The sequence below is a fragment of the Shinella sp. genome (genome assembly GCF_035998705.1).
In the GTDB taxonomy this organism is placed as follows: Bacteria; Pseudomonadota; Alphaproteobacteria; order Rhizobiales; family Rhizobiaceae; genus Shinella.
Genome location: NZ_DASYHH010000026.1, coordinates 57,672 through 106,674, shown reverse-complemented (window position 1 = coordinate 106,674; position 49,003 = coordinate 57,672). Strand labels below are relative to the sequence as shown.

The following is a 49,003-nucleotide window of genomic DNA, read 5'->3' as shown; positions in this document are numbered from 1 at the left end:
ACATTCGGCAAAGCCGAATGCGCTGGACGCGGGGTGGAGCAGCCCGGTAGCTCGTCAGGCTCATAACCTGAAGGCCGCAGGTTCAAATCCTGCCCCCGCAACCAAATCAAATAAAGCCCGCTACCGAAACGCAAGCCGGCTTGCGGCGTTAAGGGCGACGTCGGACAAGCCGCAATGGGTCCGGCTTTTCCAAAGAACCCTCCTCAGGTGCTGGAACATATACAGAACTTTTCTCTGTCTCGAAACCCTCTTCCGAGGTATAAGCACCTATGGTTCAACGTGCCGGCAGTGCCGATCTTCCGCTTCATGGCGGCCGTGTGCCCCGGTGGCTGGGGGACCGCATGACGCGGCTAGGGGCGGTCATCACGCAAGCGATCGTGATCGAATACGGTCGTGAGGAATTTCTGCGGCGGCTGGCGCATCCATTCTGGTTCCAGTCCTTTGGCTGCGTCATGGGCATGGACTGGCACTCTTCCGGCATTACGACCAGCGTCATCGGCGCCCTGAAACGCGGACTGACACCACTGACGGCCGAGCTCGGCATCCATGTCTGCGGCGGCCGCGGGCGAAACTCGCGCCAGACGCCGGACGAACTGATCGCCATCGGCGACCGCGTCGGCATCGACGGCAGCCGCCTTGCCACGACCAGCCGGCTCGTTGCAAAGATCGACAGCGCAGCGGTTCAGGATGGCTTCGATCTTTACCTGCACGGCTTCATCGTCACCGATGACGGCAAATGGGTCGTCGTACAGCAGGGCAAGAATGGCGAGAAGCGGCAGGCGCGCCGATACCACTGGCTGTCCGAGGGCATGACCAGTTTCGTGGATTGTCCACATGCCGCGATCGAGGGCAGGGGGCAGGGCGAGATCGTCAACCTCGCCGACCGGCGCGCCGACGCCTCGCGGAAAAGCCAGCTCGATCTTCTGGCCTCGCTTGGGCCGGATCGCATCGTGCGCGAGATGGTTGCCATCGAGCCGGGCAGGAAGACCAAGCCAAGCGCACAGCCGCTGCTGCCGCACCTCATCATGCCGGCGCACCACGACGTGCGCGAAGAAAACGTCAACATGAAGCGCCTGCACGCAGCGCTCGCCGCGGCCGCCGATCGGGGCCCGGAGGATTTCGAGCGCCTCCTGCTGGTGCCGGGCGTCGGCGCGCGCACCGTCAAGGCGCTTGCCATGGTGGCCGAAGTGGTGCATGGCGCACCCTGCCGCTTTTCAGATCCGGCGCGGTTCTCCCTTGCCCACGGCGGCAAGGACCGCCACCCCTTTCCCGTGCCGCTGAAGGTCTACGACGAGACGATCCGGGTGATGAAGTCGGCCGTTTCGAAGGCGCGGCTTGGCCGCGAGGAGGAATTGCAGGCCCTCAAGCGCTTGGACGACCAGGCCCGGCAGCTTGAGAAATATGCTACCGGGCCGGATCTCAAGGAAATCGTCGCCGGGGAGTTCCGTCGATCCAGCGATTGGGATGGCCGTAGCGTGTTCGGTTGGGAACCCCGGCCCGAGGCTTCCTGTGCGCCGCGGTCAAGCGTTCCTTCACGCGCTTGAAGTGCGCGAGGGGATGGCCAGGGGCGGGCCGGTGGAACATTTCGCAGGCTGATGCGTAGGTTTCAGCCATCGTGAGAGCGCGACGCCTGCTCGGTGCCAAGGTCGTTCGGGACGGCGTGTGATGCGGCTTTCATGAGGCGAACGGACTGTCGGCCCGACAACGGATGGAGAAGCGAAGTGCAGCCTCAGCATAAGATATCTTCGCCGCGTCAGGCCGGCGACTATGCCGGACGCGACAGCGACTGCCTGGCTTCGTTGCGGCCGTCCGTCGCCGACCTCGTCGGCTCGGGAGAGATTTTGGCGACGATCATTGCGGGCGGCATGACGGGGACCGTGGCGGATCTGGTCCGGCGGGCTGAACGCGCCGGGTGGACGCAACGAGAGGCCGAGACCGCCATCCGATCGCTCGCCCGTGAATTCGAGGGCGCGAAGGGCGCGATATTCGATTGAAACCCTATTTCGCTCCCCTCGGTCATGCAGCCGGGGGATCGATGCGCCCGGGAAGACGAATGGGCCTGCGCAACAGGTCGGTTGGAATTCCCGGATTTGTGCAGCAGGACCTGCATCTCCTCAAAGCGCCTCTTGCGTTCTCCGTCTTCCGCAATGGATCGCGGGATGCGGGCTTTGGCAATTATCTTTGGCTATCTTCCTTCGTATCTGGAACATTACGTTTCTCCGCTGGTCTGAGCTACCTCTCGGGAGGGATAGGTATGGACGGAAGCCTGGGCCACGTTTTGGTGGTCGAAGACGAGTATCTGATTGCCGTCGATCTGGTCGACGCTCTGGAAGCGCACGGCGCGGTCGTTGTGGGTCCTGTCTCCGGAATTCGCGAAGCGATACGCGCCATCGAGGAGGCCACCGAACTCGATGGCGCCATTCTCGATTTGAACCTGCGAGGGGAAATCAGCCTGCCGGTCGCTGATCTGCTGCGCGTCAGGAACATTCCGTTCGTGCTGACGACGGGGTACGGACGGGAGAATTTGCCCGAGGCCCTGGTCCAGATACCTCTGGTGGCCAAGCCCTTCGAGGCCTCCGAGGTGATCGGAACGCTGGTCGAAATCATGCGTGAGCGCCAATCGAGCATGAGGCCGTTAAATCCGTAGGCGGACCCGAGGTTTCCTCGGGTCTTTTCCGTGCCGCTTGCAGAGTGAGGTGCCGAATATGGTCAAGCCGGCTGCGATTGCAGCAACGGCGGGGAAAATGAGCCGGTCAGTCCGATGAACGAGAGCTTCTTCGCGCGGGATGCCGTGGCTGTCGCCATCGATCTTCTGGGGGCCCGCCTGCTCGTGGAGGGCGTCGGAGGGCCGATCGTGGAAACCGAGGCGTACCGCCAGGACGACGAGGCGTCGCACAGTTTTCGCGGGCAGACGGCCGCAAATGCCGCGATGTTCGGCGCGCCGGGCCTTGCCTATGTCTATCGCTCCTATGGCCTGCATTGGTGCCTCAATTTCGTCTGCGAACGCGGCAGCGCCGTGCTCGTTCGCGCGCTCGAGCCGACGCACGGGCTGGAGCAGATGATGGCGCGTCGAGGGGTGAAGGAACCGCGCAAAATCTGTGCCGGCCCGGGCAATCTGTGCAAGGCGCTCGCCGTGACCGGCGGCATGAACGGGCTCTCGGTGCTTGAAGCGCCCTTTTCGCTGGAGCCCGCACCCGCAACGCCTGCCATGGTGAGTGGCGTGCGCATCGGCATCAGCAAGGCGGCCGAACGGCCGTGGCGTTTCGCAGCAGCGGGCTCGCGCTATTTGAGCAGGCCGATCTGACGCCGGACGAGAGCGCCGCACGCCGGCCGGAACGTTTCGCTCCCAACAACATTGATCAGAAAAGTTCATGGAGGCTGCGATGGAAAGATATTATTTCAAGATCCAGGATCAGGATGGCGTGCTCCAGCCGGATCGCGGGTTCGAGTTCGCCGATCTGGAGCGGGCAAAGGAAGAAGCAAAGACGCTTCTGGCGGAAATGGCGGTCGACGGTCTGCCCAACGAGCCGGTCGACAGCATATCAGTGGAATTGCAGGACGCCCACCGCGTGCCGATCCTGACGGTCCGTCTCGTTCTTGAGGCCATACCGCATGGTGCGCAGCAGGTTTGACGCGAGATCCAGGTGCCGCCTGACGGGCTGATAGACACTTCGGATCAATGGCTTTGCGGCGCCACGAGCACGCCGCCTCGTCGTCAGGGGCTGATGTCCCATGCTCAATCATGCCGTCTCCTTACTTTCAACCGCACGTAACGCGGGATCAGGATGGTTCCACCGTTGTTCAGCGACGGTTCCGGCGCTGACGTGGAACATCGCCGGGGCTCGGTGGTTGCATGGCGATAGACGGCAATCGGATAGGCGACCATGCTGAAAAATGCGAGCGTTGCTCCTGCCTTTCAAGAACATGCCGAGGGTGGGATCGCACGGATGCGGGAAGACGCGGCGGCATGCCGGCGGTGCCCCCTTTATCGCGATGCGACGCAGGTCGTTTTCGGGGAAGGGCCGGAGCGCGTCAAGGTCTTCCTGGTTGGTGAGCAGCCCGGCGACCGGGAGGATCAACTCGGCCACCCCTTCGTGGGGCCGGCGGGACGGTTCCTCGACGGCTGCCTGGAGGAAGCCGGCATCGACCGGGCGGACTGTTACCTCACCAATGCCGTCAAGCATTTCAAGTTCAAGCGGCTCGGCAAACGTCGAATCCATGAAAAGCCGAACACCGGCGAGGTCCGGCAGTGCGCCTGGTGGCTCGGCGGCGAGATCGCATGGCTGAAACCGAAACTGCTGGTCACCCTCGGCGCGACCGCCGCCTTTGCAATATTGGGCAAGCGCCATTCCGTCATGGCCGATCGCGGGCGCATCGTCGATACGCAGGTTGGCGTGCCGGCGTTGATTACCGTGCATCCGTCCGCCCTTCTGCGCGGGCGCGGACGGCCCGACGCCGAACAGGAAAGGGCGCGGTTCGTGGCAGAACTGCGAAAGATGAAACGGTTCCTCAAGGCATGACGAGCGCGCCTGGTTGCAGCCACTACGGTGACGACATTTTCGAAGGCTCCCGGCTCGCCTTCCTTCACCAGGGCAAGACCGGGGATGGAAAAACAAGCCGTTTCAACAAATTCGTGGAGCGGGAGTAGGAGATCGTCGGCCTTATGCGGGGTCGGCGCCCATCACCAGCCCCTCGATGTCGTGTTTCTGGGTAATGGGGATGATTTCATCGACGACCCGGCAGACCAGGTGTTTCTTGGCGATCTCGGGCAGAGCTTCATACCATTCGGGCGTAGCCATCATGTCGTGCAAGGCCGCGTGTCCGGCGCCCGGGGCATCGACGCCGAGCACCATGACGGGGCGGGCTATCGGCGACTGGTGCTCCGTCCCGCGGTGAACCGTCAGTGCGGACCGGCAGGAAATGTCGCCCCGGCGCGGATATTTCCGGGTTGCCCGTTCCTGGAAACGCCCCCAGAGCGATTTGTCGGGAAACATCTCATGCTTCCATTCCCGGCCGTCGTCGTACTGGGTCCCCGGCGCGATCTCGAACGGCCCCATGTCCTCCGTCACATCGACACCCGTCAGGTTGAAGGCAAGGGAGGTGATCTTGCGATCGAGATAGGTCTGCGCGGGTGAGGGGAAGTCGCGATGCCACGGTTGGTATTTCGCGCCCTGGAACGGTACGTCCAGGCCGATCTCGATGATTTGATAGTCGGCGCCGAGCACATGTGTGCAGACGTCCACGACCCAGGGGTGGGTAATCAGGTCGACGAATCCACGGAAGGCCTGGGGATGGATTTCGACATACCAGCGCCGCGGCCCGCGCCCCACTGCGCCGCCGGGGCGCTGAATGGCCGACCAGAAGGCTGTCATCATGTCTTCGCGCATCGCGTCTGCCCATTCGGGAGAGAAGGCGCCTTTGAGCCCGATGATGCCGTCTTCGGCGAGCTGCGCCATCTGTGCGGCGATATCGTAGTCGAAAGATGTGTGTGCGGTCATCGCGAAATCCTCCTCCAAGGAACTCAAACCTAGCGCTACTAATAATTATTAGTCAATGGCGGAATTTTATTAGCTGGTATAGGCCTGCCAGCAAAGGGGGCGGACATGAGCGACCGGAAGACCAGCAAGCGCGTGACGATGATGGATGTTGCCAAGGCGGCCGGCTGCTCGCAGGCCACCGTCTCGGTCGTTTTGAACAGTGTCACGGACATCAAGATTTCCCCTGAGCTTCGAACGCGCGTGGTCGATGCGGCGCGATCGTTGGGCTACGGTTTGGGAAGCCCGATCCGGCGCGCGGGAATGGACGATCTCCGGGGCGGTTGCGTCGGCTTCATCGTGGACCAGCTTGCGACCACCCCGGAGGCCGTCAACGCCATCGAAGGTGCGCGTCATGAATCGTGGGAAAACGACGTGACGATTCTCGTGGCGCAAACCCAGGGCAGGGCGGAGCATGAGAAAAAGGCGCTGGCACGACTGTTGCAGGCCGGCGCCCAGGGCATCGTCTACATGTCGATCTTCACCCGGCGGGTCTCGCTGGATTTTGCCTTCGAAGACCTCCCGGTGCCCCTTGTCCTGCTCAATTGCTACACGAGCGACAACCGCTTCCCGTCCGTGGTTCCCGACGAGATAAAGGGTGGACGCTTGGCGACGAGTTCGCTTGCGAAGCTCGGGCATACGTGGATCGGGACGATTACCGGCGAGACCTTCATGGAAGCGGCGCAAGATCGGCTCATCGGCTACAGGGAGGCGCTGGCGGAGGCCGGTGTGCCCTATGACGACAGACTGGTGGTCGAAGGAAACTGGACGCCATCATCGGGCTTCGAGGCGACCCAGAAGCTCCTGTCCCTCGACAGGCGGCCGACGGCGATCTTTTGCCAGAACGACAAGATGGCGATGGGTTGTCTCAACGCCATCACGGAAGCGGGCCTGCGCGTTCCGGACGATATCTCCGTCATCGGCTACGACGACGATGAACTTTCCCGCCATCTGCGTCCCCAATTGACGACGCTCGAACTCCCGCACCGGCCAATGGGCGCCTGGGCCATGCGGCAGCTCGGCAAAGGGCCTGCCGCCATGGCCGGGACCCACCGTGTCCACAAAGTCGGCTGCGCTTTGATTGAACGGGCGTCCTGCCGGGATCTCAGTTGGCGCGCGACGGCGGGATAGGAAGCGGCTCTTCACCGTTCCCGAATGGGCGACCGCTCGTACTGCACGGGACGAGCGGTCGCTTGCGCAGCCGGCGGAATTGAGGGGAAGCCGGCTTTGCTCGAACCCCAGGAGCGAGGTTCGCCGCATCTAACTTGGCCGGACGGAAAGTGTTCCTGGCGCCTTCGCCAAAGCCAAGCCGGCATCATTGCAAGGTAAAAAGGGGAACCTTCCAACAAAACGGGGGTTAGAGCGCCACGATGTTCAGGAGCCTACCGATGAAGAAGTCGCATGCGCCTGACGGGCGCAATCCAGCTCAGATTCGAGGAGATATTCAGGCCGGCCTCACCGGCGACAAGCGTCCCGGTTTCGATCCGGCCCTCGCGCCGCTCGAAACGGACGCCGAGGCTGCCGGCACGCCTCTCGATCCCGAGATGGTCGAGACCGCTCGCCGGACGCAGTGCGAAGGAAAGCGTCCTGACGTATCGGCCGACGAGGGGTCGGCAATGCGTCCGATCTTTCCAGCGAACCACCCGCTCCAGTCGAAAATTCCGATCGTCGGAATCGCGTTCGCATTCGCCGGCTCGGTTTTTTTCCTCGGAGCGATACTGCTTGCGCTCGGCTGGCTCTAGAGTTTGTTTGGTTCAGTCTCTCCGGCGGCCGGTAACCGCGAACAGACGGCTCAGGTAAGGAGCTTGGATCCTCTTTCGCGACGGACGGCTTCCATCAGGCGTTCGTCATGGGTGGTCCGAAAAGGCCGTGGGCAATCTTCTCCAGTTCGACGGGCTTTTCGCAGAGCACATACCCGCTGAACCGCTCGGGAATGATCGAAGGGTCGAAAGCGGAGGCAAAGACGAAGGGGATAGCGAGGTCGGCGAGCCGCTCCGCGACGGGGAAAACGAGCGCCCCGTCGAGGCAAATGTCGAGGATGGCGGCATCCACCTGCTCGGTCTCGATGATCGTCAGCGCCCGGTCGACGCGCGGTGTCGGACCGACGACCGTCGCGCCGAGCTTGACGAGCATTGTCCGAGCCTCGTTGGCCAGCAGAAACTCGTCCTCGACAACGAGAATGCGTTTGCCGGCAAAGAGGGGGCTGTATCGCGATGTCGGTATCACGGACGTTCCGATCGGCGTAGTCCGCCATATGCGTGCCGCGCATATGGCGATTGCTGCGGATCCACCACTTCTAGCGAAGTGGAAACGAGATATTTGCGCTCAAACCTTGCTCTTCGAATTTTGTTTCCACCTTTCCGCCCAGCCGGTAGCTGACCTCCCCATGCAGGAGGCTCATGCCGAAGCCATCCTTTTGCGGCGGCGACACGCGTGGGCCGTCCCGTTCCAGCCAGATCAGCCTGAACCAACCGTCATCGACGCTCCAGTGTACGCTCACCCGGCCGTCCGTGTCGCTGAGCGCGCCATATTTGGCGGCATTCGTCGCAAGCTCATGAACGACCATGCCCAAGGCGAGGCCTCGCTGGGGGGCCAGCTTGATTGCCGGGCCGACCAGCGTGCTGCGATCGACGCCGAACGGCGACAATTCCTGCGCAATGAGTTCCTGTACCGAGGCTTCCTTCCAGTGTTCGCGCGAGAGCAGGCCATAGGTGCGGGACATCGCCTTCAGGCGGCCGACGAAGGCGGTATGGAACGCCTCGGGGGATGTCGATGACTCAAGGGTCTGGGTCGCGATGCTGACCGTCACGGCAAGCATGTTCTTGACGCGGTGGTTCAGTTCGGAGATCAGCACCTTCTGGTGGTCTTCCGCTTCCGCAAGGGTCGTGACGTCGATGAGGGTGACGATGACGCCGTCGATCTTGTTGTTGTCGCCGCGATAGGGAATGAGACGCGCCAGATAGTGACGGCCATTGCCATCGCGCGACAGATGGTGGTCGAGATTCTGTCCCGAGGCGAAGACCTCGGCAATATGGCTCTTCAACTCCGGATAATCGATATCGCTCGACAGTTCGGTCAGCGGTCGCCCGACATCGGACCCTCTTACCTTGAAGAAGTTCGACGCGGTCGGCGTGAAATTACGGATCACCAGATTGCGATCGAGAAAGATGGTCGCGATCTGCGTGGCCTCGAAAAGGTTCTTCAGGTCGTTGTTGGCGCGGTCGAGATCTTCGACTTTGCTGTTCAGCTCGGCGTTGATGGTGTTGAGCTCCTCGTTGAGCGATTGCATCTCCTCCTTCGACGCTTCCAGCTCCTCGTTGGAGGATTGGGCCTCTTCGTTGACCGAGACCAGCTCCTCGTTAGAGGACTTCAGTTCCTCGAGGGCGGTTTCGTACTCCTCGATCGTCGACTGTAGGCGCTCGCGCGTGTCGCGCAGCTCTCGCTCCAGATCGGCCGTCTCTGCGGGATCGCGCCGCTCGCGTTCGATATCGGTCCGGGTCTGCGAAGGTCCGAGCGACTGGAAAAGCACGACGTAGAGCGGCTCGCCGTTTCCGCGGTGATTGAGCGGCTCGACGGATATCGACGCGAATTGAACGCGGTTGCCCTCCGCATCGATCGCGATGTTCTCCTTGGTGACGCGTTGCCTGGAGGAGGCGCATTCCCGCAACGCAGCCCGCAGATCGAGCCTGAGCTCGCGTTTTGCCATGGTCAGCAACTGACGGCTTGGCGCCCCCTGCGGTATCTCCAGGAAGCGCCCGGTCCGGCCGGACGCGTAGAGCACGTCGCCCTCCGCGTTGACGACGACATGGGCGGGAGCGAATGCTTCCAACACCTGCGCTTCCGCGGCCTGTCGCAACTGTACCGCCCCGACGCCCCGCGCATCCAGTTTTGCCGAGGCCGGGAACGGGGTGTATTGTTCGTCCCCGATCAACATCGGCACCCGCACGGCGCCGGGGTTGTCGCGCGCCTGGAAGATGCGGTTTTTCTTGTCGATGACGGTGAAAAGATCACTGTGCTGCCCGACGCCCTCCGAAGTGCCGAGAAACAGATACCCGCCCGGCCGCAAGGCATAGTGGAACGTCGGAATGAGCCGGTTCTGCACGTCCTGCCCGAGATAGATCAGCAAGTTGCGGCAGGATACGAGATCCATGCGCGAGAAAGGCGGATCCCGAATGACGCTGTGCGGAGAAAAGATGCAAAGCTCGCGCACGGCGGTGCTGACGACGAAGCTTGCGCCGTCGCTGTTGAAGAACTTGTCTTTCCGTGCGCCCGACACGCCCTCCAGCAGCGCTTCAGGATACCGGGCGGCTCGCGCGATGTTGAGGGCAGGCTCGTCGATATCGGTCGCGAAGATCTGCACGCGCGGAACGGAGGAAAGTTTTTCCATCTGTTCCCGCATCAGGATCGCAATGGAATAGACCTCTTCGCCGGTTGCGCAGCCGGGAATCCAGATACGGATCGTGTCGGCCGCCGTCTTCTCGGTGAAGAGTTGCGGAATGACTCTGTTTTCCAAAACAGCGAACGCGTCCGTGTCGCGAAAGAAGTTCGTGACGTTGATCAGCAGGTCGCTGAACAGGCGGGAGACCTCCTCGGGATCCTGTCTCAGGCAGGCGACATAGGCGTCGATCGTTTCGAGTTGCTTGACCTGCATGCGCCGGCGGACGCGCCGCAGGAAGGCCTTTGTCTTGTAACCGGAAAAATCATGGCCCGACTGGCTGCGCAGGATCGAGTAGATGTTCTGACGAGCCTCATCGAGGTCCTGCGAGTTCCCTTCTTTGTCGGCTTGGCCGGGGTCCGGCAGAAGGTCGAAGCCGCGCGCGAAGGCGACGAGCTTCTGGCCCATGTCCTCGGCGGGAATGGCGAGGTCGATCAGGCCGCTGGAAATCGCGCTCTGCGGCATGTCGGGGTTACGCGGCCCGGCGCCGTCGCTGGCCTGCGCAAGCGTCAGGCCACCGCGCTCCTTGATCGCTTTGACGCCGAGGGTGCCGTCGCCGTCTCCTCCGGAAAGAATGACCCCGACGGAATATTCGCCCTGATCCTTGGCAAGCTCCACGAAAAACACATCGACCGGCTTGCGTTCCCGGGCGTCGGCGCCAAGCGTGCGGACGTCAAGGACGCCATCGCGAATCGTCAGCACCACGTTTTCAGGCATGACGTAGACGGTATCCGGCTCGACCCTCGTGCCGTTCGATGCGGGTATCACATTCATGTCGGTAAAGCGCCGGAGCACTTCGTGGAGCAGGCTCTCGCGCTCCGGGTTGAGATGCGTGACGATGACGAAGGCCATGCCGCAGCGTTCCGGAAGACCGCGAAAGAACCCTTCCATTGCAGGGATGCCACCCGCCGACGCACCAATTCCGACGACCGGAAACCGGGAGTTTGTTTTTGTCATGGCACCGTTCCTGAAGACCGATCGGCGGTCTCTCCACTTCTAGAATTATGTGCCGGCAACGGCTTTGACAATTTTTTTCGTTCTCCGGAACATCGTTGCCGTTCGTGAGTATGAGTTTGCCGGCAAGGGATGTGCGTGGCGGGTGGCACGTAGAATTCGAATTTCCTGGCGCAGCCGACATCGTCGACACGCGGAAGATCGCATCGACTGCCGGTCCGCGAAGACGATGACAAACGCTGCGGTTCTCTTGTAGCGGAATTGCTTCAGGCGAGGAAAAGTTCCGTCTCCTGACCAGCCACCATGCCCGAAGCACGACGACTGAAACCGAACAGGAGCAGCAAGCATGGGCGACAAGCATACGCCGACGGGGCTTTCTCCTTCCGCCGATCCCCCTGAGCAAAAGAAGCGCAAGGTCATCGCCGGGCGCGGCTTGATGATGCTTATCGCGGGCGTCGCGCTCGCCGCATTTGCGATTTACACGTTCATCGTCCTCTACGGGATCATGACGAGCACCTGAGACGCGGCAGCGGGCATTGTCTTTCGGCCTCCTCTTGACCAGCGGCCGAAGCCGAGGAAGCCGGGTTCAATACGCGGAAGGAGGCAGATCATGAGCGGAAAGCTGCGACAATCGCCGAGCATCGGCTTCGACGTGGGGCCGGCCGGAGGATGGGGATCGGCCAAATCGGTCGGCGAAATTCTTCTCCGCGAACATGTCCCCGTCGCCGGCCCTTCGCTGCTCAAACACCAGAACAAGCCCGAAGGTTATATGTGCGTCAGCTGCGCATGGGCAAAGCCCGCGAAGGTCCACCCTTTGGAGTTTTGCGAGAACGGCGCCAAGGCCACCGCCTGGGAGGTGACCGGCCGCCGGACCGACCCGGGTTTTTTCGCCGCCCACACGCTGAGCGAACTCGAAGGCTGGCTCGACCACGATCTTGAGGAGCAGGGACGGCTCACCCACCCGATGCGCTGGGATGCGGAGACCGACAAATACGTTCCGGTCGGTTGGCAGACGGCCTTTGAAGAGATCGGGCGGGAATTGCGTGCAGTCCCGCCGGAGACGGCCGAATTCTATACATCCGGGCGCGCCTCGCTCGAGGCCTCCTACATGTACCAGCTGTTTGCGCGCATCTACGGCAGCAACAACCTGCCCGACTCCTCCAACATGTGCCACGAGAGTTCCTCCGTCGGCCTGCCGGAGAGTATCGGCGCCTCCGTCGGAACCGCTATTCTCTCCGACTTCCAGAATTGCGACTGTATTTTCTACATTGCGCAGAATGTCGGAACGTCGTCGCCGCGTCTCCTGCACGACCTTCAGGATGCAGTGGATCGCGGTGTCCGGGTCGTTACCTTCAATCTGCTGCGCGAGCCCGGTCTGGAGCGGTTCGTCAATCCGCAGGCGCCGAGCCAGATGCTGACCGGCCGGCAAACGCCGATCTCCGACAAATACTACCAGGTGAAAAACGGCGGCGACATCGCGGCGATGTTCGGCGTATGCAAGGCGTTGATCGAGGCGGACGACGCGCGCCGGGCTGACGGCGCCACGGCGGCCTCGGGCACGGATGCGAGGCCGCAGGACCCGTCGAATGCGGCGGCGCTGGCCTTCGCCGCATCGGTGGCCGCCGCCGACACGAAACACGTCCTGGACCACGATTTCATCGAACACCACACGGCCGGTTTCGAGACGTTCGCAGCGGCCGCCCGCAAGTACGGATGGGAGGAGCTGGAGCGCGTTTCCGGCCTCACACGCGAGCAGATGACGGAGGCGGCCGGCATCTACGCCGCCTCGGACGCCGTCCTCATGGTCTACGGCATGGGCTTGACGCAACATCTGATGGGCGTCGAGAACGTTCACATGGTGGCGAACCTCGCCCTGCTTCGCGGCAATATCGGCAAACCGGGCGCCAATATCTGTGCCGTCAGAGGCCATTCGAACGTGCAGGGCCAGCGCACGGTCGGCATAACGGAAAAGCCGGACCTCGTTCCGCTCGACAAGCTGAAGGAGCTCTATGCATTCGAGCCGCCCCGCTGGGAGGGGCACACGACCGTCGACGCGTGCAAGGCGATCCTGAACGGGCAGGCGCGCGCCTTCATCAGCCTCGGCGGCAATTTCCTGCGCGCAGCACCCGATACGGTCGCGCTGGAGGCGGCATGGCGCAAGCTGCGGCTGACCGTGCAGATCGCCACCAAGCTCAACCGCAGTCATCTCGTCCACGGCGAGATCGCCTATTTGCTGCCTTGTCTCGGGCGCATCGAGCTCGATGAGCAGGCAGGCGGCCCGCAGGCGGTATCCATGGAAAGTTCGGTCGCCCACTTCCACGGGTCGCGCGGCCGGGCAAAGCCGGCAAGTCCCGAGCTGCTGTCAGAACCGGCGATCATCGCCGGCATCGCCAAGGCCACTCTCAGCAGAGGCAACGTGCCGTGGGATCGCTGGGTCGCCGACTATTCGCAGATCCGCGATGCCATCGAGCGGACCTATCCCGAGACCTTCAAGGATTTCAACAGGCGGCTTTTCCAGCCGGGCGGCATCCCGCGACCGCTGCCCGCGCGCGAGCGCAAATGGGTCACCGGGAACGGTAAGGCGAACTTCATCACGCCGGGGCGGCTCTTTCCCGAATTTCCGGCGGAGGCCTCGGCGCAGGATGTCCTCCACCTTGCCACGCTCAGGTCCAACGACCAGTTCAACACGACGATCTACGGTTACAGCGATCGCTTTCGCGGCGTCGACGGCACGCGGCAGGTGATCTTCATGAATGCCGACGATATCATCCGCCTGGGTTTCGCAAACGGCGACGTGGTGGACATGATCACCGTCCTTCAACCGCAGACGCGCCGCGAAGTCCTGGGCTTCCGGATCGTGGCCTACGACATCCCGAAAGGGTGTTGCGCGGCATACTATCCCGAGACCAACCCGCTGTTCCCGCTGGACCACCACAGTCCGAAGGCGAAGACGCCGTCCTACAAGCTGCTGCCCGTTCGTCTGGTCCGCTCGATCCAGGTGCCTGCCAATTGAGGCAGCGGAGGCGACAATGTCGAAGGTTCTGCGTCCGTCCTCGTCGTCGCTTTTCCGGACGGGCTTCCTGGCGTCGCTGCTGATTGCGGCCGTGGTCCTCGCCCTCGAGCGGGAGCCGCGACGATATCGACTCGATCCTCCCCTGTCGGCCGCGCTCGACGGGCTGAGGCTGATGCCCAACCGTATCGCCGGCACGCCTCCGGAGGTTTATTTCGCGCTCGGCAAACCCTACGAACGTACGGCTTATGATCTTGCGCAGGGCAAGCGGCTCTACGCGTGGTTCGGTTGCGCGGCATGTCACGGGGAGGGGGAAGGCGGCAGAGGCCCGGCCTTTCTCGACGGGTGGTGGACTTACGGGCCGTCGATGGTGTCGATCGCCGCATCGATCCGGGATGGCCGCCCCAACGGGATGCCGCCGTTTCGCGACAGGATGACGACGGACCAGATCTGGCAGCTCGCCGGCTACGTGAAGACGATCGGCGCCTATTCCGCCCCGCTGACCGCCCCGGGCCGCAACGACGATCGCCAGACGCGGCCCTCGGAAAACCGCGCTCCGGCCGCACTCCTCTTTCAGGAAGGCCCCGTGCCGTATGGCGAGCAAGGGCCTTCACCATGAAACGCGCTGCGGTCATTCTGTCGTCGGCACTTCTGCAATCGGGATGCGGCGGCGTGCAGTCGGCGCTGAATGCGCAGGGTCCCTCCGCGGCCGCGCTCAAGGCATTGATCATCGTCATCGTCGCGGTGTGCGTCGTGGTCTGGATCGCCGTCATGATCGTCCTGGTCGCGGCGCTCCTGCGGCGCCGCGACGCGCGGGCGGTGCCGGACCATGTGCTGCACCGGCCGGTCATGGCGGCTGTGGCTGCCACCGTCGTCGTGGTGGCTGCGTTGACCGTCGTCAGTTTCCAGGCGACGCGCCGGCTCGCTCCCGACGAGAATGCCGCGGTCACGATCCGCGTGCGTGCGCAGCAATGGTGGTGGCAATTCGACTACGAAGACGCCGACCCGGCCCGCGCGTTCCGGACAGCCAACGAAATTCACGTTCCCGTCGGCAAGACCGTGCGCGTAACGCTCGAAAGCGCCGACGTCATCCATTCGTTCTGGGTGCCGAGCCTTGCCGGCAAGCAGGATCTCATACCCGGGCGACACAATGTACTGACGTTCCGCGCGGATCGGCCCGGTATCTATCGGGGGCAATGCGCCGAATTCTGCGGGCTCCAGCACGCTCACATGGCGTTTCTCGTGATCGCGGAGGAACCGGAGGCATATGACCGCTGGGTGCAGATGCAGCGCGCCGGCGCCGTCGAGCCGGAAAACCCCGAGGCTTCGGCCGGCAAAACCGTCTTCATGACCCGGCAATGTGCGGCCTGCCATACGATCCGGGGTACGCAGGCGACGGGAACGACCGGGCCGGACCTGACCCATGTCGGAGGACGGCGAACGATCGCGGCCGGCCTTCTGGAGAATACACGCGGCTCGATTGCCGCGTGGATCGCCGATCCCCAGACTTTGAAGCCCGGCAACAATATGCCGCTCGTTCCGCTCCCGGCCGAGGAGCTGAGACAGGTATCCGCCTATATGGAAGGCCTGAAGTGATGGTGGAGCGCGATACGTCCCCGGTGGTGGAGGCCGGCCCGCTCGAGGGCACGGCGGAGGGCGCCCTGCAGGCGACCTGGGGCTCCGCGCCGGGTTTCTGGGGCTCGATCGCCACGGTGGACCATAAGGTCATCGCCCGGCGCTACATGATCACGGCCTTCGTCTTCCTCGCGCTCGGCGGCCTTCTCGCCCTCGCGATGCGCGTTCAACTGGCCCGTCCCGAGGCGCGTTTCCTGGATGCGGATCGCTACAACCAGATCTTCACCATGCACGGTTCGAACATGATGTTCCTTTTCGCCGTGCCGGTCATGGAAGCGATGGCGATCTACTTCGTGCCTCTGATGGTGGGGACGCGCAACATCGCCTTCCCGCGGCTGAATGCCTTCTCCTATTGGGTCTTCCTCGTCGGCGGCCTGCTGCTGTGGGGTTCCTTCGTCGTGGACGCCGCGCCCGACGTCGGCTGGTTCGCCTATGTCCCGCTCGCCGGACCGGAGTACGGCGCCGGCAAGCGGGCCGACATCTGGGCGCAGATGATCACCTTCACCGAACTCTCGGCGCTGGCGATCGCGCTTGAGATCGTCGTCACGGTCTTCAAGCAGCGGGCGCCCGGCATGTCCCTCGACCGCATACCTGTTCTGGTCTGGGCGATGCTGGTCATGGCTTTTCTCGTGATCCTGGCGATGCCGGCGATCATGTTCGCAAGCTCGACATTGATCATGGACCGGCTCGTCGGCACGCACTTCTACAACCCGGCCGAAGGCGGCGACGCCTTGCTTTGGCAGCATGTCTTCTGGTTCTTCGGGCACCCGGAAGTCTACATCATCTTCCTGCCGGCGGTCGGCATGGTCTCGACCATCCTGCCCACCTTCGTCGGGCGGCCGCTCTTCGGCTACCTTCCCTTGGTCATGGCGCTGATCGCGACCGGTATCCTTTCCTTCGGCCTCTGGGTGCATCACATGTTCGTCGTGGGCCTGCCGCGGCTCGGCGAAAGCTTCTTCACCGCATCCAGCATGGCGATAGCGGTTCCGGCGGGCGTGCAGATATTCTGCTGGCTGGCGACGCTTTGGGCGGGGCGACCCGTCTTCAAGACGCCGCTCCTCTTCGTCATCGGCTTCATCGTCACCTTCGTGATCGGCGGCTTGACAGGCGTGATGGTCGCATCCGTGCCGTTCGACGCGCAGGTTCACGACACCTACTTCGTCGTCGCGCATTTTCACTATGTGCTGATCGGCGGCGCCGTCTTTCCACTGATCGGGGCGGTCTATTACTGGTTTCCCAAGATGACCGGCCGCATGATGAGCGAGAGGCTGGGAAAATGGGCATTCTGGCTCATCTTCACCGGCTTCCACCTGACCTTCTTCCCGATGCATATCCTCGGGCTGCTGGGCATGCCGCGGCGTATCTATACATACCAGCCCGAACTCCCCTGGGCCGGGCTCAACCTCTTCGTAAGTGTGAGCGCCTTCATTCTCGCGGCGGGATTTCTCGTCTTTTTCATAGATGCGATACGCAGCCGGACCTCGGGGTTGCCGGCCGGTGAGAACCCCTGGAATGCGCCGACGCTGGAATGGGCGACGCCTTCGCCCCCGCCACCCTACAATTTCCGGTCCATTCCCGTCGTCGTCGGCCGCGATCCGCTGTGGTCCCTGCCGGACGAACTTCCGGTGACGTCCGCGCTGCGAACCGACCGGCGCGAGCTTCTGATCACCAGCCTCGTGGAGGCTTCGCCGGAGGCGCGGGAATCCTCACCGCGGGATTCGGTCTGGCCGTTCTGGGCCGCGCTCGCGACGTCGGTCCTGCTAATCTGGTCGATGTTCTCTCCCTGGGCCGTGGTCTGGGGTTCCATCCCGGTCGCGATCACGCTGATCGGCTGGTTCTGGCCGAAGGGCGTTGCGGAGGACGAGTCATGAAGGAGCGCGTGGTCCTCGATGTTTCGGCACTGCCACTGCACGCTACGGGCGCGGCGAGCCCGACATGGTGGGGCACCTGCGCCTTCATGCTCATCGAAGGAACGGGGTTCGCGCTGGCGCTCGCGGTCTACTTCTATCTCATGAGCCTCGCACCGCATTGGCCCATCCGTGCACCCGCGCCCGATCCCTGGCCGGGCACCTTCCTGGCCCTGATCCTGCTGGCGAGCGTGGCGCCGAACGTCCTCGTCAGCCGCTGGGCGCGGCAAGGCGACATGCGCCGCGTGCGCCTCGGCCTTGTCGTCATGTGCCTTTTCGGCATCGCGCCGCTGTTCTTTCGCGCCTACGAATTCCCGGCCCTGCGGGTGCGCTGGGATGACAACGCCTACGGGTCCATCACCTGGACGATCCTCGGCCTCCACACGGCGCACATCGTCACCGATCTCGTCGATACCCTCGTCCTGACATGCCTGATGTTCACCCGGCACGGTGACAACCCGCGACGCTTCGGCGACGTCGAAGACAATGCCCTTTACTGGAACTTCGTCGTCGTCACGTGGATTCCGCTCTATGCGAGCCTTTACTGGGTGCCACGGCTATGAGCAACGCAGCGGACAAATCCCGTCGTTTCGTCGTCGCATCCGCGGCCAGGACGTCCGCTGCGATCGTCATCCTCGCCGCCGCTGCCGGCCCGCTTTCAGCCCATGGCGGAGAGGCGCATGAACGCGGTCCGGAATGGACCCTCGATCCGTGGATCGTCGTTCCGATCGCTCTTGCCGGTGGGCTCTATGCCGCGGGAGCGCTGAAACTTCTGGAGCGGTCGAGCGATCGCCGTTTTCTCATCCGCTCCGGCGCTGCATTCTGCGGTGGCTGGCTCGCGCTCGTGGTCGCGCTCGTTTCGCCGGTGCATTTTCTCGGCGAGCATCTGTTCACGGTCCATATGATCGAGCACGAACTCGTCATGGTGGTCGCCGCACCGCTGATCGTTCTGGCGCGTCCGGTCGGTGTCATGTTCTGGGGGCTCCCGAGGCCGCTCCGCCACGCCGCGGGGAAGGCCTTCAAGTCCGTCGTCGCGGAAAAGGCCTGGACCATCGCGACCGGCGGCTTTGTGGCGACGATTCTTCATGGCGCAGCCATCTGGACATGGCACGCGCCGGGGCTCTTCGACGCGACGGTCACGGACCTTGCGCTCCATCGGCTCCAGCATCTGAGCTTCTTTGCCACCGCAATCTTCTTCTGGTGGGCGGCGATCTGGAGGTCGGGCAGAGGCGTGGCGGCATGGCATCTCTTCGCGACCATGATGCACACGAGCATACTCGGGGCGCTGATCGCGCTCGCGCCGCATGTCGCCTACGTGGCGCAGACGCAATCTGCGCCGGAATGGGGCCTGACACCGCTCGAGGATCAGCAGCTTGCCGGCATCGTGATGTGGGTGCCGGGCGGCATCATCTATGCGGCGGCGGCATTGGCGGTGCTCGCCTTGTGGATTGCGGATTCCGGTGCGGGAGGCGTCCATGCGGACCGTGTTCGCACGCCATAGAGCGGAAATCCTCGCAGGCGCCGCCCTGGCGGCCGTGCTCGCGAGCGGTCTTGGCGCTTACGGCGTCAGGAACGAACAGCAGCGCCGCGCCGTCGCCGTTGCGATGACCGGGGGCGATCCGGCGCTGGCGCCCGCGATCTTCCGCCGCTACGGTTGCGCCGGATGCCACAGCATTCCCGGCATATCCGGCGCGGATGGCAAGGTCGGCGGCCCGCTCGCCGCCTTGCGCGAGCGCGTCTACATTGCGGGCGGACTCGCCAATACGCCGGAAAATCTCATCCAATGGATCGTCGTTCCGCAACGCTTCTCGCCGAAGACGGCCATGCCCGCCACCGGCGTTTCGCAGGACGAAGCGCGCCACCTCGCGGCCTATCTCTACGCCGACTAGAGTTCGTCAGGGAAAAGTGGAAACCGGTTTTCCCGAAAAGACATACTCTAGATCAGGGATGGGGTGTCGGCCGCGCCGGCAGTGATTTGATGTAGCGGGCGACGGCGTCCCGGTCGGATTGCGGCAGCAAGGCAAAGTTCGTCACGACCTCTGCCATGGACGATCCCACACGAACGCCGTGCGGCGTTTTCCCCGTCTTCAGCAGGGCCGAGACATCCGCTTCGCTCCAGTCGCCGAGACGCGTGGGCGTGATGTTGGGAACGAAGCCCGTGCCTTCAGGGTCAGGACCGCCGGCGAACCGCGTGTCGGGCTCGATGGCCGCAAGACGATTCCGGGTCGAGTGACATTCGGCGCAATGGCCGAGCGTTTCGACCAGATAGGCGCCGCGGTCGTGCACCGGATCGCCGTTCAGAAACGCGGACGAGCGACCCTGATGGAAAAACAGCAACTTCCATATGCCGATGAGTGCGCGGGCACGCAGGAAGAAGGGAAGATCGTGCGGCGGCGGGCGCCCTTTCGCGGCCGGCAGGGTCTTGAGATAGGCGTGGAGATCTTCGATGTCCCGCCTGCTCATGCTTGTGTAGCTGGTGTAAGGGAAGGCCGGATAATAATGTTCTCCGGCCGGAGACATTCCCGTGATCAGCGCGGTTTCGAGATCGGCGACCGACCATGCTCCGATTCCGTCCTGACGATCGGAGGAAATGTTGGGGACGCGGAACGTGCCGAAGGGCGAGGCGAGCGCGAGGCCTCCGCCGAGCATCAGCGGGTCGGATTGACCCGGAGTGGCATGACAGGCGGCACAATTGGCGGCGGCGAAGACGAGCCGCCCCTTCTCGACGTCGCCGGCGAGATGTGACGGTCGGTCCGCCGGCATGGTCGCCGTCATCGGCCCCGCGAGCAGCAAAACGGCGATTGCGACGGCACCGGGCCTGACCATGCCCGGGAGCAGGCGTTCGCGGATCGTCGCGCGCGGTGTCATCGTCGGCCGACCGGCTCGCGCAACTTCGAGCAGTGCCGCGACATCCTCGGGTCGTCGCGGTTCCTTTGGCATGGCGGTCGATCCTCGTTATCGGCGCCCGGCTTGGTAGATGCGGTCCAGCGCATCTGCGACTGCGATGAATTGCTCGCAGGCGGGATCGTAGCCGGGGTTGCGGGCAAGGCGGCGAACCCAGTCCACCGCCGCGCGGCCGCTCCAGTCGTCCGGCGGGCCGCACAGTTCGGTGGATGCGGTCTGGAGGTGATGCCGGGCGGTAAAATCGTAAAACGAACCGCCGACATTGGCGAATTCCAGTCCGCCTTTCTCACCGAAGAACCGTGCCCGGATGACGGCGTCGCAGCCGGCATGAAGCCGCCAGGAACAGGTAAGGCGGATCGTCACGCCCTGTACGGTTTCAAGCGTGGCGGCGGCGAAGTCCTCCACGTCCTCGCTGCCGGAAACCAGCCGTCGCCCATCCCGGTAAAGGGCCGATTCCACATGGCGGATATCGCAGGGGCCGAGCAGCCAGAGCGCCATGTCGACGAGATGCACGCCGAGGTCGATGACGCAGCCGCCACCCGACAGAAAACGGTCGTAGAACCACGCCTTGTCCGGGCCATAGGCATTGTGGAATTCCAGATCGACGGCGAAGACCTTGCCGATATCCCCCCTGCGCAAGCGTTCGGCGATCAATTGAGCACCGGTGGTGAAGCGGTAGGAGAGGTCGACGCCGAGAAGACGGTCGGCGTTTCGGGCGGCCGAAACCACGTCTTCCACCTCCCCGCGGTCCCGCCCCAGCGGCTTCTGGCAAAAGACGGCGATGCCGGCATCCAGCGCGCGTATGGCCTGGGCGGCATGCAGGGCGCTGGGGGTTGCGATGACCAGGCCGTCGATACCCGAGTCGAGCATCGCCTCGAGGCCCTGCGACCTCTCGCTTTCCGGAGCCAGTTGGCGAGCCTGCTCTGCCATCGCACCGTCCGTGTCCGCGACGAAGGCTATGTCGGCGGTCTGGCTGCGGGCGATCGCCTCCAGACGGTTCCGGCCGATCCGGCCGGTGCCGAGGAAGCCGAGTTTCGGCCTGCCGACGGGAGGCGCCGCAGGTGCGGTCGAAAAGGGCTGCGGTTTCATCGGAACTCCACGATTGCCTTGAGAAAACCTTCCGGCCGATCCCGTGTCATCGCCAGGGCGTCGCTCAGGCGCTCGAGGGGCAGCCGATGCGTGATCAGCCCGGCCGGATCGATCAGTCCGCCGACGGCGGCGCGGACCGCGTTGCGCATACCCTCGACATAGACCAGGGGATCGCGCTCATGTGCATTGATGACGTCCAGGCCCCGCCAGTTCCACATCTGCATGTTGACCTGCCGTGGTCCGTCCTGGTGGTAGCCGGCAATCACCAGCCGGCCGCGCTCGCGCGTCAGTTCGCCTGCAAGATCGAGCGGCCACTGCTTTCCCGCGGCCTCAACGACACGATCGCAAAAGAGACCGCCGGTCAGCGAGCGAACTTTTTCGATAACCGACCAGTGATCGTCCATCTCGATCGTCTCTGCTGCGCCCATACGCTTGGCGAGTTTCAAGGCAAAGGGCCGGCGCCCGATGGCGAGGACGGTCGCTCCGGCGGCCGAGGCCAGTCGCGTCAGAACGGCGCCGAGAAAACCGATGCCGACGATCGCGACCGTCTGGCCCGCGCCGATGTCGGATCTCTGGACGATGTTCATGGCACAACCCAGCGGCTCGCCGGGGAAGGGCATGCCGTCGAGCTCGGGCGGCAGCCGGACCACGTTGCCCACGTCGGCCAGGTCATGGCTGGCATAGGCGTGGAACGACAGGGCGGCGACCCGGTCGCCCGGGCTGATGCCCGTGACGCCTTCGCCGATCGCGTCGACTTGTCCCCAGCCTTCGTGCCCGAGGCCGCCGGGCTCGGTCGGAAACGTCATCCATTCGGGGCCTTCCCAGGGCGTCACATTCGATGCGCACACGCCGCATCCCTCAAGACGGATTCGGACCTGGCCGGGCGCCGGTGCCGGCAGTGGCATGGTCCGCAGGTCGAATGTGTGCGGACCGGTCAGGACCGCGGCCTTCATCAGCGTCGTGTCGCCGGGCAAGGCGATGTTCATCGTAAGTCCTCTCCTAGCTGTTCTGGTCGCCTGTTCTGCTGGATCAATAGGGGGCGGCTGCGATGTCGTGCCAGTCGCCGGCTGTGCTTGCCGAACCGTTCTTTGCAGCGGCCGGAGGCTGGCTTACGGGCCGGCCGAGGCCGATGTAGCGCAGTCCGTGCGTCGCGACGGCGCTTGCCTCGAGCAGATTGCGATAGTCGAAGAGCATGCGGCCCCTCATCGAGGCGGCGATCCTTCGCCAGTCCAGCGTGCGATAATCCGGCCACTCCGTCAGGACGACGACGGCGTCGGCATCGGCGACGGCGGCATAGGGATCGTCGTGCCAGGAGACGGCCGGCAGCATCTTCGCGCCCACGGTCCGGCACTGCGGGTCATGCGCCTTCACCTTCACGCCCTGTTGTTGAAGGAGCGGAACGATCGTCAGCGCAGCCGCCTCGCGCATATCGTCCGTGCCGGCCTTGAACGCCGTTCCGAGCACGGCGACCACGCTTCCACCCGCGAGGTGGTCGAGGATCCGGACGGCAAGTTTTCTCTTTCGAAGCTCGTTGCTGCGTATCAGGCTTTCGACGAGCGTCTGGTTCGCGCCGAACCGGCGGCCAGTGGCAATGAAGGCGCGGGTATCCTTTGGAAAACAAGAGCCGCCGAAACCCGGTCCGGGCGCGAGGAAGGCGCTGCCGATCCGTTTGTCGTGCCCCACGCAGGCGGCAACGCTGGCAACGTCCGCGCCCGTCTGTTCGCACAGGTCGGCCACCTCATTTATGAAACCGATCTTCAAGGCGAGGAAGGCGTTGGAAGCATATTTGGCGAGTTCTGCGTCCACCGTGCTCGTCACGACCACCGGGACGCCGTGTTTTTCGAAAGGGGCGTACAGGCTCGCCAGCGATCTGGCCGCTGCCGGCTCGTCCGCTCCCACGACGATGCGGTCGGGATTGAAGAAGTCGGCGACCGCCGATCCTTCCCGCAGGAATTCCGGATTGGACGCGACGGGGTTGTTCCTGCCGAGGGCTGAAATCTGCCGCTTGATCTGCCGCGCGGTGCCGGCCGGAACGGTCGATTTGAGCACCAGCACCGCGCCCTTCGACAGGTGCGGCGCTATGTCGTCGGCGGCCTTTCTTACATAGGACAGATCGACATCCCCGCGCAGGTCGGGCGGCGTACCCACCGAGACGAAAACGATGCCCGCCCCTCGCACCCCGGCGGCGAGATCGGCGGTAAAACGCAACCTGCCGGATCGCCGTTCCGAGGTGACCAGTTCGTCGAGCCCGGTTTCGTACAAAGGCAGCTTGCCCTGTTCGAGACCCGCAATCTTCGCTTTGTCGATGTCGATGCACGTTACGACATGACCCAATGTGGCGATGCAGGCCCCTGTCGTGAGGCCGACGTACCCTGTTCCGACAATCGCGATGTCCATGCTGCCGTCCCGTTTTCTGTTGGTTTTGAGGTGCTGAAATGCCGGCCTCTAACCACGAGACACGCAAACGGTTCCCGACCTGGTGCTAGCCGCTTTTCTGGCGGTCGATCTTGCCAATTCGCTCGCCTTTTCCTCGTCCTGCCTCCTGCGCCGATCCGAACGTCGTGAGGGCGCGCGGGTTCCCGCTCGCCGCGCGGCTGGTTGAAGAAGTCATTGATGATGTCATTGATGAAAAAGATGACATTGAAGAAGGAACATAAGTCCGGCAGCCCGGTTCGGGACCCACGATCAACCAGGGTCCGGAACGATTTCATGGAAACCATTCTTGTCACCGGTGGCTGCGGCTTCATTGGCAGATATGTCGTCGAAGAGCTTCTTCAACAAAATTATGGCGTAACGGTCCTGGATGCGCTCATCGGGCAGGTCCACGGCGGCGCGGAAATCGACATGCCTTCCCGCGTACGGACGATCCGCGGCGACGTTCGCGATCGCGCGTGCCTCGACCGGGCGCTGGAAGGGGCCGACGGCGTCATTCACCTCGCAGCCGAGGTGGGCGTGGGCCAGTCGATGTACGAGATCGACCGCTATGTCGGGGCGAACGATCTGGGTACGGCGACGCTGTTGCAAGCCATGATCGACAAACCGGTCCGCCGCATCGTGGTCGCCTCGTCCATGAGCGTTTACGGCGAGGGCCGTTACACGTCGCAGGGAAACCCGTGCGGCCTCGTGCGGCGCGCGTCCGATAGGCTCAAGGCGGGAGAATGGGAACCCGTCGCCTCCGACGAGGGACGGCTGGAACCCGTCGCCACCGATGAGGAGAAGCCGGTAGACCTCGCCTCCATCTATGCCTTGACCAAATATATGCAGGAAAGGCAGTGCCTCATCTTTGGAAGTGCCTATCCGACCGAAGCGGTGGCGTTGCGCCTCTTCAACGTGTTCGGCGCCGGCCAGGCGCTGTCCAATCCCTATACGGGCGTCCTTGCCAATTTCGCATCCCGTCTCGCCAATGGCCGCGCGCCCATGATCTTCGAAGACGGACGGCAGCGGCGCGACTTCGTCCATGTCGAGGATGTGGCACGGGCGTTCCGGCTTGCCTACGAGAAGCGCGCGGCGGCCGGTCATGTGATCAATGTCGGAAGCGGTCGCTCCTATGCCATCGCCGATATCGCGGCCATGCTCGCCGAAGCCATGGGCCATCCGGAGCTTCAGCCCGAGATTCTCGGCAAGGCGCGTGCCGGCGACATTCGCCACTGCTTCGCCGACATTTCGAAAGCCCGCGAGCTTCTGGGTTTCGAACCGCAGCACGATCTGCGAGGCGCGCTCAGGCCCTTCGTGGACTGGGTGAGGACGAGCGAGGCCGTCGACCGCAGCGCCGAGATGCGCCGGCAGCTTGAGGATCGGGGGCTGGTATCATGACGAGGTGGAATCGGAACGGCCGGCAATTCGGTTTCGTCGAATGGTTCCGGCCCGGCGAGAACGACAAGGTGGAGAGCGCCGTCGCGCAGATGCAATCTGCCGGCGCCAGCCACCTGCGTACACATCTTTCCTGGGCCGAATACCTCGCGCCCGGCGGCGAAGAGTGGTTCGACTGGCTTATTCCCTTTCTGGGAGAGCGTATCGATCTTCTGCCCTGCCTGCATTATACGCCGCCGTCCATGTCGCGCACCGGCAAGTCTTCCGGAGCACCCGTCGATCTGAAATCCTATGCCGATTTCGTCGATCATGTGCTTACCCGCTACGGGCGTCATTTCCGGCATATCGAACTCTGGAACGAGCCGAACAATCTTCTCGACTGGGACTGGCGGGCCGACAGCGACTTTTCGATGTTCTGCGAAATGGTCGGCGGCGCAGCCTACTGGGCGAAACGCCGCGGCTGGAAACCGGTGCTCGGCGGACCTTCCCCCTTCGATCCCTTCTGGCTCGACCTGATGGGTGAGCGCGGCGTGCTCGGTGTCGTCGACGCCGTCGGCTTTCATGGTTTCCCCGGCACCTGGGACAGCGAAGAGGGGTCCTGGGGCGGGTGGGACATGCATCTCGGCGAGATGCGGCGCATCCTCGACCGCTACAATTCGTCCGCAGAACTGTGGGTGACGGAAACGGGGTATTCGACCTGGCGCAACGACGAGATGGAGCAGGTGCGCCGCTTCAGGAAGGCGCTGAACGTGCCGGCCGACCGTGTCTACTGGTATGCCTGGCGCGACGTGCCGCCGGACGTGCCGGTGCAGGAGGGCCTGTGGTTCGATCCACGCCACTATCACATGGGCGCGGTGACGCATGACGACCAGCCGAAGCTGCTGGCGCGGTTGCTCGGCGAAGGCGGGCTGGAGAAGCTCGAAAACGTGGCCGGCCTCGATGCGCCGAACCTTGCCAAGGGGGTGTCGCCCGTCGTCATCACGGGCGGAAGCGGCTTCATCGGATCGAACCTTGCCGAAAGCCTGCTTGCCGATGGCGAGGAGGTCGTCATCCTCGACAACCTCGCCCGGCCGGGCGTGGACGAGAACCTCGCCTGGCTGCGCGAAAACTTCGCAAGCCGTGTCCATCCGCTGCTTGCGGACGTCCGCGACCTTCTGGCGATCGAGCCGGCGTTCAAGGATGCGAAGGCCGTCTATCACCTCGCCGCGCAGACCGCCGTCACCACCAGCCTCGACCATCCGATCGACGATTTCGAGACGAATGCGCGTGGCACGCTGAACGTGCTGGAAGCCGTGCGGCGGGCCGGGCGTCGGGCACCGGTCATCTTTTCCAGCACCAACAAGGTCTATGGGCCGCTCGACGACCTGGCGATGCTGACGGCCGACGACCGCTACGTGCCGGTGGACGAGGCGACGCGCCTCCACGGCGTCGGCGAGACGCGCCCGCTGAACTTCTGCACGCCCTATGGCTGCTCCAAAGGCGTGGCCGACCAATACGTGCTCGACTACGCGAAATCCTATGGCATTCCCGCCGCCGTGCTGCGCATGAGCTGCATCTACGGCCCGCGCCAGTTCGGCACGGAGGACCAGGGCTGGGTGGCGCATTTTCTTTTGCGCGCGCTCGCCGGCGAACCGGTCGTCGTCTACGGAGACGGGCGGCAGGTGCGCGATGTCCTGAACGTGCGCGATGCCGTCCGGGCCTATCGCGGCCTTTTGTCGAGCATCGAAACGGTCAACGGCAAGCCGTTCAACCTCGGCGGCGGACCGGAAAATGCCGTCAGCATCATCGCCATGTTGCGCGAAATCGAGCGCATGACGGGCAGCCGCCTCGATATCCGCTTCGACGAATGGCGACAGGGCGATCAATTCTACTTCGTCGCCGACACCCGGCGGCTGCAGGCGGCGATCGACTGGCAGCCAAGGATGAACTGGCGGCGCGGTGTTCGTGATCTCGCCGACTGGTTGATGCAGAACCGGCCGCAGCTGCGCGCCGCCCGCAGCGAAAAACGCAAGGTGTCGGCATGACGGACGGCCCGAAGCGCATCCTCATGACATGCGACGCCGTCGGCGGCGTCTGGCGATATGCGGTGGATCTCGCCGGGGGGCTGAAGCAGCAGGGCATGGATGTGGTCCTCGCCGTGCTCGGCCCGGCGCCGACGCCTGCGCAGAGGCAGGAGGCGGCGGCCGTGGAGACGTTGATCGCGGTGGATCTGCCGCTCGACTGGATGGTGGACGATCCTCGAGACCTCGCAGCAGTACCGGCGCGGCTCGCCGCGATTGCCGATGAGCACGACGTCGATCTCGTGCACCTCAACCTTCCGTCGCAGGCGGCCGGCTTTCCGCAAGGGCGGCCGGTTCTCGCGGTTTCGCACTCCTGCACGGTCACCTGGTTCGCGGCGGTGCGCGGCACCGATGTGCCGCCCGGCTGGGCCTGGCAGAAGACGATCAACCGGGCCGGGTTCGACCGGGCCGACCACATCGTCGCGCCGGGCGCCAGCCATGCAGCACTTCTTCGAGCAGCGTACCATCCTCTTTCGGACGTGACCGTCATTCACAATGCCAGCGCCGTCACCGCGGGTGCGGCGCTCAAGGACCGGTACGTCTTTGCGGCGGGCCGGTGGTGGGATGAGGGCAAGAACGCCCGCGTCCTGGACGAGGCCGCGGCGATGATCGGCTGGCCCGTCGTGATGGTCGGAGCCAACTCGGCAAACGGGCAGGGCGTCGATATCGAGCATGCGCTTTTGCGCGGTGCGCTACCGCATGAGGAGACCATGGCACTGATGAGGCGGGCGGCCATCGTCGTCTCTCCCTCGCTGTACGAGCCGTTCGGACTGGCCGCGCTGGAGGCTGCGCGGTGCGGTTGTGCGCTGGTCCTCGCCGACATCCCGACCTATCGCGAACTGTGGGATGGTTGCGCCCTGTTCTTCGACGCGAAGGACGCCGGCGACCTGGCGCGACAGGTCAATCATCTTTCGGCCGACGATCGATTGCGAGCGCGGCTCGTCTCAGCGGCGCAACAGCGGGCCGGGCGCTATGCCCTCCCGGCGCAGGTCGCCGCATATCGTCGGCTCTACGAGGCCGCTTGTCGGCCGGCCCATCTCGAAGCCGCAGCGGAGTAGTCATGAAGTTCCTGTTCTATAGCCATTCGCTCGTCTCCTGCTGGAACCACGGCAATGCGCATTTCCTGCGCGGCGTCATGCGCGACCTTCGGCGGCGGGGCCATCAGGCCCTGGCGCTGGAACCGGAAGACAGCTGGAGCCGCATGAATCTCGTCCGCGACCAGGGCGAAGCCGCGCCCGCGCGCTTCGCCGCGACATTTCCGGAGTTGACGTCGCTTTCCTACGGGCCGGACTTCGATCATGAAATGGCGCTGGCGGATGCCGATGTCGTCATCGTTCACGAATGGACCGATCCGAAGATCGTGGAGAGGGTGGGAAAGGTGCGGCAATCCGGCGGCGATTTCACGCTTCTGTTTCACGACACCCATCACCGGGCGGTGTCCGCGCAGGCCGACATTGCCGCAATGCGCCTTGCGCCATTCGACGGTGTGCTGGCGTTCGGGGAGACGCTGCGCGAGCGGTATTTGCGCGCCGGCTGGGGACGCTCGGTCTTTACGTGGCACGAGGCGGCGGACGACGCGCTGTTTCGCCCGATGCCGGGCCTCGAGAAGACCGGCGACCTCGTGTGGATCGGCAATTGGGGTGACGACGAGCGCTCGGAGGAAATCGCCACCTTCCTCGTGGAGCCCGCGGCCGAACTCGGTCTGGCCACGACGATCTACGGCGTCCGCTATCCCGATGAGGCGCTGGCATCGCTCCAACGCGCCGGCATCGCCTATCGCGGCTGGACCGCCAATGCCGACGTACCGCGCATTTTCGCGCAACATGATGTCACCGTGCATATTCCCCGGCGTCCCTACGTGACCCATCTGCCGGGAATTCCGACGATCCGGGTTTTCGAGGCGCTCGCCTGCGGCATCCCGCTGATTTCCGCACCTTGGGACGATGTCGAGGGCCTGTTCCGCACCAACACGGACTACCTCGTCGCCCGCGACGGCGGGGAGATGACGCAACTGTTGCGCGGCGTGCTTGCCGATGATGCCCGACGAGCGGAACTGGTGAAAAACGGTCTCGAGACGATACGGGCGCGCCACACCTGCCGCCATCGTGTCGATCAATTGCTGGAGATTCTCGCCCTGTGTGGAACGCGGCGGGCAACCGATCAACTGAAGCGCGCGGAGGCAGCGGAATGAAGATCGCATTTTACGGATCGAGCCTTCTTTCCGCCTACTGGAACGGAGCGGCCACCTACTATCGCGGGCTGCTGCGTGCGCTCGCCAAGCGCGGCTACGACATCACCTTCTACGAGCCGGATGTCTTCGGCCGCCAGGAGAACCGCGACATCGATCCGCCGGACTGGTGCCGCGTCGCGGTCTATCCCGGCACATTGGAAGGCCTGAAATCGGCGAGCGCCCACGCGGCCGCGGCCGACGTCGTCGTCAAGGCGAGCGGCGTCGGTTTCGAGGACGACCTGTTGCTCGCGCAGGTCATGCAGCACGCGCGGCCCACGGCGTTGAAGATATTCTGGGATGTCGACGCGCCGGCGACGCTCGCCGAACTCGCGGCGGTGCCGGACCATCCGTTGCGCAAGGCGCTGCCGGACCTGCATCTCGTCCTCACCTATGGCGGAGGCGACCCCGTCGCGCGCGCATATCGCGCTCTCGGCGCGCGCGCGTGCATTCCCGTCTACAATGCCCTCGATCCGCAAACCCATCATCCCGTCGCAAAGATCGGCCGGTTCGCCGTGGATCTCGCCTTTCTCGGCAATCGCCTGCCGGACCGGGAGGCGCGGGTCGAGGAATTCTTCTTCGGCCCGGCGCTGGCCTGTCCGGACCAACGGTTCCTGATCGGAGGTTCCGGCTGGGACGACAAGCCGATGCCGTCCAATATAAGCCTGGTCGGGCACGTTTCGACGCGCGACCACAATGCCTTCAACGTCTCGCCGAAGATCGTGCTCAACGTCTCGCGTGACAGTATGGCGCGCAATGGTTTTTCGCCCGCCACCCGCGTGTTCGAGGCCGCGGGGGCAGGGGCATGCCTGCTCACCGATGCCTGGGAGGGTATCGAGCAGTTCCTCAAGCCGGGGGAAGAGGTGCTGGTGGCGCGGGACGGTAAGGACGTTGCGGCCATCTTGCGATCGGTGACGCCGGAAAAGGCGCAGGCCATGGGAAAACGGGCGATGGTGCGCGTGCTGGCGGAACATACCTATGAGCGCCGGGCCCAACTCGTCGACCGCCTGCTTCGCGAGCGAAAAGCCTCCCCCCTGGAGGCAGCGGAATGAACAAGTGTCTCGACATCGTCTTCATCGGCCTTTCCCTGTCTTCGGCCTGGGGGAACGGCCACGCGACAACCTACCGGGCGCTGTTGCGCGGGCTGAAAAGCAAGGGATGCCGGCTCACCTTTCTCGAACGGGACGTGCCCTGGTATGCGGCGCACCGCGATCTTCCGCAGCCGGATTTCTGCGATCTGTTCCTTTATTCCGATCCGGACGAGTTGATGAGGAGGTTCGGCGCCCGCTTGCTGGAGGCGGACGCAGTGATCGTCGGCTCCTATGTGCCCGACGGTGTCGGCGTCATCGATCGCGTCGCCGCCCTGTCCCCGCGGCGCCTCTGCTTCTACGACATCGACACGCCGGTGACGCTGGCGAAACTGGACCGTTCGGATGCGGAATATCTCGCGCGGCGCCAGATGCACCTGTTCGATCTCTACCTGTCCTTCTCCGGCGGCACCGTGCTGAAAACGCTGGAGCGCGACTACGGCGTCCGCAAGGCCGCAGCGCTCTACTGCGCGGTCGATCGGGACCGTTATGCGCCGACCGGCGCACCGCTTGTCTGGGACCTCGGTTATCTCGGCACCTACAGCCCGGACCGGCAGCCGGGACTGGAGCGGCTTCTCATCGAACCGGCAAGACGCTTGCCGCATATGCGCTTCGTGGTGGCGGGACCGCAGTTTCCGGCGGGTATCGACTGGCCGGACAACGTCGAGCGCGTCGATCACGTCTCACCCGCGGATCACGCGGATTTCTACAGCCGCCAGCGCTTCACGCTGAACCTCACCCGCGCCGACATGGTGGCGGCGGGTTGGTCGCCGAGCGTTCGGCTGTTCGAGGCGGCAGCCTGCGGCGTCCCGATCATCAGCGATTATTGGCAAGGCCTTTCCGGGTTGCTCGGGAACGCCGTGCTGATCGCCCGGGACACCGAGGATGTCGTCTCCGCACTGTCACAGCTTCCGGAGGTCCGTCGGCGGGAGATCGCCCGCGATGCCAACCGGATCGTGCTCGACCGTCACACGGGCGAGGCGCGCGCCGGCCAGTTGATCGCGGCGCTGAAGGAGATGGCCGGCCAGGCCCGCGACGCATCTTCCCGCTCCACGAACCATCGGGAGGCCCCCCATGCTCGAACGCACGCGTGACGGCAAGTCGAAGACGGTCCTCGTGGCAGGCGGCGCGGGCTTCGTCGGTTCCCATCTTTGCGATCTGCTTCTCGGGCAGGGCCACCGGGTTATCTGCCTCGACAATTACCTGACGGGCACGCAAGCGAATGTGCGGCCGCTTGAGAACCATCCGTCTTTCGCCTCGATCGAGGCCGACATCTGCGAGCCGCTGCGGATCGACGAGCGGGTGGACCAGATCTACAATCTGGCCTGCGCCGCCTCGCCGCCGCACTATCAGGCGGACCCGGTCCACACGATGATGACCTGCGTCGTCGGAACCCGGAACCTGCTCGCCGTCGCCGAGCGTGATCAGGCCTCGTTCCTGCAGGCCTCCACTAGCGAAATCTACGGCGAACCGGAAGCACATCCGCAGGTCGAGGATTACCGCGGCAACGTCAACTGCACCGGCCCGCGCGCCTGCTACGACGAAGGCAAGCGCGCGGCCGAGGCGCTCTGCTTCGATGTCCTGCGCGAGGGCAGGGTCGATGCGCGTGTCGCGCGCATCTTCAACACCTACGGTCCCCGCATGCGGGCGGATGACGGGCGCATCGTCTCGAACCTCATTGTCCAGGCTCTATCCGGCAAGCCGCTGACCGTCTACGGCACCGGCCAGCAGACCCGTTCCTTCTGCTATGTCAGCGATCTGGTCGCCGGGCTGACCGCATTGATGGAGGTCGATCCCAACCCGCGGCTTCCCGTCAATCTCGGCAATCCGGAGGAGTTCACCATTCTGGAACTCGCGGAACGGGTGGCCGATATGGTGCAGACATCGTCGGCGCTCGAGTTCCGGCCGCTGCCAACCGACGATCCGACACGTCGGCGGCCGGATGTGACGCGCGCCAGAACGCTGCTCGGATGGGCCCCGAAAGTCGGGCTGGCCACAGGACTGGACGCCACCATCGGCTGGTTCGCCGCCACCCTCCGCGACACGCACGATTACGGCCGTGCTCCGGCCACACGACGCACCGAGCCAGCCGGAGCCGCCCGATGACGGGGCATGATCGGGACCTGGAGCAATCCATCGCCTCGCTGGGCCCCTGGTTCCAGAACATCCGCATCGAGGGGGTCGAGACCGCGCCCGGGCATTTCCTGGGAGACTATCCCTCGTTCAAATGGGAGGGGTTCCGGCATGTCCTGCCGGACGATCTGGAAGGCCGCAGCGTTCTGGATGTCGGCTGCAACGCCGGCTTCTATTCCTTCGAGATGAAGCGGCGCAATGCGGGGCGCGTCGTCGGGATAGACAGTGACCCGCATTACCTGCGCCAGGCGTGCTTTGCAGCGGAGCGGCTCGACATGGATATCGAGTTTCGGCAGATGTCCGTCTACGACGTCGCAAAGCTCGGCGAACGCTTCGACCTCGTGATCTTCATGGGCGTGCTCTACCATCTGCGCCATCCGCTGCTGGCACTCGATCTTCTCCATGAACATGTCGTCGGCGACAGGATGCTGTTCCAATGCCTGCAACGGGGCGACGAGCGGGTTTTTGCGTTTGAAGAGGATTATCCGTTCTCCGAATGGGCCGTCTTCGACCGCGCCGAATTTCCGAAACTCTTTTTCGTCGAGCATCGTTACGCGGCCGATCCCACCAACTGGTTCCTGCCGAACAAGGCGGCTGCCGAGGCAATGCTGCGCAGCGCCGGCTTCACGATCGAAGCCAATCCCGAGCGGGAGGTCTATCTGTGCCGCCGTGGCCCGCGACCCTACGGCGTCGAACCGCCGCCCTCCGGCGGCTGAAGCGGCCTTACATCCCGAAACCTCGCAACGTTTACGCCGCGACAGGGTCATGAACCTGGCTGTGTCGCGAATAATGGTTTTGGCTGATCTCAATGCGTGTCAAATTTGATCTGCCGTCCGCGCCGGCGCGTAGAAGGAATCAGGAGCGAATACCGAATGAAAGAGAATGAGGCGATGAAAGAGATACGGCAACGAGATGCCGACAGGGCAGTGAAAGACCTGGTGAAGGAAATCCGGGGGGAGGATGTGCCCGAACGCATTCTTGAATTGGCGCGCGCATTGCAGGCGGCGCTCGACGCCCGCGAACATGACCGAAAATAGGCTCACTGCCTGAGGGGATTTCCGCCCATTTCCTCTGCCAGCGCTTCCCTTGCCCTGTTCAGGCGGCTCTTGATCGTGCCGATCGCGCAGTCCATCACGACAGCCGCTTCCTCGTAACTGAAGCCGAAGCCCGCGACCATGATCAGGATCTGCTGCTGATCGTCGCTCAACCGGAGGAGGGCCTTCCTGAATTCGCTTTCCGCGACGGACCATTCCTGACCGGCGGCAACCGTCAGATACTGGGAAACGCAGTCCGTCACGCCCGGCCCCTCGCGGGCCTTCTTGCGATACTGGGTGCAGAATGTATTGCGCAGGATCGTGAAGAGCCACGACTTGAGGCTGGTACCCGGGTGGAAGCTGTCGAGGCTCCTCAGCGCCCGGACCAACGTCTCCTGCACAAGGTCGTCGGCATCGCTCGGGTCGAGCGTGAACCTGCGGGCGAAGGCGCGCAGGGCTGGTATAAGGTCGACGACCTGTTCCGCCAAGGGCGCAGTTTGTGATTCCGGCAAACGCTGGGTTGGGGTCATCGTCCCGATCTTATAATTATGGTTTCGATAGAGAGGACCAACGCGCATCCCTTCCGAAGGTTGCGCGCGGTCAATCGAATCTTCGGGCCGCGGAATTGGTCGCCGTCATTGCGGGTCTTTCCGAACGACGCCTGAGGCTGGCGCTCACAACGTGATGGCGCGCGAGCAATGGCAGCCGCGGAGCATGCCTTTCTGCGGAACAAACGCAGGGGGTGCCGGTTCGACGGGCTGACCGTTACAAGGAGATGCAGATGTCGCGTTTTCCGCGCTCCCTTATTTTTCCCCTATCCGCCCTCCTCGCCCTCTCGCCGATCTCCGCGACAGCGCAGATCAAGGGGACGGTGGGGCGCGCATCCGATGTCGTGATCGAAGGCTCGATCCTCGAGCCGGAAAAAATCCAGGTGAGCCAGGACGACAAGCTGACGGCCCTTATCAAGGCGCCCGAAGGGTTCAAGGTCGAGGTCTTCGCCCGCGACCTTATCAACCCGCGCATGCTCGCTGTTTCGGATGCCGGTGTGCTCTACGCGACGCGGCGTTCGGTGGGCGATGTCGTCATGCTGAAGGATGACGACGCGGACGGCAAAGCGGATGGCGCGGTCACAGTGGCCAGCCGGCCTGGTTTGCATGGCATCGCCTTCGATGGCGGCAAGGTGTTCCTTGTCACCATCCACGACGTCTACACGGCCGACGTCAACGCCGATGGCACGTTCGGTCCGCTGACGCGTATCATCAACGATCTGCCGGATGCCGGCCAGCACGCCAACCGCACGCTCGCCATCGGCCCGGACGATATGCTCTACATCTCCTCCGGCAGCACCTGCAACGAATGCCGGGAGGATAATCCCGAAAACGCAACGTTGCTGCGCGCAAGCAAGGACGGCAAGAGCCGAACGATCTTCGCCAGCGGTCTCAGGAACATGATCGGCTTCGACTGGGAGCCGACGACGGGTGCGCTCTACGGTGTCGACCACGGCATCGACTGGCTGGGCGACGAGGTCCAGATCGAGGAGTTGAACCGCATCGAACAGGGCAAGAAATACGGCTGGCCCTATGTCTATGGCAAGAGCGGCCTCAACCCGCACATCGATCCGCCGGAAGGTATATCGCTCGAGGACTGGGCGAAGCAGTCGACAGAGCCCCTGCTCGGCTACACACCGCACAGCGCGCCGATGCAAATGGCGTTTTACGACGGCGACGCCTTTCCCGAGGACTATCGCGGCGATGCCTTCGTTGCCATGCGTGGCTCCTGGAACCGCCGTCCGCCGAGCGGCTACGAGGTGGTGCGCATCAATTTCGAGGACGGCAAGCCGGTGGCGTTCGAGCGCTTCCTGGAAGGTTTCCTGTTGCAGCAGGAGAACGGGAAATACGGCTATCTCGGCCGCTTGACCGGCGTGGCGGTGGGCAAAGACGGCGCGCTTTTCGTTGCCGATGACAGCAACGGCGTCGTCTATCGCGTGCGCCATGAGGGTGGGCGTCAGGCCTCGGCTGGCGATGCCAAGGCAATTCCAAACGTAATCGCCGAAAAGCCGGCCTCGCAGATCGCGTTCGACCTTGTCGAGGCGAGGCAGACGCAGCCGATCGCGGTGGGAGGGGCCTTCCCGGCGGACCAGCCGATCCCGCTCCAATATGCCGCCGATGGCGACAATGCGTCGCCGGCACTGGAATGGGACGGTGCCCCGGATGGCACGAAATCCTACGTCGTCATCGTCGACGACCCGGATGCCGACAGGCCGAAGCCGTTCACGCACTGGATCGCCTATGACGTTCCGGCCAGTGTGACCAAGCTGCGCGAGGGACTTCCCGGAACACCGGTCCTGCCGGAGCCGAAGGGCGTCAAGCAGGGCGCCAACAGCATGGGATCGATCGGCTATACCGGACCCAGGCCGCCCCTCGGCGATCCCGCGCATCACTACCACTTCCAGGTCTTTGCGCTTGATATCGAAGCTCTCGGGGTCGTTCCCGGCGCCGAGCGCGACGACGTCCTGAAGGCGATGGAGGACCACGTTCTTGGCAAGGGCCGGATCATCGGCACGTTCGAGCGCAAAGCGGCAGCCAACCAAGGAGGACTGAAACGATGAAAGCCCTGACCTGGCACGGTAAAAGCGATATTCGTTGCGAAAGCGTTCCCGATCCGCAGATCGAGGACGGTCGCGATGCGATCATCAAGGTGACGGCCTGCGCGATTTGCGGTTCGGACCTGCACATCTTCGACGGCGTCATTCCCAGCATGGAGCACGGCGACATCGTCGGCCACGAGACGATGGGCGAAGTGGTCGAAGTCGGATCGGACAACAAGGCGCTGAAGGTCGGCGACCGCGTCGTGGTGCCGTTCACCATTGCCTGCGGGGAGTGCTTCTTCTGCCAGCGCGGGCACTATTCCGGCTGCGAGCGGTCGAACCCAAACCGGAAGAAGGCGGCAAAGCTCTGGGGCAACTCGCCGGCGGGCCTGTTCGGCTATTCCCATCTGCTCGGCGGATTCAGCGGCGGACAGGCGGAATACATGCGGGTGCCCTATGCCGATGTCGGTCCGATCAAGGTGCCGGACGGGCTGACGGACGAGCAGGTTCTGTTCCTCTCCGACATCTTCCCGACCGGCTACATGGCGGCGGAATTCTGCAACATCAAACAGGGCGACACGATCGCGATCTGGGGCTGCGGCCCCGTCGGACAGATGGCGATCAGGAGCGCCTTCCTGCTCGGTGCCGAGCGGGTGATCGCCATCGACACGGTACCCGAGCGCAAGGCGATGGCCGAAGCCAGCGGCGCGCGCGTCCTCGATTTTCGGGACGAGGATATCTACGACCGCATCATGGACCTCACCGATGGCCGCGGTGCGGATGCCTGCATCGATGCGGTCGGGACCGAGCCGGATACGATGTCGGGCTTCGACGCCATGGTCGACCGCGTGAAGGTGGCGACGTTCATGGGAACCGACCGCCCGCATGTGCTGCGCCAGGCCATCCATTGCTGTCGAAACTTCGGGACCGTCTCCATCGTCGGCGTCTATGGCGGCTTCGTCGACAAGATCCCGATGGGCTCGGCGATCAACCGCGGCCTGACGTTCCGAATGGCGCAGACACCGGTCCAGCATTACCTGCCGCAACTGATGGGGCGCATCGACCGCGGCGAAATCGACCCGTCATTCGTCATCACCCATCGCGCCGGCCTGGAAGACGGGCCCGAACTTTACAAGACCTTCCGCGACAAGAAGGACGGTTGCATTAAGGTCGTGCTCAAGCCGTGAATGGGGGTGGAGCTACGACTGTCCGAGCAGACTTCGCCGCCGCGCTTCCGGAGGCGCGTTTTACGTGATCGTGGAGGAACAACTGTTGATCCTCCGAGTTCGCCTGTTCGAACCTCAAAGGCCGGAGATCAGTATGAACGACCAAGGAACCCGCCGCCCCGTTCCGCCGCAGCCCGAGCAGGAGCAGGCCCCGCCCGGCCTCACCGCCGCCATGAAACCCCTGCCGGACCATGGAGAAGAGAGCTATGTCGGGGCAGGCCGCCTCAAAGGAAAGGTGGCGCTGATCACCGGCGCGGATTCCGGTATCGGCCGCGCGGTCGCCATTGCCTTTGCCCGCGAAGGCGCAGACGTCGTCATTTCCTACCTCTCCGAGGATCAGGACGCCAGGGAAACCGCGCGCTGGGTTGAAGAGGAAGATCGCAAGGCGCTTGTACTGGCCGGCGACATAACGAGCGAGGAGCACTGCACCCATCTCGTCGACCGCTGCCTGGAGCGTTTCGGGCAGCTCGACATTCTCGTTAACAATGCCGCCTTTCAGCGGACCTATGCCGACGTCGGCGATATCAGCACCGCGGAATGGGACCGGACCTTTCGAACCAATATCTATGCACCGTTCTTCCTTGCCCGTGCGGCGATCCCGCACATGAAGCCCGGCAGCTCGATCATCAACACGACCTCGATCCAGTCACGCCAACCGTCGCCCCACCTTCTCGCCTATGCCTCCACGAAGGGGGCGATCTCCAATTTCACGGCGGGCCTTGCGGAGATGGTTGCCGACAAGGGCATACGGGTGAATGCCGTTGCGCCGGGGCCGATCTGGACGCCCCTCATTCCGTCCACCATGCCGCCGGAAAAGACGAAGACGTTCGGCAAGCAGTCTCTTCTTGGCCGTGCCGGCCAGCCCGCTGAACTGGCGGGCGCCTATGTCCTGCTCGCCTCCAACCTCGGCAGCTACATCACCGGCGCGGTCATTCCCGTGACCGGCGGCGAAATCATGATCTGAGGAGGCAGGCATGACCGATATTCGCAAACACGGGTTTGAGAGCGACGCGCAGTGGCGCGAGTATCTCGCCGAAATCGAGGAGGCCGCCGGTGGCTCCCGTCCGGGCGCAAGCCGGCAGGACAGTGCCCTCCGGGCGCTGGCCGCACTTTCGGCAGAGGTGGCGGGCTTGCGTGAACGCGTCGGGGCGCGCCTCCGGCTTCAAGCGCGGTCGCGCCGCCGGTGGCTGGGCCTATGCCTGTTGGCGGCGGCCCTGACGGCGGCATACCGCTGGCGGGCCACGAACCGCTTTGGGTAACCGGGACGGTTTGCGTAAAAGCGGCCTTAATCGCCAAGGCTTCGCCTGTGCTGCGCACTATCGGGAAACCGATGAAAGGAACGCGTCGGTCGATATTGCGTCCATCTGGGCGGTAAACCGGCTTTCGAGCAGCTTCAACGACGCGTCATGCGTTTCGTCCGTGCCGCTGCACACGGCGTCGGTGAGGATGATCGCGCGATAACCGAGATCGATCGCGCCCAGAGCCGTGGCGAGCACGCAGACATCGGTTTCACCACCGGTGATGGCCAATGTATCGACGTCGAACCCCTTCAGATAGGTGTGCAACCGGCCGTCGATCCAGGGGGAGTAGGTCCGCTTGTCGAAGACGGCCGCGGGGGGCGTGAACGCGGCAAGCTCGGGAAGCAGATCGTACATTTCGTGCGGCAGATGCTCGCCCGTCATCATCCGCCATTTTTCGTAATAGACGCGCCACATGCCGACGGCATCGGCGGGACGCGCCGGTGGCAGGAAGCGGGAGAAGATCGTGCGCTCGGCATGCCGCCCGACGACCTCCAGGACCTGCGGCGAGACCCGCTCCATCCAGGACACTTTCCAAGGCGTGTCCTCGGCGAACATGCGCTGCATATCCACGCAGATATGTCTCCACTCTCCGTTCATATCCGCTCCAGTCGCAGTGATCGGCACGCCACAGACCCGCCGTATGTCCGCCGTTTGCAGGAATGGGCGGAGACGTCGTATCTCCGCCCCGGCCGGCTCACGCGGCCCTGGACTTGCCTTCGCGGTTCACCTTCGCCTCGGCGAGCTGCGACAGGGCCTGGTCGGTCTTGGTTTCTTCGGCGAGCGTCTGGTCGAGCAACGTGGCGATGTCGTTCTTGCCGAGTTGCATGGCCCAGGACTTCAGCGTGCCGTAGCGGGCGATCTCATAGTGCTCGACCGCCTGGGCGGCCGCGAGCAGGCCGGCGTCGAGCGCGGGCGAATCCTTGAACTCCTCGAGGATTTCCTGGCCTTCCTCGATGATGCCGTCGATCGCAGGGCAGGTCTTGCCGCGCGCCGGTTTTCCGAGAAGCTCGAACACCTGGACAAGGCGTTCGATCTGTCCCTCGGTTTCCTGGAGGTGCTTGTCGAAGGCGGCCTTGAGCTCCTGGCCTTCCGCGCCGCGTATCATCTTTTTCAGGGCGGCGATGATCTTGCGCTCAGCGTAATAGATGTCCTTGAGACCATCGACGAAAAGATCTTCCATTGTCTTCGTGGGCATTGAACTCTCCTGTTTTTCTGGTGCCGTAACGGCTGGCGCGATCGCGCGGGGATTCAACAAATCTTTCCGGCCTTTGTTCCCGGAAACGTGGCGAGGCGCACCGCCCGCTATGCCGGCGGCACGGAGGCCTTGCCGAGCTTGACCGACGGCTCGCGCGCCCAGAGGCGCAGCTTGCCGAGTTCTGCAACAAAGGCCGACAGGCCGTCTTCGCCGGGCAGTTCGATCACGCCCTCGTCGAGCTTGTCGGCAATCCCCGCCAGTTGCATGAGCGGGAGCGCGTCGGCGACGTAGCCGATGAACTTGCAGTGCTGGAAGGCGTCGGCGACAAAGTCGCGCGCGGTCGCCTCCTGCAGGAGATCGTCGGCCGCTCCCTTTGCCGGTAGCAGCGCCACCGCGTCGAACAGCACCGAAGGTCCGCCGTCGATCATGAAGTGCGCCGGCACCCACGACCCGTCGGACGCCGTGACGCCGCCGACTTTCGGCGCGATCAAGGCGATCTCCGCCTTCTCCGCGAGAATGGCATCCTGCAAGCCGGTCAGCAGATGGATATCGACGCCGTCGGTGACGAGAATGCCGAGCTTTCGCCCCTCAAAGCGTTTCGGCCCCCGTTTCACGATGCTGAGCGCCGGAGAGGGATCGAGGTCCTGCCTGGTCGGCATCGCGGCATCCGCCGGCTGCGGCATGGACCGGAAACCGAGTTTGGCGGCGACCGTATTGGCGAGCGTTTCGTCGATGTTCATCAGATGAGAGACGAGCCTTTCGCGGATGACAGGCGTTTCGACCTTGCTGAGTTCGAAGGTCAGCGCGGCCGCGATATGCCGCTGCTCGGGTGGCGTCTGGCTGATGTAGAACTGGCGTGCCTGGCTGTAATGGTCGGCGAAGCTCTCGGGGCGCAGCCGTATTTTTTCGCCCCGTTCTTCCGCGGGAAAATGCGGAAATCCGTCAGCCGGCGATTCACGCGGCCCTTCTCCCCAGGAGTTCGGCTGGTAGTTGGCCCGGCCGGTGGGGTTGCGCATGGCCATGTGCCCGTCCTGCTGGAAATGGTGGAAAGGACATTTCGGCGCGTTGATCGGGATATGCGTGAAGTTCGGGCTGCCGAGACGCTTGAGCTGCGTATCGAGATAGGAGAAATTCCGCCCCTGCAGCAGTGGATCGTTGGAAAAATCGATGCCCGGCGGCACGTTCTGCGTCATGAAGGCGACCTGCTCCGTCTCGGCGAAGAAATTCTCGGGCATGCGATCGAGAACGAGACGGCCGACGGGCTTTGGCGGGAGTATCTCCTCGGGAATGATCTTGGTTGGGTCGAGGATATCGAAGTCGAAACCGTCGGCGAAATCCTGATCGAAAAGCTGGAGACAGAGTTCCCATTCGGGAAAGTTGCCGGCCTGGATGGCGTTCCAGAGGTCGCGGCGATGATAATCGGGATCCGCACCGTTGATTTTCACGGCCTCGTTCCAGGCAACGGACTGGAGGCCGAGCTTGGGCTTCCAGTGGAACTTCACGAAGGTGGATTCCCCCTTTGCGTTGACGAGGCGGAAGGTGTGAACGCCGAACCCTTCCATGAAGCGGAAGGAGCGCGGGATGGCGCGGTCGGACATGATCCACATGATCATGTGCATGCTTTCGGGCGTCAGGCTGATGAAATCCCAGAAATTGTCGTGCGCGCTCTGGGCCTGCGGGAAGGCCCGGTCCGGCTCCTGCTTGACCGCATGCACCATGTCGGGGAACTTGATCGCGTCCTGGATGAAGAAGACCGGGATGTTGTTGCCGACGAGGTCCCAGTTGCCCTCCTGCGTATAGAGCTTGACGGCGAAGCCGCGGACATCGCGGGCGAGATCGAACGATCCCTTGTTGCCGGCCACCGTGGAAAAGCGGACGAAGGCCGGCGTCTTCTCGCCGGGGCGCTGGAATAGGTCCGCCCTGGTATAGGCGGCAAGCGATTCATAGGTTTCGAAGAAACCGTGCGCACCATAGCCACGCGCGTGCACGACCCGTTCGGGAATGCGTTCGTGGTCGAAATGGAAGATCTTCTCGCGGAAATGGAAGTCGTCGATCAAAAGCGGCCCGCGCGCGCCGACGCGCAGCGAGTTCTGGTCGTCGGCGACGGGGCCGCCCTGGGCGGTCGTCAGGACAGGCGTTTCGCCCTCTGCAACCTGGTGCAGTTCGCCGCCGTTGCCGCGCATCATCTTCTGATCGTGGATCTGCGCGGCCGTCGCCGGCTTTTTTTTGGGTGTCGAGGTGTCGGTTGCGGATTTTGACGTGGTGCTCTTGGCCATGGGGGTGCTCCCTGTTTGCGGGGAACGAACCAAGTATGCCGCGGAAAGTTCCGTGTGGGGAAAGACTATCGTGGGACGGCGGTTCTCTTGCCACCGGCGCCGCCAGCGACGACCATGTGAGGAACGTCGTTGCGCGAAAACTGGGAAGACGCCCGCCGGATCGTAAGACGGGCGCCGACCCTATTATGCCTGAAAGCGATCTACTTGCCGTCCAGGTCTTCCGCCATTTTCAGGTGATGTTTCAGATCCGGCACTGTTTTTGCCGCCCATGCCTTCAGGTCAGCGTTGTCGCCCTCTTTCGCATAACGCGTGAACACATCGACCGCATTCTCATGCGCATCCTCCTGATCGTCCTGATAGGCGTCGTCGAATTCCGCGCCGGATAGTGACTTGAGCTCATCGAGAGATTCTTGCTGATCCTCCGAGGGTGCCGCCGCCGGCTGAGCCTTCACCTTGCCGCTGTCCAGAAGGGCCTTGAGCTCGGTCGTGGTCTTTTGGTGGGCGTCGATCATCTGCTGTGCGAAAGCCTTCGTGGCCGCGCCACCGCGTTCGAGGGCGAGCTTGCTCGATTCGATCTCGAACATGTCGCTCATGGACACTTCTTTGACGAAATCCTCCGTCTTGGGAGGAATGCCGAGCGTGGAGTTGACCCCCGTCGTCTCCGCCGTGGACTGGGCGAATGCAGAGGTGGCGACGAGGAATAGAGCTGGGATCAGGCGGAAGGTTTTCATGGCGTCTCTCCTTGGTTTCATCCTCTAACCGGATGCCGGGGGGCTTGTTCCCTGGGGCGGAAGGATTTGGGCCACGCTCTCTACGCTCATCCAGTCCGCCGAGATGAACGACTTCGGGAAAACCGGATGCGCTGCGCGTCGTTGACCGGGAAAAGCCATTTCTGATTATCAAAGACGAGGGTAGACCATCGACACGGGCCGAAGTCGTCGGTTTACCGACGAGGTGAAGCTCGAGATTCCGGAAGGAGAACACGCCAAGAGGACATCCCATTCGACGGCATTGCGTTGGGTTATTCCATCTCCAGGCGCGATCGGATGGCGTTCATCTGCTCGATCTCGGCGCGTTGGCCGCGCGCTATCTCGGCGCAAAGTGAAACAAGGTCCATGTCCTCGAGATCCGCCTCTCTGCACATGAGGATCGCGCCCGAGTGATGGGGAACCATGGAAGCAATGAACTGCCGGTCCCCGATGAGCGCTTGTGTGCGCGTGCCCGCCAGTGCAGCGAAGAACAGGGCGGCAAGGCCGATGTAAAGCAGGATGTTCAGCCGCTTGTTCCCGTACATCTTACCCATCGTCGCCAACATGATGACGCCCATCGGCGCCACCATGGTCAGCGCCATGTAGAACATGTTGAGGTTGTTCCGGAAATCGGCCCAGCCATCGATCATCGAGAACATGACGAGATACATAAGGGCAACGCTCAGCACCATGTTGAGGAGGAACATGGCATAGGGACGCCAGCGTGCGGGTGCAGAATCATGGTTTCGCATGGTGGCTCTCCTCGTTCTGTCGGCCGGTTCGCCACCCGGCCGACAACGGGCAAATTCGTGAGGATGGGTAAACGTCCCAACCGATGAGAAGCAATCAGGTTCCCAAGGCGTCACGCGTAATTTTCGACCGCGGCTTTCATCGATGGTGGCGGCGTGGGAAGAGAGACAACGTGTTCGTTTCGGAAACACTTGATGCCCGAATGGATCGGCCTTTCGTCAAATCCACCAAACCATGCTTTATCAGCGCGTCGTGTTTTTGGTCTCAGGCAGGGTCGTTGCGGAACTGCAGCTTGGCGAGCAACAGCTCAGCGATAAGCAGCATGCCTTCCGGCTCATAGGTGACGTTCGCCTCGCCATAGGCGCCAAGGCTGGAAATGATGAGACGCGATCCGAAACCTTCCCGTCCGGATGTGGGTTTCGCGATGCGCGGGCCGCCGGTCTCCCGCCAGGAAACGGCCAGGACATCCTCGCTGTCCCGGCGTTCGATGTCCCATGTGATTTCGACCCGCCCGTCGGCATTCGACAGCGCCCCGTATTTCGCGGCATTCGTCAGGAGTTCGTGAAGGACCATCGAGAGTGACAGCGCCGCCTGCGGCCCCAGTTCGACATCAGGCCCGACTGACGTAAAGCGCTCGCTTCCATCCAACCCGATGGTCAGCCGGGCGGCATCGACCAAGTTGGCGAGCGTTGCGCTCGTCCAGTCCTTCTGAAGCAGGATCTCATGGGCGTGGGCGTAGGCCGCGATACGCGACAGCAGCTTTCCGGATGCGTCCTCCAGCGAACGCGCATTGCGCAGGGATTGCGTCACGATCGCCTGGACGACCGAGAGCGTATTCTTCATGCGATGGCCGAGTTCGTGCATGAGGAGGCGCTCACGCTCGGCGCGTTCGCGCTCCTGAGTCCGGTCGCGAAGAATCTTGATGAACCCGATCACGCTGTCGTCGGGAGCACGCAATGCCATCATCTCGCCGGATGCCCAGAATGTGGTGCCGTCCGCCCGCAGGTGCCACCGCTCGTCATTGCCCCGACCACTGTGGAGAGCGGCCGTCATTTCCTTTTGCGGGACACCGTTTTCCCTGTCTTCCTGCGTGAAGAAAGCCGTTGCGGGTTTTCCGATCATCTCCTCGGGCGACCAGCCCAGGATGCGGTGCGCGCCTTCGTTCCAACTGGTGACAAGGCCGTCGAGGTCCATCGAGATAATGGCATAGTCGATGGCGCTTTGAACGATTGCCTCGAGGAAATGCTCTCTTGCGGAGATATTGTCAGTAGCAGGTGCGGTCTTCATGGGGGCGTCCCGTGGCGTCTCGTTCAGACGTTATGCCACGGATGACGGCGCTTTATAACCGCGATCGCAATCCGTTCGGTCAAGCGGCATCGTAGCGCTGGCCTCGTTTGGAATCCGCCCGCCTTTCAAGGTGAGCGGGCCTCGTGCCCATCCGCGGCGGGGTTTCCCGATCGACGCCGCCGTGAATCTGCCCGCTATAACGCTTGCGGCCAGGCTGTAGAGAATGTAGGATTGTCTGGCAATTCTCTTGTCAAGAATGCTCGGAAGGTGGGTTTTTACGCAGATAATCCAGCGCTACTTTCGCCGCCATATCGATGTGGTGCTTGCAGGCGGCGGCGGCGCGCTGCCCATTTCGCTGATCGATGGCGTCTGCGATTTCCTTGATCTCGGCAATGCTATGCCGAAGGCGGCCTGGTTGGGTCATCGACGTCATGCGCAGCAGATTGATCCTGTTATGGAGGGTCGTCAGCATCTGTCGCACGAAGATGTTTTTGCTGCCGTCCATGAGGCAGTCATAGAAGGCGTTCTTCGCCTCGATCAGCCGGCTGCCGACACCGCTTTCGGCCGCAGCCTCGAACTCGGCGACGGCGGCCTTCAAAACGGCGATGTCCTCATAGGTGCCGTTTTCAGCGAACTGCTGCCCTGCAAAGCTTTCCAGCAGAGCGCGCACCGTATAGAGCTGAGACGCTTCATCATAGGTAATGGTGCTGACGACGGGACCCTTGTGCGGATAGCTGGTGATCAGCCCTTCCGCCTCGAGCTGGCGCAGCGCTTCGCGAATCGAGGTGCGTCCGACCCCGATCATTTCGCAGAGCTCCCGCTCCACGAGCCTCTGGCCGGGCTTGAAGCGACCGGTTGCGATGGCCTGCCTGATCTTGTCTTCCACCTGAATCCGCAGAGACGCGCTTTGTCGTGCAATCTGCAGTTCCGCGTCAGCCATCGTCCATCCTGTCTAACTGGTCGCATCTGTGATCCCGCTCGATTTGCCAGCGTGAACAGCAGCGACGGTCCGATTGTCTGATCTGAAACTAGATGGAATTACGGCTGCACGCAAGCGTGTTGATGGGCGGCGCACAAAAAGCGGAGTGATATGCAGCCGCAGTCGTGGAATCGCAGACCATTTTGTAGGTCATTGTTTCTGCTGGAGGTAGGCATCCTTCGCCTCTTCTTTCGCTCATATGTCCGCCGCCTGAGTTGACTGCTTTCGGAGCACAATCGGAAAAAAGCAATTTTTGCTTTGACAGCTTGTCAGACAATCTGTTAACTCACCCTCGACGGCAGGGAGGATGATCGATGTCGAAAAGCGCACATATTGCCTTTATCGGGCTTGGGCAGATGGGTATGCCGATGGCGTTGAACCTGCTTAAGGCCGGATACGACGTCGTCGGCTTCGATCTGTCTTCCGAGGCCTTGCAGGCATTGGCCGAGAGGGGCGGAAGGATTGCGGCAAGCGCTGTCGACGCCATGTCGGGAAGCGACGTCATCATCACCATGCTTTCCGACGGCAAGATCGTCCAAAGCGTTCTTCTGGAGGGCGATGCGTTCCGCCAGGCGCCGAAGAATGCGTTGCTTCTGGAAATGAGTTCTTCGGCACCGGAGGAAACAAGGTCCTTGGCTGCGAAAGTGTCAGGCCATCTCCGCGTCGTCGATGCGCCGGTGTCCGGCGGCGTCAAGCGGGCCGTAGAAGGTTCGCTTGCGCTCATGGCTGGCGGATCGGAGGCGGATTTCGAGGCCGCGAAGCCCATCCTTGGTGCGATGTCCGCCAAGATTTTCCATTGCGGCCCGGTGGGTACCGGGCACGCCATGAAAGCGATCAACAATTACGTTTCGGGCGCTGGCATGATTGCCGCCGTCGAGGCCGTGCTGCTCGGGCGTGCATTCGGTCTCGACGAGGCGAAGGTCGTCGATATCCTCAATTCCTCGAGCGGCAAAAACAACGCCACGGAAGTCAAGATGAACCAGTTCATCCTTTCCGGAACCTTCGGCTCGGGCTTTGCACTGGGGCTGATGGCCAAGGATATCCGGACCGCCGCCAACCTTTCGACCTCGCTCGGACTGAGCCAGCCGGGCCTGACGCAGACGGCAGATCTTTGGGACGATGCAGCGCGCACGCTCGGCGGTGCCGTCGATCACACGCGCTTCTATGACTATCTGAAAAGGCAGGGCGACTAGCGTCGGTCAGCCGGAAAACACTTGAATGGAGGAGTAACATGCCAAACGGGGCAGGCGATCATCGCCACTCTGGAGGAGAAGATGCGCGCGAACACACCGAGGCTTTCGACCGTGGTCTGAAGACCCGCCGGGAGGTTCTTGGCGACGCATATGTGGAAGCCTCGCTGAACAAGGCCACGGATTTCAGCTGGCCCATGCAGAAACTCGTCACCGAATATTGCTGGGATGAGATCTGGAATCGTCCGGGCCTCAGCCGGCGCGACCGGTCGATCCTCAACCTCGGAATGATCTCCGCCTTGAACCGCCAGCACGAACTTCGGACGCATGTCCGGGGCGCGTTGAACAACGGCCTGAGCCGGGACGAGATCACCGAGATATTCCTGCAGGTGGCAATTTATTGCGGTGTCCCGGCTGCAATCGACAGTTTCAGGAGCGCTCAACAGGTTCTCGATGAACTGAGCGAATAGGTCGGATTGGGAGGAGCAAACATGAAAATAGACAGATCGGCATTTGCCAAACTCGCGCGTGAGGATTTCGAATTCAAGCGCGAGACACGGTATCTGACAGGTGTCATTCGCCTGGTTTTCGGAGCCCGGTCCTGGGCATTGAGCTTCGCCGATGGCGCGCTCACCGAAGTTGCGGACGGCGCTTCGGCATCGGACGCGGAGGCCACCATCGTCGTCGGCGGTACCGTTGAACAATGGGACGAGCTTCTCAAGTGGAAACCGCGCCCATTTTACCAATGCATTCAGTCGGCTGCCGTCAAGCACGGCATGAGAATCAGCGATTCGGATGAGACCTTCGCATATCTGCCCGCACTCAACCGAATGACGACGCTTCTGCGTCAATTGCACAACGAGGAGGCGTGAGCATGGTGAAGCATGATCCGATCACCGGGCGTTATGTCTATCTGACCGTCGAAGGCATAGAATATCGCGTCTACTATGAGGAGGCCGGCTCCGGCATTCCGCTCATCGTCGGACATACGGCCGGCTCTGACGGCCGCCAGTACCGGCACATGCTGTGCGACGAGGCGGTAACCTCGCGCTACCGCGTTATCGCATTCGACCTTCCCTATCACGGCAAGTCTTTGCCGCCTTACGGCGTCAACTGGTGGGAACAGGAATACAACATGACCAAGAGCCGGATGATGGCGTTTCCCAACGCTCTCTCCGACGCGCTCGGTCTCGACCGGCCGCTCTATATGGGTAGTTCGATGGGCGGGCACCTTGCCGTCGATCTCGCCTCCAATCATCCCGATCGCTATCGCGCGACGATCGCCGTCGAAGGCGCTCTCCGTTCGGCGGTGGAGTATGTCGATGTCGGCATGGCCGGCATCCGCAAGGAATTCGACAATCCCAACGTCAATCGCACCTCGATCGGGGCGGCGATGATGCTGAACATCTCGCCCTATTCTCCCGAGAAAAACGTCAGGGAAATACAGTGGGAATATAGCTGCGGCGGACCGGGCATCTTCGCAGGCGACCTCTATTACTACTACTACGACCACAACATGTCTGACGACGAAGCCCGCGCAATCGATACGTCCAAATGCATGCTCTACATGCTGACAGGCGAATACGACCCGAACACCTCTCCCAAGGAAACCGAAGCGCTGGCCAAGCTGGTCAAGGGCTCGA

Annotated in this window: 48 protein-coding genes and 1 tRNA gene (1 of these 49 running past the window's edge); 34 read left to right on the top strand and 15 right to left on the bottom strand. The window is 63.3% G+C overall.

Features of this window, described 5'->3' with window-relative positions; all coding sequences use genetic code 11:
* Positions 1-27: 27 nt before the first annotated feature.
* The 7 genes from VGN93_RS23220 (at position 28) to VGN93_RS23190 (ending at position 4,520) form a co-directional block, all read left to right on the top strand.
* Positions 28-104: transfer RNA gene (locus tag VGN93_RS23220), tRNA-Met, on the top strand.
* A gap of 165 nt (positions 105-269) precedes the next feature.
* A complete protein-coding gene (locus VGN93_RS23215; RefSeq protein ID WP_327509366.1) occupies positions 270-1,544 on the top strand; it encodes a DUF763 domain-containing protein in 1,275 nt (424 codons plus the stop codon).
* A 177-nt stretch (positions 1,545-1,721) separates the two neighbouring features.
* Complete coding sequence (locus VGN93_RS23210) at positions 1,722-1,994, top strand: hypothetical protein (protein ID WP_327509365.1); 273 nt, start codon at positions 1,722-1,724, stop codon at positions 1,992-1,994.
* A gap of 59 nt (positions 1,995-2,053) precedes the next feature.
* Complete coding sequence (locus tag VGN93_RS23205) at positions 2,054-2,647, top strand: hypothetical protein (protein ID WP_327509364.1); 594 nt, start codon at positions 2,054-2,056, stop codon at positions 2,645-2,647.
* Positions 2,648-2,761: 114 nt separating this feature from the next.
* A complete protein-coding gene (locus VGN93_RS23200) occupies positions 2,762-3,304 on the top strand; it encodes a DNA-3-methyladenine glycosylase (RefSeq protein ID WP_327509363.1) in 543 nt (180 codons plus the stop codon).
* Positions 3,305-3,383: 79 nt separating this feature from the next.
* The gene (locus VGN93_RS23195) at positions 3,384-3,632 is read left to right on the top strand and encodes a DUF6894 family protein (protein ID WP_319323119.1); all 249 of its coding nucleotides are present in this window, start codon (positions 3,384-3,386) and stop codon (positions 3,630-3,632) included.
* Between the two features lie 252 nt (positions 3,633-3,884).
* Positions 3,885-4,520 (top strand): UdgX family uracil-DNA binding protein, encoded by a 636-nt coding sequence (locus tag VGN93_RS23190; RefSeq protein ID WP_327509362.1) that lies wholly within the window; start codon positions 3,885-3,887, stop codon positions 4,518-4,520.
* Positions 4,521-4,661: 141 nt separating this feature from the next.
* On the opposite strand, the gene VGN93_RS23185 is transcribed toward VGN93_RS23190, so the two are convergent.
* A complete protein-coding gene (locus VGN93_RS23185) occupies positions 4,662-5,498 on the bottom strand; it encodes a phytanoyl-CoA dioxygenase family protein (protein ID WP_327509361.1) in 837 nt (278 codons plus the stop codon).
* Between the two features lie 105 nt (positions 5,499-5,603).
* Between VGN93_RS23185 and VGN93_RS23180 the strand changes: the two genes are divergently transcribed.
* Together VGN93_RS23180 and VGN93_RS23175 are read left to right on the top strand one after the other, a co-directional pair.
* The gene (locus VGN93_RS23180; RefSeq protein ID WP_327509360.1) at positions 5,604-6,665 is read left to right on the top strand and encodes a LacI family DNA-binding transcriptional regulator; all 1,062 of its coding nucleotides are present in this window, start codon (positions 5,604-5,606) and stop codon (positions 6,663-6,665) included.
* 257 nt (positions 6,666-6,922) lie between these two features.
* On the top strand, positions 6,923-7,276 hold the full coding sequence (locus VGN93_RS23175) for a hypothetical protein (protein ID WP_327509359.1): 354 nt from the start codon (positions 6,923-6,925) through the stop codon (positions 7,274-7,276).
* Between the two features lie 94 nt (positions 7,277-7,370).
* Here VGN93_RS23175 and VGN93_RS23170 read toward each other — a convergent pair whose 3' ends face one another.
* Together VGN93_RS23170 and VGN93_RS23165 are read right to left on the bottom strand one after the other, a co-directional pair.
* Entirely contained in the window at positions 7,371-7,760 is a 390-nt protein-coding gene (locus tag VGN93_RS23170) for a response regulator (protein ID WP_413818708.1), read from the bottom strand.
* A 70-nt stretch (positions 7,761-7,830) separates the two neighbouring features.
* Positions 7,831-10,926, bottom strand: coding sequence for a CheR family methyltransferase (locus tag VGN93_RS23165; protein ID WP_327509358.1), 3,096 nt, complete (start codon positions 10,924-10,926; stop codon positions 7,831-7,833).
* A gap of 343 nt (positions 10,927-11,269) precedes the next feature.
* On the opposite strand from VGN93_RS23165, the gene VGN93_RS23160 reads away from it, so the two are divergent.
* The 8 genes from VGN93_RS23160 to VGN93_RS23125 all read left to right on the top strand — a co-directional run bounded on the left by VGN93_RS23160 (position 11,270) and on the right by VGN93_RS23125 (position 19,364).
* Entirely contained in the window at positions 11,270-11,443 is a 174-nt protein-coding gene (locus VGN93_RS23160; RefSeq protein ID WP_327509357.1) for a hypothetical protein, read from the top strand.
* Positions 11,444-11,533: 90 nt separating this feature from the next.
* Complete coding sequence (locus VGN93_RS23155) at positions 11,534-13,936, top strand: FdhF/YdeP family oxidoreductase (RefSeq protein WP_327509356.1); 2,403 nt, start codon at positions 11,534-11,536, stop codon at positions 13,934-13,936.
* Positions 13,937-13,952: 16 nt separating this feature from the next.
* A complete protein-coding gene (locus tag VGN93_RS23150) occupies positions 13,953-14,552 on the top strand; it encodes a cytochrome c (protein ID WP_327509355.1) in 600 nt (199 codons plus the stop codon).
* Positions 14,549-15,529: a cytochrome c oxidase subunit II gene (gene coxB, locus VGN93_RS23145; RefSeq protein ID WP_327509354.1), complete on the top strand. Its 981-nt coding sequence runs from the start codon at positions 14,549-14,551 to the stop codon at positions 15,527-15,529. Before VGN93_RS23150 ends, coxB begins: the two co-directional genes overlap by 4 nt.
* On the top strand, positions 15,529-17,439 hold the full coding sequence (gene ctaD, locus VGN93_RS23140) for a cytochrome c oxidase subunit I (protein ID WP_327509353.1): 1,911 nt from the start codon (positions 15,529-15,531) through the stop codon (positions 17,437-17,439). The genes coxB and ctaD overlap by 1 nt, the downstream gene beginning before the upstream one ends.
* Entirely contained in the window at positions 17,436-18,038 is a 603-nt protein-coding gene (locus tag VGN93_RS23135; RefSeq protein WP_327509351.1) for a cytochrome c oxidase subunit 3, read from the top strand. The genes ctaD and VGN93_RS23135 overlap by 4 nt, the downstream gene beginning before the upstream one ends.
* Complete coding sequence (locus VGN93_RS23130; protein ID WP_327509350.1) at positions 18,035-18,976, top strand: cytochrome c oxidase assembly protein; 942 nt, start codon at positions 18,035-18,037, stop codon at positions 18,974-18,976. The genes VGN93_RS23135 and VGN93_RS23130 overlap by 4 nt, the downstream gene beginning before the upstream one ends.
* On the top strand, positions 18,951-19,364 hold the full coding sequence (locus tag VGN93_RS23125) for a c-type cytochrome (RefSeq protein ID WP_327509349.1): 414 nt from the start codon (positions 18,951-18,953) through the stop codon (positions 19,362-19,364). The genes VGN93_RS23130 and VGN93_RS23125 overlap by 26 nt, the downstream gene beginning before the upstream one ends.
* 52 nt (positions 19,365-19,416) lie before the next feature.
* Here the strand turns inward: VGN93_RS23125 and VGN93_RS23120 are convergent, their stop codons facing one another.
* From VGN93_RS23120 to VGN93_RS23105, 4 genes are all read right to left on the bottom strand, one after another.
* Positions 19,417-20,250, bottom strand: coding sequence for a cytochrome c (locus VGN93_RS23120; RefSeq protein WP_327509348.1), 834 nt, complete (start codon positions 20,248-20,250; stop codon positions 19,417-19,419).
* A gap of 180 nt (positions 20,251-20,430) precedes the next feature.
* A complete protein-coding gene (locus tag VGN93_RS23115) occupies positions 20,431-21,468 on the bottom strand; it encodes a Gfo/Idh/MocA family oxidoreductase (protein ID WP_327509347.1) in 1,038 nt (345 codons plus the stop codon).
* Positions 21,465-22,454, bottom strand: coding sequence for an MDR/zinc-dependent alcohol dehydrogenase-like family protein (locus tag VGN93_RS23110; RefSeq protein WP_327509346.1), 990 nt, complete (start codon positions 22,452-22,454; stop codon positions 21,465-21,467). Before VGN93_RS23110 ends, VGN93_RS23115 begins: the two co-directional genes overlap by 4 nt.
* Before the next feature lie 43 nt (positions 22,455-22,497).
* Positions 22,498-23,865, bottom strand: coding sequence for a UDP-glucose/GDP-mannose dehydrogenase family protein (locus tag VGN93_RS23105; RefSeq protein WP_327509345.1), 1,368 nt, complete (start codon positions 23,863-23,865; stop codon positions 22,498-22,500).
* 312 nt (positions 23,866-24,177) lie between these two features.
* On the opposite strand from VGN93_RS23105, the gene VGN93_RS23100 reads away from it, so the two are divergent.
* The 9 genes from VGN93_RS23100 (at position 24,178) to VGN93_RS23060 (ending at position 33,823) form a co-directional block, all read left to right on the top strand.
* Positions 24,178-25,281 carry an NAD-dependent epimerase/dehydratase family protein gene (locus tag VGN93_RS23100; RefSeq protein WP_327509344.1) on the top strand — a complete coding sequence of 368 codons (1,104 nt, stop codon included), beginning with the start codon at positions 24,178-24,180 and terminating at the stop codon, positions 25,279-25,281.
* On the top strand, positions 25,278-27,302 hold the full coding sequence (locus tag VGN93_RS23095; protein WP_327509343.1) for an NAD-dependent epimerase/dehydratase family protein: 2,025 nt from the start codon (positions 25,278-25,280) through the stop codon (positions 27,300-27,302). Before VGN93_RS23100 ends, VGN93_RS23095 begins: the two co-directional genes overlap by 4 nt.
* The gene (locus VGN93_RS23090; protein ID WP_327509342.1) at positions 27,299-28,396 is read left to right on the top strand and encodes a glycosyltransferase family 4 protein; all 1,098 of its coding nucleotides are present in this window, start codon (positions 27,299-27,301) and stop codon (positions 28,394-28,396) included. The genes VGN93_RS23095 and VGN93_RS23090 overlap by 4 nt, the downstream gene beginning before the upstream one ends.
* 2 nt (positions 28,397-28,398) lie before the next feature.
* The gene (locus VGN93_RS23085) at positions 28,399-29,529 is read left to right on the top strand and encodes a CgeB family protein (protein WP_327509341.1); all 1,131 of its coding nucleotides are present in this window, start codon (positions 28,399-28,401) and stop codon (positions 29,527-29,529) included.
* A complete protein-coding gene (locus VGN93_RS23080; RefSeq protein WP_327509340.1) occupies positions 29,526-30,617 on the top strand; it encodes a CgeB family protein in 1,092 nt (363 codons plus the stop codon). Before VGN93_RS23085 ends, VGN93_RS23080 begins: the two co-directional genes overlap by 4 nt.
* On the top strand, positions 30,614-31,747 hold the full coding sequence (locus VGN93_RS23075; RefSeq protein WP_327509339.1) for a CgeB family protein: 1,134 nt from the start codon (positions 30,614-30,616) through the stop codon (positions 31,745-31,747). The genes VGN93_RS23080 and VGN93_RS23075 overlap by 4 nt, the downstream gene beginning before the upstream one ends.
* Entirely contained in the window at positions 31,728-32,759 is a 1,032-nt protein-coding gene (locus VGN93_RS23070; protein WP_327509338.1) for a UDP-glucuronic acid decarboxylase family protein, read from the top strand. The genes VGN93_RS23075 and VGN93_RS23070 overlap by 20 nt, the downstream gene beginning before the upstream one ends.
* Positions 32,756-33,502, top strand: a complete 747-nt coding sequence (locus VGN93_RS23065; RefSeq protein ID WP_327509337.1) for a TIGR04290 family methyltransferase — start codon at positions 32,756-32,758, stop codon at positions 33,500-33,502. The genes VGN93_RS23070 and VGN93_RS23065 overlap by 4 nt, the downstream gene beginning before the upstream one ends.
* A 156-nt stretch (positions 33,503-33,658) precedes the next feature.
* Positions 33,659-33,823 (top strand): hypothetical protein, encoded by a 165-nt coding sequence (locus VGN93_RS23060; RefSeq protein WP_327509336.1) that lies wholly within the window; start codon positions 33,659-33,661, stop codon positions 33,821-33,823.
* A 2-nt stretch (positions 33,824-33,825) separates the two neighbouring features.
* Here the strand turns inward: VGN93_RS23060 and VGN93_RS23055 are convergent, their stop codons facing one another.
* Positions 33,826-34,350, bottom strand: a complete 525-nt coding sequence (locus VGN93_RS23055; RefSeq protein ID WP_327509335.1) for a sigma-70 family RNA polymerase sigma factor — start codon at positions 34,348-34,350, stop codon at positions 33,826-33,828.
* A 251-nt stretch (positions 34,351-34,601) separates the two neighbouring features.
* Here VGN93_RS23055 and VGN93_RS23050 point away from each other — a divergent pair, with 251 nt between their 5' ends.
* From VGN93_RS23050 to VGN93_RS23035, 4 genes are all read left to right on the top strand, one after another.
* Entirely contained in the window at positions 34,602-36,428 is a 1,827-nt protein-coding gene (locus VGN93_RS23050; protein WP_327509334.1) for a YbhB/YbcL family Raf kinase inhibitor-like protein, read from the top strand.
* The gene (locus VGN93_RS23045; RefSeq protein ID WP_327509333.1) at positions 36,425-37,594 is read left to right on the top strand and encodes a zinc-dependent alcohol dehydrogenase; all 1,170 of its coding nucleotides are present in this window, start codon (positions 36,425-36,427) and stop codon (positions 37,592-37,594) included. The genes VGN93_RS23050 and VGN93_RS23045 overlap by 4 nt, the downstream gene beginning before the upstream one ends.
* 133 nt (positions 37,595-37,727) lie before the next feature.
* Positions 37,728-38,597 (top strand): SDR family oxidoreductase, encoded by an 870-nt coding sequence (locus VGN93_RS23040; protein ID WP_327509332.1) that lies wholly within the window; start codon positions 37,728-37,730, stop codon positions 38,595-38,597.
* Positions 38,598-38,607: 10 nt separating this feature from the next.
* The gene (locus VGN93_RS23035) at positions 38,608-38,892 is read left to right on the top strand and encodes a hypothetical protein (RefSeq protein WP_327509331.1); all 285 of its coding nucleotides are present in this window, start codon (positions 38,608-38,610) and stop codon (positions 38,890-38,892) included.
* A 57-nt stretch (positions 38,893-38,949) separates the two neighbouring features.
* Here the strand turns inward: VGN93_RS23035 and VGN93_RS23030 are convergent, their stop codons facing one another.
* From VGN93_RS23030 to VGN93_RS23000, 7 genes are all read right to left on the bottom strand, one after another.
* Positions 38,950-39,498 carry a cysteine hydrolase gene (locus VGN93_RS23030; RefSeq protein ID WP_327509369.1) on the bottom strand — a complete coding sequence of 183 codons (549 nt, stop codon included), beginning with the start codon at positions 39,496-39,498 and terminating at the stop codon, positions 38,950-38,952.
* Positions 39,499-39,628: 130 nt separating this feature from the next.
* Complete coding sequence (locus VGN93_RS23025; RefSeq protein WP_327509330.1) at positions 39,629-40,129, bottom strand: ferritin-like domain-containing protein; 501 nt, start codon at positions 40,127-40,129, stop codon at positions 39,629-39,631.
* 107 nt (positions 40,130-40,236) lie between these two features.
* Positions 40,237-42,315 (bottom strand): catalase C, encoded by a 2,079-nt coding sequence (gene catE, locus VGN93_RS23020; protein WP_327509368.1) that lies wholly within the window; start codon positions 42,313-42,315, stop codon positions 40,237-40,239.
* Positions 42,316-42,605: 290 nt separating this feature from the next.
* On the bottom strand, positions 42,606-43,136 hold the full coding sequence (locus VGN93_RS23015; protein ID WP_319323038.1) for a DUF4142 domain-containing protein: 531 nt from the start codon (positions 43,134-43,136) through the stop codon (positions 42,606-42,608).
* A gap of 290 nt (positions 43,137-43,426) precedes the next feature.
* Entirely contained in the window at positions 43,427-43,906 is a 480-nt protein-coding gene (locus tag VGN93_RS23010; protein ID WP_327509329.1) for a DUF305 domain-containing protein, read from the bottom strand.
* A gap of 262 nt (positions 43,907-44,168) precedes the next feature.
* Positions 44,169-45,191, bottom strand: a complete 1,023-nt coding sequence (locus VGN93_RS23005) for a sensor histidine kinase (RefSeq protein WP_327509328.1) — start codon at positions 45,189-45,191, stop codon at positions 44,169-44,171.
* Positions 45,192-45,441: 250 nt separating this feature from the next.
* The gene (locus VGN93_RS23000; protein WP_327509327.1) at positions 45,442-46,131 is read right to left on the bottom strand and encodes a GntR family transcriptional regulator; all 690 of its coding nucleotides are present in this window, start codon (positions 46,129-46,131) and stop codon (positions 45,442-45,444) included.
* Positions 46,132-46,484: 353 nt separating this feature from the next.
* Between VGN93_RS23000 and VGN93_RS22995 the strand changes: the two genes are divergently transcribed.
* The 4 genes in view from VGN93_RS22995 to VGN93_RS22980 are tightly spaced (at most 38 nt apart) and all read left to right on the top strand, a layout consistent with a single transcriptional unit that may run on beyond the window.
* Positions 46,485-47,363 carry an NAD(P)-dependent oxidoreductase gene (locus VGN93_RS22995; RefSeq protein ID WP_327509326.1) on the top strand — a complete coding sequence of 293 codons (879 nt, stop codon included), beginning with the start codon at positions 46,485-46,487 and terminating at the stop codon, positions 47,361-47,363.
* A 38-nt stretch (positions 47,364-47,401) separates the two neighbouring features.
* Positions 47,402-47,830, top strand: coding sequence for a carboxymuconolactone decarboxylase family protein (locus VGN93_RS22990; protein ID WP_319323028.1), 429 nt, complete (start codon positions 47,402-47,404; stop codon positions 47,828-47,830).
* A 21-nt stretch (positions 47,831-47,851) separates the two neighbouring features.
* Positions 47,852-48,232: a hypothetical protein gene (locus VGN93_RS22985; RefSeq protein ID WP_327509325.1), complete on the top strand. Its 381-nt coding sequence runs from the start codon at positions 47,852-47,854 to the stop codon at positions 48,230-48,232.
* A gap of 2 nt (positions 48,233-48,234) precedes the next feature.
* Positions 48,235-49,003 carry the 5' portion of an alpha/beta hydrolase gene (locus VGN93_RS22980; protein WP_327509324.1) on the top strand. Its footprint extends 107 nt past the window's final position, so only the first 769 of its 876 coding nucleotides appear in the window; its start codon is at positions 48,235-48,237; the stop codon falls past the right edge of the window.

Excerpts from the sequence above, each read along its gene's own strand:
- catE (WP_327509368.1), bottom strand. The coding sequence starts at position 42,315 with ATGATGCGCGGCAACGGCGGCGAACTGCACCAGGTTGCAGAGGGCGAA.
- VGN93_RS23175 (WP_327509359.1), top strand. The coding sequence starts at position 6,923 with ATGAAGAAGTCGCATGCGCCTGACGGGCGCAATCCAGCTCAGATTCGA.
- VGN93_RS23065 (WP_327509337.1), top strand. The coding sequence starts at position 32,756 with ATGACGGGGCATGATCGGGACCTGGAGCAATCCATCGCCTCGCTGGGC.
- VGN93_RS23115 (WP_327509347.1), bottom strand. The coding sequence starts at position 21,468 with ATGAAACCGCAGCCCTTTTCGACCGCACCTGCGGCGCCTCCCGTCGGC.
- VGN93_RS23060 (WP_327509336.1), top strand. The coding sequence starts at position 33,659 with ATGAAAGAGAATGAGGCGATGAAAGAGATACGGCAACGAGATGCCGAC.
- VGN93_RS23205 (WP_327509364.1), top strand. The coding sequence starts at position 2,054 with ATGGGCCTGCGCAACAGGTCGGTTGGAATTCCCGGATTTGTGCAGCAG.
- VGN93_RS23200 (WP_327509363.1), top strand. The coding sequence starts at position 2,762 with ATGAACGAGAGCTTCTTCGCGCGGGATGCCGTGGCTGTCGCCATCGAT.
- VGN93_RS23095 (WP_327509343.1), top strand. The coding sequence starts at position 25,278 with ATGACGAGGTGGAATCGGAACGGCCGGCAATTCGGTTTCGTCGAATGG.
- VGN93_RS22985 (WP_327509325.1), top strand. The coding sequence starts at position 47,852 with ATGAAAATAGACAGATCGGCATTTGCCAAACTCGCGCGTGAGGATTTC.
- VGN93_RS23125 (WP_327509349.1), top strand. The coding sequence starts at position 18,951 with ATGCGGACCGTGTTCGCACGCCATAGAGCGGAAATCCTCGCAGGCGCC.
- VGN93_RS23135 (WP_327509351.1), top strand. The coding sequence starts at position 17,436 with ATGAAGGAGCGCGTGGTCCTCGATGTTTCGGCACTGCCACTGCACGCT.
- VGN93_RS23180 (WP_327509360.1), top strand. The coding sequence starts at position 5,604 with ATGAGCGACCGGAAGACCAGCAAGCGCGTGACGATGATGGATGTTGCC.
- VGN93_RS23105 (WP_327509345.1), bottom strand. The coding sequence starts at position 23,865 with ATGGACATCGCGATTGTCGGAACAGGGTACGTCGGCCTCACGACAGGG.
- VGN93_RS23035 (WP_327509331.1), top strand. The coding sequence starts at position 38,608 with ATGACCGATATTCGCAAACACGGGTTTGAGAGCGACGCGCAGTGGCGC.
- VGN93_RS23045 (WP_327509333.1), top strand. The coding sequence starts at position 36,425 with ATGAAAGCCCTGACCTGGCACGGTAAAAGCGATATTCGTTGCGAAAGC.
- VGN93_RS23040 (WP_327509332.1), top strand. The coding sequence starts at position 37,728 with ATGAACGACCAAGGAACCCGCCGCCCCGTTCCGCCGCAGCCCGAGCAG.
- coxB (WP_327509354.1), top strand. The coding sequence starts at position 14,549 with ATGAAACGCGCTGCGGTCATTCTGTCGTCGGCACTTCTGCAATCGGGA.
- VGN93_RS23150 (WP_327509355.1), top strand. The coding sequence starts at position 13,953 with ATGTCGAAGGTTCTGCGTCCGTCCTCGTCGTCGCTTTTCCGGACGGGC.
- VGN93_RS23050 (WP_327509334.1), top strand. The coding sequence starts at position 34,602 with ATGTCGCGTTTTCCGCGCTCCCTTATTTTTCCCCTATCCGCCCTCCTC.
- VGN93_RS23155 (WP_327509356.1), top strand. The coding sequence starts at position 11,534 with ATGAGCGGAAAGCTGCGACAATCGCCGAGCATCGGCTTCGACGTGGGG.
- VGN93_RS23010 (WP_327509329.1), bottom strand. The coding sequence starts at position 43,906 with ATGCGAAACCATGATTCTGCACCCGCACGCTGGCGTCCCTATGCCATG.
- VGN93_RS23185 (WP_327509361.1), bottom strand. The coding sequence starts at position 5,498 with ATGACCGCACACACATCTTTCGACTACGATATCGCCGCACAGATGGCG.
- VGN93_RS23215 (WP_327509366.1), top strand. The coding sequence starts at position 270 with ATGGTTCAACGTGCCGGCAGTGCCGATCTTCCGCTTCATGGCGGCCGT.
- VGN93_RS23090 (WP_327509342.1), top strand. The coding sequence starts at position 27,299 with ATGACGGACGGCCCGAAGCGCATCCTCATGACATGCGACGCCGTCGGC.
- ctaD (WP_327509353.1), top strand. The coding sequence starts at position 15,529 with ATGGTGGAGCGCGATACGTCCCCGGTGGTGGAGGCCGGCCCGCTCGAG.
- VGN93_RS23190 (WP_327509362.1), top strand. The coding sequence starts at position 3,885 with ATGCTGAAAAATGCGAGCGTTGCTCCTGCCTTTCAAGAACATGCCGAG.
- VGN93_RS22995 (WP_327509326.1), top strand. The coding sequence starts at position 46,485 with ATGTCGAAAAGCGCACATATTGCCTTTATCGGGCTTGGGCAGATGGGT.
- VGN93_RS23085 (WP_327509341.1), top strand. The coding sequence starts at position 28,399 with ATGAAGTTCCTGTTCTATAGCCATTCGCTCGTCTCCTGCTGGAACCAC.
- VGN93_RS23025 (WP_327509330.1), bottom strand. The coding sequence starts at position 40,129 with ATGCCCACGAAGACAATGGAAGATCTTTTCGTCGATGGTCTCAAGGAC.
- VGN93_RS23015 (WP_319323038.1), bottom strand. The coding sequence starts at position 43,136 with ATGAAAACCTTCCGCCTGATCCCAGCTCTATTCCTCGTCGCCACCTCT.
- VGN93_RS23055 (WP_327509335.1), bottom strand. The coding sequence starts at position 34,350 with ATGACCCCAACCCAGCGTTTGCCGGAATCACAAACTGCGCCCTTGGCG.
- VGN93_RS22990 (WP_319323028.1), top strand. The coding sequence starts at position 47,402 with ATGCCAAACGGGGCAGGCGATCATCGCCACTCTGGAGGAGAAGATGCG.
- VGN93_RS23110 (WP_327509346.1), bottom strand. The coding sequence starts at position 22,454 with ATGAACATCGCCTTGCCCGGCGACACGACGCTGATGAAGGCCGCGGTC.
- VGN93_RS23005 (WP_327509328.1), bottom strand. The coding sequence starts at position 45,191 with ATGAAGACCGCACCTGCTACTGACAATATCTCCGCAAGAGAGCATTTC.
- VGN93_RS23160 (WP_327509357.1), top strand. The coding sequence starts at position 11,270 with ATGGGCGACAAGCATACGCCGACGGGGCTTTCTCCTTCCGCCGATCCC.
- VGN93_RS23120 (WP_327509348.1), bottom strand. The coding sequence starts at position 20,250 with ATGACGGCGACCATGCCGGCGGACCGACCGTCACATCTCGCCGGCGAC.
- VGN93_RS23080 (WP_327509340.1), top strand. The coding sequence starts at position 29,526 with ATGAAGATCGCATTTTACGGATCGAGCCTTCTTTCCGCCTACTGGAAC.
- VGN93_RS23130 (WP_327509350.1), top strand. The coding sequence starts at position 18,035 with ATGAGCAACGCAGCGGACAAATCCCGTCGTTTCGTCGTCGCATCCGCG.
- VGN93_RS23100 (WP_327509344.1), top strand. The coding sequence starts at position 24,178 with ATGGAAACCATTCTTGTCACCGGTGGCTGCGGCTTCATTGGCAGATAT.
- VGN93_RS23195 (WP_319323119.1), top strand. The coding sequence starts at position 3,384 with ATGGAAAGATATTATTTCAAGATCCAGGATCAGGATGGCGTGCTCCAG.
- VGN93_RS23075 (WP_327509339.1), top strand. The coding sequence starts at position 30,614 with ATGAACAAGTGTCTCGACATCGTCTTCATCGGCCTTTCCCTGTCTTCG.
- VGN93_RS23165 (WP_327509358.1), bottom strand. The coding sequence starts at position 10,926 with ATGACAAAAACAAACTCCCGGTTTCCGGTCGTCGGAATTGGTGCGTCG.
- VGN93_RS23030 (WP_327509369.1), bottom strand. The coding sequence starts at position 39,498 with ATGCAGCGCATGTTCGCCGAGGACACGCCTTGGAAAGTGTCCTGGATG.
- VGN93_RS23070 (WP_327509338.1), top strand. The coding sequence starts at position 31,728 with ATGCTCGAACGCACGCGTGACGGCAAGTCGAAGACGGTCCTCGTGGCA.
- VGN93_RS23000 (WP_327509327.1), bottom strand. The coding sequence starts at position 46,131 with ATGGCTGACGCGGAACTGCAGATTGCACGACAAAGCGCGTCTCTGCGG.